Here is a 56057-nt window from a genome sequence, read left to right on the forward strand (position 1 = left end):
GGGCGGGAGGGTTGATCTGGCCGTAAAATGTCTGGGTCATCCGAAACGTCTCTCAAAAAGTCCGATAAAAGTGGTCATCGCGCGCAGGGCTTCGTCCGTATCCGCATGGGCCGGGGAAGGGGGCGCGCGATCATGGCGGTGCCCGATGGTGGGGGCGGCCATGTATTCCGGTTACAAATCAGTAGGTGCAGTTGATGCGCGCGCCCACAAAGCGCGGGTTCCCCGGAATGACGGAATAGAATGTGGACTGCGTGCCACCGGACAGCCAGTAATGCCGGTCGGCAAGGTTCTGGCCATATACGGTTACGGACCAGTGCTGCTGGGGGGCGGAGAATGTCAGGAAGCTGTTGACCAGAAAATATGCGGGCGCGCGGTAATATCCGCCATAGCCGATATACTGTGGCTGGGTCTGCGCGCCACGGTAACTGTAATCGACATCGAACGTCATGCGGTAATTGCGCAACAGTTTCCATGTATATGTTGCGGCGCCACTAAGGGTCAGGTTGGCCAGCCCCATGCCCGCACCGTTGTAATTGGTGTTCACCGCCGTCCATTGCCCGGTCGCATTATACAGATCGGTGGTGGCGGATTTGTTGACGCCCTGGTACTGGCTGTACACGCCATGCTGGTAGCCGAAGTTCTGTGACAGGGTCATGCCCCGGAACGGGCGGACCATGGCGTTGAATTCCGCACCGTAAATATAGGAACGCGGCGCGTTTACATATGTGCCTTCCGTGCCGTACTGCGGCACCACGATCGTTCCCAGAAGCTGCTGGTCACGATAGTCATAGTAAAAACCGGCGGCATTGAAACGGATGCGGTCATTCATGAAGGATGTCTTGAAGCCGCCTTCATAACTCAGCACCTGTTCAGGCTTGAAGGGGCGTAGCTGCGCGGCAACGCTGGTCATGTTTGCCGAAAAACCGCCCGGTTTGAAACCACGACGGAAATCGACATAGGTCATGATGTCGTGCGTGATCTGGTATTCCAGCCCCACCCGACCCGAAAACTGGTTGGCAAGCGCGCCGCTGGACCCGAATGACTGGACCCTGGGCGCGCCCGTGCCCTCATAGGTCGTGCCCACCAGGTCAATAAGCTGGCGATCATCCGATTCATGGCTGATCGCGCCAATCAGGCGCAACCCGCGAACCAGCCGGTATGAAAGCTGGGCATACTGGTTGAAGGTCTGCTCGTCCTGCCCATAAGCTGTTTTGTAGAAGTATTTGCCGTTATCGCTCGATGCATAGCGGTCGGACATGTCATACCAGAAATTGTCATTCGTCCGGCCACGGTTATAGTACATGCCCACCGCCCATTGCAGCCGGTCCGCCGCATTACTGGATTCCAGCTTTATTTCCTGCGAGAAGAAATTGGTCTGGTTATTACGGTACATGTTGCCATAAGCCAGCGCGGTATTGGTCTGGTCCGACAGTTCATGTTCGTCCAGCATCTCGTACGCGCTGGTTGAACTCAGCTTTCCCCACGTGAAATCCTTGGTGAAATGGATGTTCACGCCCCATGACAGGTTGTTTTCACGCGGCTTCTGGTTGGCCGGGTTCACCCCGATGGCATTGGCGAACTGTTTGCTCAGGCCCCAGTTCGTCTGCATCAGGTCGGTGCTGGCGGGTACGCCATAACTGTTCACCATGACCGCGCCCCCGGGGGCGTCGGACTGGTCGGTGCTCCAGTGTCCACCCACGTCCAGGCGGGTGGTGTCGTCAATCTGCCATTTCAGCTTGCCACGCAGCGCACCGATATCCGCATTCCCGTAACCGGCACCCTGACTGTTATGCTGGAATCCCCCGCCCGTCATGGACATGCCCGAAATCCGGTATGAAACCGAACGCGATATCGGGCCGGATACGAAACCTTCCACGCGGTTACGGCCGTAACTGGCGATGTCTTCCGTAACGCCCGCGTGGAACTGGGGCGTGGGGTCCGCCGTATGGAAATTGATCTCGCCCCCGGTGGTGGTCATGCCATGGGTGAAGCCGGACTGCCCCGGATTTACCGACACGTTGTCCATGTCGTACATGATGGCCGATGTCATGACCGTAACGGGCAGGGCGACACCATCGACATACGGCATGACCGACGGGATGTTGTTCTGCGTCAGGTCCGCCATGCCCACCCCGCGCAGCACGAAATTCAGGCCCGCGGACCCGTTGGATGGCTGTATGCTCAGGTTCGGCGCCACGCGGATCAGGTCTGTCATGGCGCGCACGTTCCGCTCCACCAGTTCCTTGCCCGAAATATGGGTGGCGGAATCAGGCACATGCTGTTCGCGGCGGAACTGCACGGCACGCGCGGCGCTGACCTTTATGCTTTCGGGCGCGGCATGGGGTACGGCGGCATGATCTTTCGCCATGCCCTGCCCGGATGCCTGATGGACATGCGCCCTGGCGGGCTTCTGCGCCACCACGGGCGTTGCCGCAGCAAGGGAGGAGACCTGCATCATCGCGGCACAGGAAACCGATGCCGTAAGACCCAGATGCAGTTTGACGAAGAATGGACGGGACGACATGAAGAACCTCGTCTGGTAACGTTAGGTGTTTTCCACACAGATTTAAGAAATACAGATTTCAGCCTGAACTTATATTTTAACTGTTCTACTGCCCCGACCGCGCCGAACGCAGGACACGTTGGGCCGTGGCCACATCCAGCCGGCCTTCCCATTTCGCGACAGCAATGGTTGCGATGCAGTTGCCCATGACATTGCCCAGCGCCCGCGCAATGCCGATAAACCAGTCCACCGCAACCAGAAGCACCAGCCCGACAGGCGGGATTTCCGGCACGACCGCCAGCGTTGCGGCAAGAATGACAATCGCCACCCCCGGCACGCCATGCGCGCCTTTCGATGTGACGAGGGCGGTACCCGTAACCAGGAATATCTGTGTCCAGGTCAGGTGAACCCCCGATGCCTGGGCCAGAAAGAGAACCGCAAGCCCCAGATAGATGGAAAGCGCATCAAGGTTGAAGGAATATCCCGTCGGGATGACAAGCCCCACGACTTCGCGCGGTATGCCGATGGCGGCCAGCTTTTCCATGATCTGTGGCAGCACCGCATCGGATGACGTGGTTGCCAGAACAACCGTCAGTTCCGTGCGCAGGTACCAGATGAAGGAAAAGATGCTGATGCCACACAGCCGCAGCAGCAGCCCGAGCCCGACCAGAACGAACACTGCAACCAGCGCCGAATACAGCGCGACAAACACCCCAAGCTGCCCGAGGGAGCCTGCGCCGAAATGACCGACGGTATAGGCGATCGCCCCCAGAACCCCGATCGGGGCCACCCGGATGACCATGCCCATTATGCGAAACAGGACAGCCGCGACTGAATCAATCAGCGCCGCCGCCGGTTTTCCCTGTTCCCCGGCCATGGACAGCCCGCAGCCGAACAGGATCGCAAATACAAGAACCTGCAGCACATCGTTATGCACAAACGCGCTGAGGGGATTCTGGGGCACGAGATGTAAAAGGAAACCCACCAGACCATCATGGCGCAGGGTCGCCGCACTGTCCCCGAACTGGCCGGGCAGGCTTTGTGTCAGCGCGCCAGCATCGATATTCATCCCGGCCCCCGGCTGGAATATCGCCGCCGCCGCCACACCAAGGCACAGGGCGATGGTGGTTGTGACTTCAAAATAGACCAGCGCCTTCAGGCCAATCCGCCCCACCGTGCGCAGGTTGCCCGCCCCGGCGATGCCCTGCACCACCACGCAGAAAACAAGCGGCCCCACAAGCATGGCGATCAGCCTCAAGAACAGGTCGCTCAGCGGTTTAAGCGACACCGCGATACCCGGCGTCGCAAGGCCCAACGTGACGCCAAGCACGGTCGCCAGCACGATCTGGAAAAACAGCGATCGGCAAAAACGCATTTCGTTACACTCTATACCTTTCCAGATACCGGGGATTTCCTGCCAGCATCCTTGAACACCAAATGGTCTATCAGGAAACAACCATAACGAATACGATCTTGCATACAAGATGTAATGCACACCGAAACGAGCGCATGTGCGCAGCCGAAACGGTTACGGAAACAGGAATCAGGGGGTGCTGGTATCGGTTTTGCGCATATAAACCGTTTTTCATCATATACTTATGTGAAATAAAGCCGGTCCTGCGCCGTTTTGCGTTTTTTGTGTTCTGTTGCCGTTATGAAACACCATGCCCGCGGTGGCGCTGGCCCGCGGTGGCCGGAAACCGGCTGGCACATTGATTGCGTTGCCAAACCCTGTCCGCTTGCGCATACTCACTGGTATGCAAGAGCAAGACAAAACGGCTGACAGAAATCCTCACATCATCGAGGATCGCATCATCCGGGCGGCCCTGTCGGGTCATATCGCCCCGGGGGAGCGGCTGGGCGAAAAAGATCTTTCCCAGATTTTCAATGTCTCCCGCACGCTTGTCCGGGAAGCCATGATGCGCCTGCAGGCCCGTGGCATTGTCGAAGTCTCGCCCCGCCGGGGATGGTTCGTCATCGAGCCATCCGTGGAGGAGGCACGCCACACGATCGATGCCCGGCGCGCGCTGGAGGTGGGGATGCTCGTCACCATCCATGACATCCAGCCCGCGCAGATCCGTACATTGCGCGAGCATGTCCTGTCGGAACAGCAGGCACTTGCATCGGGCGACCGCGCGCAGCGCAGCTATCTTCTGGGCCATTTCCATGTCTGCCTTGCCGAAACCCTTGGCAATCCCGTGATCGGCTCCCTGTTGCAGGACCTGACGACACGCACGGTGCTGATTGCGGCCCTGTATCAATCCACCCATGACGCGCACGAATCATGCTGCGAACATGGCCAGATCATTGATGCGCTGGAAAAGGGAGACCCGACGGAAGCCGCGCGGTTGATGGATGTCCACCTGCGCCATGTCGAAAAGGCCCTGAACTACCGCCACGTCGCAAACCGGCTGGAACATCTGAAGGCTGCCCTTCAGGGGATCTGATTGCGACCGGCCGCATCCGTGTCGGGGACAGCATGCGCAGGCATGGCGGAATGTTGTCCGTGGGGCAGGGGTGTTCGCCGTGATGAACACTTCCTATTTGCAGGTCCATGTGCTTCCCTTCACGCGCCTTAACCAAAGGACGGAACGATGAAGCTTTATTATGCTCCGGGTGCGTGTTCCCTTGCCTCGCACATCATTCTTGTTGAAACGGGATTGCCCTACAGTCTGGAACAGGTGGACCTGAAGGCCAAGACAACAGCCGACGGGCGCGATTACCTGAAGATCAACCCGCGTGGCGCCGTGCCCGCGCTGGAGATTTCGCCCGGCGTCGTCCTTACGCAGAACGTGGCGGTGCTGCCCTATATCGGCAGCCGGTCGGAAAACCCGGCGTTCAGGCCCGCGCCGCATTCGCTGGAACATGCCCGCCTGCTGGAAGCGCTTGGCTTCTGCGAGGATGTGCATTCAGCCTTCGGTCCCCTGTTTGCCCCCGACCTGCCCGATGTCATGCGCGAGCGGATACTGGCGCTCATTACCCGGCGGATGAAGCAGGTCGAAGCCATCCTGACGGCGGGTGAAAACGGCCATCTCCTGCCCGCAGGCTTTACGCAGGCCGATGCGCTGCTGGCGGTGATCCTGAGCTGGGCGCCCCATGTCAACGTGGATCTTTCCGCCTACCCCCGCGCATGTGCGCTGCGCGACCGGGTTTTTGCCCGTCCCGCCGCCCGCAAGGCCATGACGGAAGAAGGGCTGGCCTGACCCCACGCGCCGCAGGATTCATGCCGCTTGCTGATAATAAAACGTTCCTGATGCCGCCTTTTTTCATAAGGGCGGCATTGGTGAATACTGTCTGAAAAACGCACGATCAGGAAGCACGCAGGCTTCCGAAGCGGTTTTTTATGAAGGTGTCTGAAACACCTGTAGTCAGTGCGTATCTGTCCTGGGAAGAAACCATACCCTTAATCAATTACCTATCTGCCCGCACAATCAGGCAGGTCAGTATCGGGAGATGGGTCTGCCTGATAAATCTTCCAGTCATTTCCGTCACGCTGTAACCGGGCACATATGCAAGTGGCCCACCAGCCTCTTGTGGAACAGGCATGCGGAGTTGAATGGCCGAATTATTCCGGCCTGTCCTTACTTCCTTGACCGTCATAAAAGAGGTCCGGCATGAATCAGAATACTGCGTATGGGTGAATAATCCCCGTCTCCAGTAAAATCACCGTACGTCCCGGATTTACAGGCGTGAATGATCTGTTTCATGCCTGCTTACTGGATCAGTAACCCGCTGTCAGATGAAGCCGGACAGGATGGGCCTTGAGTTCAGCCCGCCCTGAGTATGCCGTCACATGGGATCAGGATGATTTTGCCTTGCCGCGCGATGGGGCCTTGCGCGCCGGGCGTGGTCTGGCCGGGGCGGGTGCCGTCCGGGCGGCGGCGCGGCGGGATGGTTTGGACGCGGGCTTTGCGGGGGTCGCTTCGTCGGGTTCGGCCTTGGCAGGTTCGGTCCGGGCGGCGGCCTGCGTAGCAGCGGGGGCTGCCGTATCCGGCGCAGGGGGTTCGGGCGCGGATGCGGGTGTTGCGGAATGGGGGACGATCCTGCGGCCCAGACCGGTTTCCCGCGCCACGTCAGCCCGCTTTTTCGCGTAATCGGGGGCGACCAGCGGATAATCACCCGGCAGGCCCCATTTCGCGCGGTACTGCGCGGGGGTCATATGGTAATTCGTCATCAGGTGACGGCGCAGCATCTTGAGCTTCCGCCCGTCCTCCAGACAGACGATATGATCGGGAAAGACCGACTGGTCCACCGGCACGGCGGGCGGCTGCACCCGGTGGGCGGGTTCCGGTGCGGGTTGTGGCGCTATTTCGCGTATTGCGGCGTAAACATCGCGGATGAAGGCGGGAACATCCGCCGTAGGCACGGATGTATTGGTATTGCCAAGATGCGCCGCAACAATATCGGTCATGGCCATGATGATGGCGGGGGACATGTCATCTGACTGTTCCATAATACGGCCCTTCCTGAAATGGTGATGGTTTAAATTGAAACAACAGCGCGACCGCAGCGGAGTTTCTTTTTGGCGTGACAGAATATCACGTCATAACGCAGTCCCGCCGGGTCATGACCTTCCGGCTTTATTTCCTGCCCGCGCCGCGGGATCAGGGGGAATGCAGCCGCGCAAAAGATGGGGCGGGCGCAGGGCGGTTTTTCTGTAACGATAAATAAAATTCATAAAAACCATAAAAAGACGCGATTAATACTTTATTCATTTCATGAAGCCCTCCCCCCCGATCCGCCGCGCGGGCGATACGGAAACCCGGCATGGGCAGGGTGCAGGGCAGGGACCGTATTATTTCACGCCATGTCGTGCCCGGTAACAATATGCCACATTCCCCTGCATAGAACGGTTTGATAAACGCGACGTTATGCCCCCGGGCACGCAGCCCGCTGCCCTGGGGGCAGATGACCATGACTTCAGCCCCGCTGGGGGCTTCGATACCCCGGCACGGCAGGAAAGATCACCACGGGCCGGGATCAGGGGCATCCCTGCATCCGGGTGTGCGTAGATATTACAGGAAATACAATCTCTCACCAGGCAGTATAACAAACCTGTCCAGGAGAAAATCCATGGATACAACTGCATCACCAAAAGTAACCGTCATCATCCCGGTATGGAATGGCGGCGACTTCATCGGCAATGCCATCGCATCGGTTCTGGCGCAGACACTGGGCGATTTCGAACTGATCGTGGTTGATGACGCCTCGACCGACAATACGGTCGATGTGGTCGGCGCGATCCACGATCAGGACGCGCGCGTCACTGTGCTCCACCAGCCTGAGCGCATGGGGGTTTCCGCCGCGCGGAACCGGGGGCTGGACATGGCGCGTGGCGCGTTCGTCGCGGTGCTGGATGCTGACGACGTATGGCTGCCGCAGCGACTGGCGATTATGGTGGACGTGCTGGAGCAGCATGGCGTCGATCTGGTGGCGGACCAGCAGACACTGGTTGAATTCGGCACCGGGCGCACACTTGGCCTGACCATGCGCGATGCGTGGATGCAGGGCGGGGCGGATATTCCGCTGTCCGATTTCGTGCTGATGGACTGGCCCGGACGCAAGGACACCCGCAATATCGGGCTGATAAAGGCGGTGATGCGCCGCAGCACCATCGAACGCGCGGGCGTGCGCTATGATGAAACGGTCCATCTGGGCGAAGACTTCCTGTTCTATGCCTGCCTGCTGGTTTCCGGGGCGCGGATGCGGTTCGTTTCCACGCCGCTTTACGCCTACTCGGTCCGCACGCATTCCCTGTCGCAACTGACCACGCCCACGACCGGGCAGATAGAGGTCAACCGCCTGCTGCGTGAATGGCTGTGCGCGCATGGGCGGCAGCGCGCGGATTATGCGCGGGTGCGGATGATTCTGGATTACCGGGAAAAGGCGCTGTGGCTTCAGTATCTGCTATGGTCGTTGCAGACGCGGCATTTCCTGCTGGCGCTGCGCACGCTGCCGCGCATCGGCATTGATGTGTGTTTCCTGTGGGTCATGGATTTCGTGCGCCGGAAACTGCATCTGGTCCAGAGCGATTTCAACCCTGCGATCATCGGGAAAATCGAGCGCCGCATGCCCCTGTGCCGACCGCCGTAAACGCCCGCTTTCGTGCCAGATCCCCGTCCGCCCATGCCCCTGCGCCCGGCCCGTGGGCGGACGGGCCGTTTCAGCGTCCCACCTGTCATCCCTGCCAGCAATCTGCGTGCGGCGCCTGCCGTGCTACGGCACCGACCCACGGGCCCCTTCATCCCCGGCATCCTTCACACCGCGGGCGGGGGCCGTAGCCCGCCTGCGATGCGTTTCCCGTTACATGACGCCCCGTTTTCCCGTCCGCACCCAATCGTGAACGATCCCGCGCGACCCGTCGCCCGCGCGGGAATGCCGACCTGTCGCGCTGTCGAAATGACCGGGCGTGGACTGTTGCGTCCAAAGTCGGGGCGGGCTGAATGCTGTCTGCATGCGCAAAGGTACTTTTATATTATAAAATAGTGAGTTATTCGTTTCGAATTGGGGTGAGAAAATAGTCTTCCAGCCGACAGGAGTTTATGGATGCCGGATACCGGACGCAGGGGTCTTCCTACACGCCGACAGCTTTTGACCCGTATCGGCGCGCTTGCGGGCAGTGCGGCGCTTTATCAGGCCATGACATCCCTCGGCCATGCGCAGGGAACCGACTTTAGCGGCCCACCCGTCCTGACCGGGGCGCGGCGGGGCACGCGCGTACTGGTGCTGGGGGCGGGACTTGCGGGCATGCTGGCGGCCCATGAACTGCGCAAGGCCGGATATCAGGTGCAGGTGCTGGAGTTTCAGGGCCGCAGCGGCGGGCGCAATATCAGCCTGCGCGGCGGCGACACCATTACCGAACTGGGCGGGGCCACGCAGAAGGTCGGCTTCGCGCCCGGCAACTACATCAATCCCGGCCCGTGGCGCATTCCCTACCACCATCAGGGGCTGCTGCATTACTGCCGGGAATTCGGCATCGAGCTTGAGCCGTTTGTGGAACTGAACCACAATTCATGGCTCCATTCCTCATCCGCCTTCAACGGCAGCCCGGTGCGGTATCGGGAGTTTTCTGCCGATTTCCACGGGTTCACGGCGGAACTTCTGGCCAAGGCCATCGACCAGCACCGGCTGGATGACGTGGTTGGCGCGGATGAACACGAATACCTGCGCGCCGCCATGCGCGAATGGGGCAACCTTGATGCCTCCATGGCCTATCGCAAGGGCCGCCTGACATCGGAAACACGCGGGTATGAAAAGGCCGCCGGCGCCGGGCCGGACGGCGCCCCCGTGCCGTCCGGGCTGCTGGCGCGCAAGGACGTGATGCGTTCGGGGCTGTGGACGTGGATGGCCTTTCACGAACATCTTGACATGCAGACCACCATGTTCCAGCCCGTGGGCGGCATGGACATGATCGGCAGGGGGTTCACCCGGCAGGTGCATGACCTGATAACCCTGAACTGCCGCGTTTCGGCCATTCACCAGAATGACAGGGGCGTAAGCGTTACCTATGGCGACATGAACCACGGCGGCGTTGTGCGTGAGGCACAGGCCGATTACTGCGTATGCACCATTCCGCTGCCCGTCCTGTCGCAGCTTGATGTGCAGGTCAGCCCGGCGATGCAGGCGGCCATCATGGCGGTGCCCTATGCGTCCTCCGTCAAGATGGGGCTGGAGTTCCGCCGCCGCTTCTGGGAGGAGGACGAACAGATCTATGGCGGCATTTCCTTCACCGATCAGCCGATCAGCCAGATTTCCTATCCCAGCCACGGCTACCTGTCGCGCGGGCCTGCGGTCCTGCTGGGGGGGTACATGTTCGGTCCCGCTGCCTATGATTTCGCGGGCATGACGCCCGCGCAGCGGCTGGAAGCGGCGCTGACGCAGGGGGAAGTGCTGCACCCCCGGCAGTACCGCAAGGAATTTTCCAACGGGATCAGCTTTGCCTGGAGCCGCACGCCATGGACCATGGGCTGCTGTTCCATGTGGAGCGAACAGGCCCGCAAGACACATTACAAGGCATTGTGCACCATGGATAACCGGGTGGTTCTGGCGGGCGAACATGCGTCCTATGTCGGGTGCTGGCAGGAAGGGGCGATCCTGTCCGCCCTGTCCGCCGTCACACAGCTACACCAGCGCGCGCAGGGGGCATGATGATGATGCGCAGGACTGTTTTCGCGGGCGTCATGGCCGCCATGCTGCCGCTGGTGGCGGGCGTCGCCGCACACGCCGATACGGCCAGCGGGTTTTCAGGTCCCGTCCAGCCCCTCAATTCAGGGGAGGCGGTCTACCAGCATGTCTGTCAGGGCTGCCACATGCCCGATGGCCGGGGCGCGATGGGGGCCGGGGCGCGTTTCCCCGCCTTTGCCGACAATCCCAAACTGCAGAGCAGCGCCTACCCCGTCTATGTCGTCCTGAACGGGTATGGCGGCATGCCGTGGCTTGGCGGTATCCTCAATGACCAGCAGATTGCCGAAGTCGTCAATTACATCCGCACCCATTTCGGCAACCATTACACGGATGCCATCACCGCCCGGGACGTTGCGACCCAGCGCCCGCCCCACACCCCGGAAGAGGAATAACGCCATGCCCCGCCACACCAGAGCACTTGGCATCCTGACGCTTGTGTCCGCCATGGCCGCAGCACTGCCCGCAGCCCACGGCGCGGATGGCGTCGTGCGCCATCATGAGGGCAAGTTCCCCATCGCGTCCGCCATCGAGGTACCGGCAGGGGCCACCACCATCTACCTTAGCGGCATGGGCGCGCCGGTGGTGGATGCGAAGGCCGACCCGCATTCCATCGCAGCCTATGGCGACACGCAGGCCCAGACGCGCGGCGCGCTGAAACGCATCGAGGACACGCTGAAAACCCTCGGCCTGACCATGGGCGACATCGTGCAGATGCACATCTACATGGCGCAGGACCCCAGTCTGGGCAAACTGGATTTCGATGGCATGATGAAGGGCTATACCCAGTTCTTCGGCACGGCAGCGCAGCCGGACCTGCCCACCCGTTCCGCCTTTGGCGTGGCCCATCTGGCCAATCCCGGCTGGCTGGTTGAAATAGAAGTCACCGCCGTCCGTCCGCCCGCGAAAAAGGCGGGCTGAAACAGGGCGTTATTCCACCGGCCCATGCAGGCCGCCGCCATACGGGGCCGGTGACGCGGATGCAATCGCGGATGCCGCCATGGCGCATGGCTGCCTGTGGCATGGCGTAGGGCGGAAACGGGGCGTGCTTGCCGCGGGCGGGCGATGGGATCATCATCGCCGCGACAGAACCGTGGAGAGACAGATATGCCGACCCTGTTCACCCCCCTGAAGGTGGGCGCGCTGACGCTGCCCAACCGGATCATCATGGCCCCGCTGACCCGCCTGCGCGCGGGTGCGGGCCATATTCCCAACGATCTCATGGCCACCTATTACGCCCAGCGCGCGCTGGCGGGGCTGATCCTGTCCGAAGCGACGCCCGTTACCCCGCAGGGTATCGGATATGAGGGCGTGCCGGGCATCTGGACGGCCGAACAGGCGGAAGGGTGGAAAAAGATCACATCCGCCGTGCATGAGGTGGGCGGGCGCATTTTCCTGCAACTATGGCATGTGGGGCGGATTTCGGACCCGTATTTCCTTGATGGCCAGCTTCCCGTGGCCCCCAGCGCCATCGCGGCGAAAGGCCATGTCAGCCTGCTGCGGCCAAAGCGCGATTACGTCACCCCCCGCGCGCTGGAAACGGATGAAATACCCGGCATCGTCGCCGCCTTCCGCCGGGGCGCGGAACTGGCGCAGGTGGCCGGTTTCGATGGCGTGGAAATCCATGGGGCCAATGGCTACCTGCTGGACCAGTTCCTGCAGGATTCCACCAACCACCGCACCGACCGCTATGGCGGGTCGATTGAAAACCGCGCCCGGCTGATGCTGGAAGTGACCGACGCCGCCATTGACGTATGGGGCGCGGACCGTGTGGGCATGCACCTCTCGCCGCGCTGCGACCTGCATGACATGGGCGATTCCAGCCCCGCCGCCACCTTTGGTCATGTCGCCACCGAACTGGGGCGGCGCGGCATCGCGTTCATCTGCGCGCGTGAAGCCGAAGGACCGGACAGCCTTGGCCCGCAGCTTAAAAAGCAGTTTGGCGGCGTGTATATCGCCAATGAACGCTTCACCGGCGCCAGTGCTGAAAAGGCGGTTGAGGAAGGCCGGGCCGACGCCGTAGCCTTCGGTCAGGCATTCATCGCCAATCCCGACCTGCCCGAACGCCTGCGCGCGGGCGTGGACCTGACCCCGCCCGATCCATCCACCTTCTATACCCACGGCCCGCAGGGATACGTGGATTATCCAACCGCAGGCGAATCAGGCGACTGACGGCCCGGCCCGGTGCCATGGCCCGCCCGCCGGGGCGGGCCATGGGTGCCCCCGTATCAATATATTAACCTAAACTGATAAGTTATCCTTCACATGCGGGCGCTGCATGTGCCATCATCACGGCATGGACACGCACACACCCCACGGTGCCCGCGCCGCCCGCGTGGCGGAGGACCTGCGCCTGCTGGTCGGAAAGCTCAAGCGCCGCCTGCGTGAGCAGTCCGACGGGGGCGACCTGACCCCATCGCAGACAGCGGTGCTGCTGCGGCTGGAAAAACATGGCCCCGCCACCGCGTCCGCCCTCGCGCGGGCCGAAGCCATGCGCCCGCAATCCATGGGGCGGATCATCACGGTGCTGGAATCCCATGGCCTGATCGCGGGCACGCCGGACCCCGCTGACGGGCGGCAGACCCTGCTGGCGCTGACCGATACATGCCGCGAATGGCTGGCCAGGGGCCGTGCCGCGCGTCAGGACTGGCTGTGTACCGCCATCACCACACATCTTGACGCGCATGAGCAGGACGAACTGCTTGCCGCCGTGGCCCTGCTGCGGCGCGTAATCGGGGAGTGACGGCCCGCGCCATCCCCCGCCACCCCTTATCCAAGCCGAGGCCCGCATGACCATAACCACACTGGACCCCAAAACGGCCCTGATCGTCATTGACATGCAGAAGGGGATTGTCGATCTGCCGCTGGTCCATCCCATCAAGCCGATCATCGAACGCACGCAGGACCTGCTGAACACGTTCCGCGCGCGCGGCCTGCCTGTCGTGCTGGCGCGGGTGGTGGGCACCGCGCCGGGGCGCACCGAAAGCCCGCGCTTCGACCCCGATGGCGTGCCCGACGACTTTGCCGATCTGATCCCGGCCCTGAACCAGCAGTCCAGCGACATCGTATGCGCCAAGCGGTCATGGGGGGCGTTCGCCACCACGGACCTGGAATCCCGGCTGAAGGGCATGGGGGTGACGCAGGTGGTCGTGATCGGCGTCGCCACCGCTACGGGGGTGGAGGCCACGGCGCGACAGGCCTATGAAGCGGGCTTCAACGTCACCCTTGCATCCGACGTGATGACCGACATCCGCGAGGAAGCGCATGATTACAGCCTGAAGCACGTCTTTCCCCGGCTGGGGGAAGTCGGCACCACGTCCGACATCATCGGCATGATGGGCCGCGAAAAGCGGGGGCAGTGAACCCCACGCGGCCGGGCGGCATCTGGCGGCCCTTCGGGCATTTCAATTACCGGCTGTGGGCGGCGGGCGCGCTGGTGTCCAATATCGGGACATGGGTGCAGCGCACGGCGCAGGACTGGCTGGTGCTGACCGAACTGTCACGCCACAGCGCATCGGCGGTGGGCGTGGTCATGGCGTTGCAGTTCGGCCCGCAGCTTGTCCTGCTGCCATGGACCGGGGTTGCCGCCGACCGTTATGACCAGCGCAGGCTGCTTATGCTGACACAGGCGGCCATGGGCGGGCTGGCGCTGGTTCTGGGCGTGCTGACGCTCATGCATGTGGTGCGGTTGTGGGAGGTGTGCGTTTTCGCCGCCCTGTTCGGTTCGGCTGCGGCATTTGATTCGCCCGCGCGGCAGACTTTCGTGGGTGAACTGGTGGGGGATGCGGACCTGCCCGCCGCCGTGGCGGTCAATTCCATGTCGTTCAATGGCGCGCGGATGATCGGCCCCGCCATATGCGGGCTGCTGATCGCGTGGGTGGGGACGGGATGGGCGTTCATGCTCAATGGCGTGTCGTTCATCGCCGTCCTGATGTCCCTGCGGCTGCTGCGCCGGGGCGACCTGCGGGCCAAGCCGCGCACCCCGCGCGGACGCGGCGCGTTCATGCAGGGGCTGCGCTATGTCTGGGGGCGTCACGACCTGCGCAGCGTGCTGGTGATGCTGTTCCTGATCGGGACGTTCGGGCTGAACTTTCCCATTTTCATCTCCACCATGGCGGTCAAGGTGTTTCATGCCGATGCGCGGCAGTACGGGATGCTGTCCTCCATCATGGCGGCGGGGACGTTCGCCGGGGCGTTCCTGAGCGCACGCAGCACGCGCGACCGTTTCGGGTCCCTGCTGTGGGGGGCGGTGATTTTTGGCATCGGCTGCACGCTGGCGGCGTGCGCGCCGACCTACTGGACATTTGCGGCCGCCCTGATGGTGATCGGGGTTGCGACGCTGCTGTTCACCAGCACGTCCAACAGCCTTATGCAGCTTGCGACCGAACCGGCCATGCGCGGGCGGGTGATGGCGCTGCGCGTGGGCATTGCGCTGGGTGGCACGCCCGTTGGCGCGCCCTTCGTGGGATGGGTGGCGGACAGCTTCGGCGCGCGCGCGGCATTGATGGTGGGGGCGGCATCAGGCTTCGGCGCGGCACTGATCGGCTGGCGCGCCCGGCATGCAGCCGCCACCCGTAATTAGGGCAACACCCGGCGACTTCACAAAACACCACCCGCGCCCATAAGGCGGGCGCGGGCAGGGATCAGATTTCCGCCGCCGGGTCGGGCTGCGTGTTGACCTCGCCAGCCCCGTCGGCTTCGTCGGCATGATCGGGCAGGCGATCGGACAGCAGGGCGCGGGGGCGGCCGATCCACAGCCCGTCGCACAGATGGTCGCGGCGGGGATTGCGCGTATTGGGATGGATCAGGATGTTCAGCCCGCCATGGTTGAGCATGAGCCACGGCACAAGCGCCGCGAATACCGGCGTGGCGAAGGCGATCTGGTACATGGGGGCCACATGCGGGCCGACCGGCACGTCATGCCACCGCCCCAGCCGGACGGGAAAACGCGCGGCGATCAGGTCGCGCAGGCGGGTGGCCGTGGCGCGGCCCGTGGCGTCATCGAAATAGACATGGGCATGGTAGCTGGCGATTTCGGCCACGCGGCGGGGGGATGGGCTGGCGTCAGTCATGGGGCGGGTCGGTTCCTGTAAGGGCGTGCGGCGGCGGCCATCGCGCATCGGTGGGCGTATAACGCGCGGCGGGGCGTGGGGGCTGTTTCAAAAAACGGTCAGGACAGCACACCGTCCGCCATGCCCGCCCGCGCGTATGATCCCGCCTGTATCCGGCCCCCCGGTCAATGCGCGCAGGCGAATGATGCCCTGACTGCGCCCGGAATGTGGCACGGGCAGGGCAGGGCGTGCATTATTTCCACACCCACTTGCCAACCACGCGGCCATTGATGACCAGATCGGCGGCGTCGACCTCATCCACGGGGTAGGTGGGATTGACGCTGATGATGCGGATGCGCGGCGGGCGGGAATTGGGCACCAGCATAAGCTGCTTCAGCACCACGCCCATGCCGTTCCACAGCACGTACACCCCGTCGGGCGAGGGCACGCGGTGGCCGGTATCGACCAGCACGCGGTCGCCCGCCATGAATTCCGGCTCCATCGAATTGCCCGCCACGCGGATGATGGCAAGCCCGCCGGTATCGGGCAGGTAGTTGCGGATGAAATCACGCGGGATGCGCCATGAATCCAGCGTGGGATGGCTTTCACCATCGCCGCAGGCCGTGTGATCCACGATCGCGCCCGCCCCGGCCTGTGGCGAGATGTCGTATTCATGCACCGTAACCGCCCCGTCATCATCATGCAGCGGCAGGGTGGCGCGTTCCGCCCGGCGGATGCTTTCGTTCAGGTCGGTTTCCCCCGGCACGATGCCGCACAGCCCCCATATCTCCGCCGGGGCGATGGGCGGGTCGCCCCGGTCCGTCAGCAGCGGGACAAGGCGGCGGACCATGTCAACGGGAATGAAATCCTTCTTCAGCTTGTTTTCATAGAAGGCGTAGCTGGAAAACTTCTCCCCCATGCCCAGATCGCGCGCCAGGCCGCGCACGGTATAGCCCGCGCGTTCACGCAGCGCCTTCAGGCGCTGTGCTGCGGGACTGGCCCCCGATGCGCTGCTGCCGCGCAGCAGGTCGCTGGCGGTGCAGCCCAGAACGGCGGCCACCTTTTCCAGCCGGTCGCCGCCGGGGTGGCGCGACTTGCCGCGCAGGATGTCATGCACGTACGTCTCGTTCAGGCCGGCGCGCTCGGCCAGACGTTTCTTGTTCAGGTTGAGCAGCGCCATGCGGCGCTCGATCTCGGCTGCGGCGGGGGAGCGTGTATCCATAATGGGAACTGTCCCATAATCCGGCGTCATGCGGTAGAGGGGACATATCCCATTACCGCTTGACATATTGGGAAATGTCCCATATCTATCCGGCCATGCCCGCACGCCCTTCCACCCCCATCCCGCCCGACCTGCACCGCGTCGCGCGGCTGGGCTGGCATGTCTATCCCGTGCGGCGGGGGTCGCGCGCGGCGTGCTTCCGTGGCGCGGTGGATGCCGCCACATGCGATATGGACACCATCGCCACATGGTGCGCGCGCTGGCCCGGCTGTGGCTGGCGGGTGGTGACGGGACCATCGGGGCTGTTCGCGCTGGATGTGGACCGCCCGGGCACCCATGCCGCCGATGGGGTGGCGGCGCTGGCCGCCCTCGTGCGCCAGCACGGTCCGCTGCCCCCACGCCCGATGACGCGCACCGGCGGGTCGGGCGGGGCGGTGCTGTTTTTCCGCCATCGTGGCGAATCCCTGCGCGGGCAGTCCGGCTGCCCCGCCCCCGGTCTGGACCCGCACCGGGGGCGGCAGGCCGTCACCATCCCGCCCGCCATCCATGCCGCAACGGGCGGGGCCTATACATGGCGCGTCCCGCCGTGGCAGGTGCCGCCGCCGCCAATCCCGTCATGGCTTGCCCGGCTGCTGGCCCCGACCGATGATACCCTGCCGCCCCCGCCGCGCCGTGTGGACAGCGCGCGGGCGCAGGGGGCGCTGGTGCGCGCGCTGCATGCGGTATGCGACGCGCCCGCGGGCACGGCCAATACCACGCTGAACGCCCGCGCCTACGCGCTGGGCCGATGGTGCGGGGCGGGTCTGCTGGATGTGGCCACGGCGCGCGACACGCTGTTACACGCGGCGGCGCGGCGGCATATTCCTGTAGCCGAGGCACGGGCCACGGTCCGCTCCGGCCTGAATGCGGGCCAGCGCAATCCGCGCATGCCGCTTCATGGGTAATGCGTTCCGTGCGTGCGGGGCAAAACCCTGTCCTGACATGTCAGGGGTTACAAAACCCGCGCCCCCGCATCCCCGATCCATGGCTGCCGCCACCCTGTTTCAGCCCGTGCGCCGCGCCGCGCGGCAATCCCTGCACCCGTGCGGATGGCTGCTGATACGGGCCTCTTTTTACCCGAAAGAGCGGACGCGCCCGCACCCCGGCGCAGCGCCCTGCCGCCCACAGGGGCGGTCCTGCACGTTCGGTCGGGTGATGGGGTGGACCGCTCTTCTGTTCAGAAAAGCAGCGACGGCGACATTCCGCCATGTCCGGCTCCGTGCCGGAGCGCAGCACCTGTCCCTGCCGCCAGACCGGCTGGTATCGCGCCATCCGCTCCTTACCCGCAAAAGCGGGCACGCCTGCATCCCGTCATGCCCGGCAATGCGCCGGACGGCAGCAGCTATCCTGCCGCCAGCGCAGCCCGTTTTCCGGGGCCTGCGGGATCGATCCTGTCCATTCTCCTTTCCGCCCGCGCAGATCCCATGGGATCTGCGCGGTTCAGCAGGGTCGGGCATGACCGCATCATGTTCGACGCACCGTTTCCACAGCCTGCCTCAGCCAGCCTGTATGCCGGTCATGCGCCGTGGCGGGCGGTGTTACGGGCTGCCCGCCCGTCATGATGACCGGCACAGCCAGCAAAGGCCCCGCCATGTATGACCGCACACCCGCCATGCCATGGGGCATGCCTGCCATGGCGGCGACGCCACCGGCTGCGTGGATGGACCTGCTGGTGCGCGGGCCGCGCGGGGTTGCGCCGTCGCTCAGCAACTGTCTGGTGCTGCTGGGGCACGATCCCGCCCTGCGCGGGCTGGTGGCGTGGGACGAATTCGCCTGCCGCAGCATGGTCACGCGCGCGCCGCCCCCGGCCTTTGACGGCGCGCCCCCGCCGCCGGGTCCATATCCACGCGCGATGGACGACATGGATGTCGCGCTGGTGCAGGCGTACATGCAGCGTGCCTATGGCCTGCCGGTCAGTCGCGCCGTAGCCGAACAGGCCAGCCGCACCGCCGCAGGGCTGTGCCGCCGCCATCCGGTGCGCGAATGGCTCGATGGCCTGCGCTGGGATGGCACGCCGCGCCTTGCGACGTGGCTGCATCATGCGCTGGGCACGGTGGATGATGGCTACCATGCCGCCGTGGGCACGCGTTTCCTTGCCGCCAGCGTGCGCCGGGTGCGCGAACCGGGCTGCAAGTTCGATTACGTGCCGGTTCTGGAGGGGCCGCAGGGCATGGGCAAAAGCCGCCTTCTGGCCGCGCTGTTCAGCCCGCCCTGGTTCAAGGACGACCTGCCGCGCGATCTGGGCGACAAGGACGCGGCGCAGGGCCTGCTGGGGGTATGGTGCGTGGAGCTGGGGGAACTGCAGGCGCTGGGGCGCAGTTCCAGCCGGGACGCCAAGGCGTTTTTCAGCCGCCAGCAGGACCGGTACCGCCCCAGCTACGGCGCATTTGAAGTGACGCGCCCCCGGCAATGCGTGTTCGCAGGCACGACGAACGAGCGTGAATACCTGACTGATCCCACCGGCAACCGCCGCTACTGGCCCATTAGCTGCACCCGCGCGGATATTGACTGGGTCGCGGCATGGCGCGAACAGTTATGGGCGGAAGCGGCGGCGCGTGAGGCCACGGCCCCGATCCCCCTGTGGCTGGAGGACGCGCATCTGCACGCCGCCGCCCGGCAGGCGCAGGATACCCGCATGCACGAAGACCCGTGGCATGATCCCGTCAACGCATGGCTGCGCACCCGTGGCGCGGCCAGCGTGCGAATGGCCGACGTGCTGCATATGGCGCTGGGCCTGCCGCGCGACCGGCAGAACCGGGCCAGCCAGAACCGTGCGGCCAGCGTATTGCGCGCGCTGGGCTGGACACGGCGCAAGATCCGCAGCGGCACGGAGACATACTGGGCATGGTCAGCAGCGCCCGAGGGCGATGCAGGCCCGCAGCCGGGATCATGATGGCGGTGGGCGGTTGTGGCGTATCGGGGCCGTCACGCCTTCGATAGCGGAGTGACGGCAGGGCCTGACCGGCTCCCGCCCGCGACCACATGCCAGCGGACAGGCGGTGTTCCCCTGTGCCGTTCTGGTCAGTTTCCCGGTTTCCGGCGGCGCGGGCGTCTGTTCCCTCCGTTCCGCAGGGGTGCGGCCATATGTACGGGCTTCGATAACCCTGTATCCCAAAGGGGAGGGAACACAGGGAACATGCCCTGCCTTTCCGCACCACCACATGGCTACAAAGCGCCGCGCAACCGCCCCGGCGTTCTGCACGGTCATTTTCCGGGCACGCGATCCCCGCCAGCTCCGAACCCGTGCCGCCCGTGGGAACAGCCGCGCGCTACCATCCATGGTGTCCGGTCAGGTGACGGGCAGCCGTGCCCCTTTGTTGCACGACGCCGGCTGGCGCAGATGTCCCGGATACATGGCGGCAGGACGGCGTGCCGTTCAGTCAGGGCAGGGGTGGATATATCCCCTTCGGGCAAGGGACGTGGGGATTTCGGGCCGCCGTCCGGCGGGGCGATCGGGTACGGGACGCGCTGCCTGCATGACGAATCGTTAGAATGATCCTGTCGCACACCGTCGCACAGGAAATATCATGGCCGTACCGCATAGCCGCACCCCCGTTGCCCCCACGCCCGCGCGCAATAACCCCGATGGCGTTCCCCACCGTATTGCCGCCCTGCTGCGTGCGGACCGGCGGGCACGGCTGCTGGCGCGTGACATTGCAGCCGGGCTGAAGCCGGACATGGGCACGGACGGTCCCGCCGCCAGCGCCCGCGTGGTGGAAACTGTCCAGATCGACATGGCGCCGCGCACGCGTCCGCACACCGTGCGCCGGTTCAGTGATACCTGCACGCTGGACCGGCTGTTCCACCGCGTCAACGCCGCCCTGACTGCCGACCAGCATGCGGCGGGCCTGCGTTTTCGGGCCTGCTGGCTGCGCAGCACGCGCCATGGCGGACTGGTGCAGCGCTACACGCCCCATACCGGCAGCGGGTCAGGCACCCTGGAGGAAACCGAGGCCAGCGTACACGCCCGCCGTGCAATAGATCGCGCGCTGTCCCTGCTGACACCGGCCCGCGCCCGCGTTGTCTGTGCGGTATGCGGCATGGACGAAAATCCCGGCACCCGCATCCGCACGCTGCATATGGCGCTGGATATCCTGCACGAACGGTGGTGAGGGCAGGGAGCGCGTGTGCCCCCATTGTCCATTGTCGGCTGCGTCCGTATCCGCGCACGGGTCTGGCGGTCATGCGGCAATGGCGTCATGGGACGGAAATGTCATGACCTGTCTATGGCCTGCCTGCCACGCGGGCTATCGGCACGCACGCCGCCATCGCCCGGTATCCACGGAATCCCGATGACCTCAACCACAACCAGCCATGCCCGTCTCTGCGTGCCCGCAGGGATTTCGGCAGTTATGCCATGGCATGGGATGTCGTGCCTGTGCTGGCTTCCGGGGCCGGTCATGGGGTCAGGATTGCACGGCTGCTGGCGTATCCGTCGTGGCGCCGATGCGGCGTGGCGTGGTATGGCAAGGGTATGAACAGAACCGGTCTCTGCCTTGCCCTGCTGTCCGCCGTGCTGTTTGGCATCAGCACGCCCTTTGCCAAGCTGCTGCTGGGCGGCATGACGCCACAGATGGCGGCGGGGCTGCTGTATCTGGGTTCGGGAACCGGGCTTGCGCTGGTGCTGGCCGCGCGGCGGGCGCTGCGGCTGCCCACGCATGATGAAGCGCCCCTGACGCGCGCCGATGTGCCGTGCCTGCTGGCGGTGATTGCCAGTGGTGGCGTGGCGGGGCCGCTGCTGCTCATGATCGGGCTGGCGCGCACGGATGCGGCCAGTGCGTCGCTGCTGCTGAATCTGGAAAGCATCGCGACGCTGCTGATTGCGTGGGTCGTGTTCCGTGAAAACGTGGATCGCAGGCTTATGCTGGGCGCGCTGGCCATCGTGCTGGGCGCGGGCGTGCTGTCGTGGCAGGGGCATGCGACGCTGGCCCCCGGCGCGCTGTATATCGCCGCCGCCTGCCTGTGCTGGGGGATCGACAATAACCTGAGCGGGCGGCTGTCGGCGGCTGACCCGGTGCGGATCGCCATGATAAAGGGCGTGGCGGCGGGCAGCGTGAACCTTCTGGTCGCGCTGCTGGTGCAGCGTGCGGGCCTGCCGGGGGCGGGGATTGCCGCCGGGGCCGCCGTGGTGGGCTTTCTGGGCTATGGCGTAAGTCTTGTGCTGTTCATGCTGGGCCTGCGCCACCTTGGGGCGGCGCGGACGGGGGCGTATTTTGCGCTGGCGCCCTTCATGGGGGCGGTCATGTCGCTGTTCGTATTCCATACGCATGATATTGCGCGCCTGCTGGTGGCCGGGGTGCTGATGGGGATCGGGCTATGGCTGCACCTGACCGAACGCCATTCCCATTACCATGTGCATGAACCCATGGAGCACACCCATCGCCATACGCACGATGCCCACCACCAGCACACCCATGGCCCCGACGACCCGCCGGGCGAACCGCATACCCACCGGCACGTCCATACCGAACTGGCGCACACCCACGCCCATTACCCGGACCTGCACCATCGGCACGGTCACGATCATGACCATGAATCCGGGCATACCCATGCCGCGTAAGGCCGGACGGGAAGGATGCCCGTAATCGCGCATCCGGCGCGCGACGAGTGATGGATACGCCCATCGGCCTGTATGGGATGAAGGGCCGGCAGGTGCGGCATTGACCGCTGTAACGACCATGTCGGTCATGCCCGTGCAAGACGCAGGGATGGTTCCCGTAAATGACTTGCAGGCGGTATCTGTTGTTCTGGATGGTGCTTATCAGTCCCTGAAAATACCGGATCTGTGCAACGCTTTTTCGAGGATGTTCCGCATTTTGGTATCGGATGCCGCTTTCAGGTCGGAAAACTTTATTTTGCGGGGGTGGAACCTGTTTATCCCCTCCACATGGTCTTCAAACATCCGGGTGAATTCCTCCGGGTCCTGCCAGTTCAGCATGTTCAGGTCCCAGTACGCGTAATCCCACCATCTGATCTGAAGCATTTTTTCGATGATTCTATCATCAAACCGCATCTTTATTATTCTGGCCGGATTGCCGCCAACGATGGCGTAGGGGGGCACATCCTTCGTGACGACCGACCCGGCGGCCACGACCGCGCCGTCATGAATTGTAATGCCGCCCTTGACCATGACCCTGGTGCCGATCCAGCAGTCATTACCAATGACTATTCTGCCATAATCCGTATCGAACGGCAGTATTTTCCAGTCCCTGCCGTGCTGATGCGCCAGTTCGCGGTAATAATCATCCGTCGTAACCGGGCTGGAGGTTACGAAATCGACCGGATGAATCTTGCTGAAATCGGTAAAGCCATGGGAAATGGACGAATACCTGCCCACGGATACATCCGCATAGATTTTTGAAAAGGAATAGGAAAACGCCCCGCACTGAAAAAGCGTATTGGTCTTGAACCAGGTATGGCTTTCTATTTCAGCCGATTCATTTTTGCATTGTATGAATATTTTTTTGTTATCGACATTGATATTGTTTTGTTCAAGAGCGTTTATCAGTTCTTTATTTGAAATTATTTTCATGCGATTGATCCCCCCTTATATCGCTCCGATACTGATTCTGCATGTAAAAAACTGTTCAATGATCTTTTTTCATATAATAGTGAAACAAAATATAGAATTAAAATTTACACCATAAATATCCTGTTTTATCTATCATCCATGCACTTCTGTACATAAAATATCCCCATTTACTACTGAATTCTGGTTATATATGCCATGCTGATACCTGTGTGATAACCAATGCCTGCCCTTTTTTGCAAAATCATGGCGGATACTTCCGCAGGGCGCGCGGATTGACACCATCCCCGCCCCAAACCAACATGTGTGTCCGTAAAGGGCTGTTTCGGGTGCCGGGGCTGCCGGAGGACGCGAAAGGGTGGCGTGATGGACTGGTACGAAGGCTGGCGTGAAGCGGATCTGCCATCATGGCTGGCGACGCCACGGCAGGATTTTGACCGTCTGGCCGCAGTACTCCTGCCCGAAGCGGGCAATCTGCTGGTAACGCAGGGGGTTTTTGCCCCGCTTGGCGCGGTGCTGGACCAGCGTGGCGGCATCGAACGGGTGGATAATCCGCCCGACACGGCGGATGCGGAAGGCCAGCTTGCCCATGTGCAGGGCCTGCTGCGTGACAGGGTGCGTGCTGGCCCGCGCCGGGCGGCGGCATGTGTGGTCAACTGCACCGTCATCCTGCCCGGACAGAATGATCCGGGCACGGCGGCCATTGTCATGTGCGCCCATCGTGATGGCACGGCGGCGCAGATCGTGTTTCCCTATGGCTTCATCAACGGACAGGTGAAGTTCGACGCCCCGCTGCTGGAGGACGGGATACAGGACATTTTCCCGCCCATCCGGCTGCGGCCCTACGTCCGCAGCCATCCTGCGCGGGCGGCGGGCTATACCATTGGTGTTTTTGTGGTCCACGGCATTGACCGGGCCGAAGTGCTGCGCCGTTTTGCCATGACCGATAGCGGCGTGGCGGAGGATGCGCGCCCGGCCTGCCGCGCCGTGGCCTCACTGCCGGGGGGATGGACCGCGCTGTGGTGCAACAGCGCCGACGATGCCCGCGCCCACCTTGCCACCCTGCCGGAACGCGGGGCGGGGGCCACCATCGTCACCTCCTTTATCGACGAACCCGCCTATCGCAGCGCCGCCGCCTGTTACCGCGACGGGGTGGAAATCTGGTCCGTCACCCATGATGGCGCGACAGGCCCGCATGACCTGAACGTAACCGGCACGCCGCCTGCGCAGTTGTCCGACATCATCGCGGATATGGAAAAGGAGGAGGCCGATTGCGGCTATCCGCCCGGCGCGATTGATTTCTGGTTCGACATTCCCGTCGCCCTTGTCCAGTGCGTAACCGGTTTCAGCTACTGCCAGATTGATGAAAACACGCCTGTTTTCAACAAGATAGTCGAAAACGACCTGCCTGCGTAAGATATGGCGGCCCGTGGGCGCATGCGGCCCTGAAATACTGCGTACCGCGCGATGTATTTGCTGCCTGCATGGTTTTTCGACATAAGGATCACATCATGAGACAGCCGCGCCCGGTGGCCGCCAACGCGGTGCCGGGCGCTGGCGTTTACGGAGAAAACCCGCCATGCCCCAGCACCCTGCCACGGCTGCGCGGCGGGGTGGCTACAGCCGGAAACTGGCCGAGGAAATCTGCATCCGTCTGGCGGACGGTCACAGCCTGCGCGCCATATGCGCGGATGCGGGCATGCCGCACCGGGCTACCGTGTTCCGCTGGCTGCGTGACAATGCCAGCTTCCGCGCCCTGTACGCCGCCGCGCGCGAAGCCGCCGCCGATACACTGGCCGAGGAAATCATAGCCATAGCCGACCACGCCACCGGCCGCGATGACGTGCCCGCCATCAAGCTGCGCATGGAAGCGCGCATGTGGGTCGCAACCCGCCTGCGTGCCCCCGCCGAACGCCGGGGGGAAGGCCAGCCCGCCATCACCGTCACGATCACGCCCGATGACGCAGCCCTTTAGCCTGACCGCTGACCAGCACGCCGCCAACCGGCTGCTGGGCACGGATGTCACCCATATCCTGCTGCGGGGCGGGGCGCGGTCGGGCAAGACCTTCGTGCTGGTGCGCGCCGTTGTCATCCGCGCGCTGAAGGCGGCGGGGACGCGGCACGGCATTTTCCGCCACCGGCTGAACGCGCTGCGGGCGACGGTGGTGGCCGATACGTTTCCCGCCGTCATGCGGCGGTGCTTTCCCACCATGGAATGGGCGCTGTCACGCACGGACTGGACGGTGGAACTGCCCAACGGCTCCACCATCGTATTCGGCGGACTGGATGATGAGGACCGGACAGAAAAGATACTGGGGCTGGAGTTTGCGACCGTTTACCTGAACGAAGCCAGCCAGATCACCTATGGCGCACGCAACATGCTGCTTACCCGTCTTGCGCAGAAATCACCGCTGGCGCTGAAGGAATATATCGACGCCAACCCGCCCACCACCGCCCACTGGCTGTATCGGGTGTTTGAACAGGGGGTGGAGCCGGTATCGGGCGCGCCGCTGCCCGGTCGGGACCGTTATGCCACCATGCGGCTCAACCCCGATGGCAACCGTGCCAACCTTTCGGCAGGGTATCTGGCGCAACTTGAGGCCCTGCCGGAACGCGAGCGCAGGCGCTTCATGTTTGGGGAATACCAGCAGGCGGTGGATGGTGCGCTGTGGCGGATGGAGGATTTCCGCCGTGACGCCCCCGTAACCCCCGCCACGCGCCCCGCCGTGGCCGCACGGATGCGGCGCATTGTGGTGGCGGTCGATCCATCGGGCTGTAGCGGGGCGGAAGATACCCGGTCGGATGAAATCGGCATTGTCGTCTGCGGCGTGGACGGGACGGGTATGGGCCATGTGCTGGCCGACCTGTCCCGCCGCGACAGTCCGGCGGGCTGGGCGCGCACGGCGTTGCAGGCGCAGGCCGACTGGGGTGCCGAACGGATCGTGGCGGAACATAATTTTGGCGGCGCGCTGGTGGAAGCAACCCTGCGTGGCCTTAACCCCAACGCCGCCCTGCGCATGGTTACGGCCAGCCGGGGCAAGGCCGCGCGGGCCGAACCGGTTGCGGCGTTATATGAACAGGGGCGCGTCACCCACCACGGCGCCCTGTGTGTGCTGGAGGAGCAGTTATGCCAGTTTTCCGCCAGCGGCTATCACGGCGCCCGTTCGCCCGACCGGGCGGATGCGCTGGTCTGGGCATTGAGCGACCTGATGCTGTCCACCCCGCCGCCCGCGCCCGCGCGGTGGGTGCCGACGCGGTTCAATATCGGACGTTAGCGCCCGGTTGCGGACAGGCGGGACAGGTGGGCAAGGAAAGGCGTCATCCGTTCGATCTGCGCGGCGGGGGAGAAACGCTCCGCCTGACTGTGGCCACGCGCCACCATCTGCTGCCACTGCGCGGTGTCCGCCGTCATCCGGTCAAGGGCTGCGATCCCCTGCGTGATGTCGCCGGTGTCCAGGGGATCGACCAGCAGGGCGGCATCCCCCGCGATTTCGCCCGTGGCGCCGCCGCGCGATGTCAGGACGGGCACGCCAAGGGCCATGGCCTCGATGATCGGCAGGCCGAAGCCTTCGGCAAGGGAGGGGAACAGCAGGGCGTGCGCGTCGCGCAGCGTGCGCAGCAGGGATTCCCGGCTGCACCACGGGATGCGGATGATCTGCTGCCGGGGCGTGCGGGGGGTGAAATCGGGCTGGTCATCCCCGTCCGGCCCCATGATGACCAGCGGGCGGGCCGTGCCGCTAAGGGCATGCGCGGCCACAAGGCGTTCGATGTTCTTGCGCGCTTCCACCCGCCCGATGAACAGGAAACACCCGGCGGGGGCGATGGCGGGGGTGGCCTCCATCGCACGGCGTTCGACATCGGTGATGCTGACGGGCTGGTAGAGGTTGAATATCCTGTCGGCGGGAACGTGAAACATATCCACGATCTGCTGGCGCACCGTTTCGGAAACGGTGACCACCACATCCGCAAGGGCGACCTGCCGGCGCAGCAGCTTTTCCATGAAGGTCCGGTCTATGCCGGTCAGTTCCGGGTGGGTCAGCGGGATCAGGTCATGGATCGTGACCACGTTGATCGCGTCATCCACCAGAAAGGGCAGGGGATATGTTGAATACATGATGGCGGGCGGCTGACCGCCACACAGCCGCAGCGGGCGCTTCCAGATGCGGAAATGCACATTGGCCAGCCGGAACAGGTCCGGCACGAACCAGCATCTCTCCCCCGTATCCGGGCGCTGCCGCCTGCGTACCCGCGTGGGAAAGGGCAGCAGCGCGTGCATGAAGCGCAGCACCTTGCGCGCGGGCGTGTTGGGCGGGGGAGCGGTGGCGTCTGGCGCGCGGTCCCACAGATAGGTCACATCGCAGCCCATCTGCGTAAAACACTGGCGCATGCCCGTGGTGTAGGTCGCAACCCCGGTCCCGCCGGGACGCCCCGTATTGCGGCTGTCGAGCCAGATCCGCAGGGGCGATGTTGAACCCGGATCACGCAACACCATCAGCTTTCCCCATATTCATTGACGACGCGCCACAAGGCGGGTCCACCTATCCCATGAATAGCCGCCCCTGTCATGCCCACCCGCCCGTCAGGCCGGGACGGGGTGGAAATGGCGGGTAACATCCACCCGCGCACCGGGGGCAAGGCGCAGCAGCGGGATGCGGACATGGGCGAAGGCGGCGTTGACCAGCCCGTCGCGGTACTGGCGTTCGGGTCGGGCATGGGTGGCGTCATCCAGTTCAATGCCCAGCACCACCGCGCCGGTGCCTTCGTCCACCACCACGAAATCAATGGATTTGGATGCGATCTTGAAAAACGCCTGCCGGTTCAGGGTGCTATCCGGGCCGCGTGGCACGATGAAATCCGCCATGCGCACCTGCGGGCAGACATGATAGCCGCGCGGCACCTGCATGCGCAGCGTATCCAGCACCCGGCGTTCCCATACCGACAGCAGGGGCCGGGGCTGGTACAGCCGCACCGCCCAGTCGTAATCGGTCATGGATACGGGAACGCTGAACCCTGCATCGCCCGCAAGGTCGGGCGGGACGGGACGCGGGTGCCCGGGTGCGGGCGGCAGGGATGGCCGCCTGCGCCGCATCACCGCCACAACCGCCGCGATGGCCACAAAAGCCACCCCCAGCCGGATCGGTGTCAGGAACAGGGGACTGATATCCATTAATTTTTTCCTCCCCACGGGGGCCGTGTCGCATGGCGGCCTGTCTATCGCGCTTCCGCCGTGACCGCACCCCCCAGATCACACATCACCCCGCACGCCCTGATACCGGAGAGAGAGCATGGACTGGCAGGAACTGAAAAAAACCTACCCGCGCGACCCGGACCTGCCGCCGCGCGCGCATGATCTTGCCGCACTGGGCCGGGTGCTGGCGGGCACGCAGTACGACGCCATCCCCAATCCCTTCGGCACCGAATATAACGGGGCGGGGGAATACATACCGCTGGCGCGGCGCAGGCCATCGGTGCGGACCAATATGTGCCGCGCGGTGGTGGATGATGCGGTGTCGCTGCTGTTCGGGGCGTCGCACTGGCCCGCAACCGTGGCGTCCGATCCGGCGCTGCCTGCCATCATGGCGCAGATGGCGGCGGAAACGGCGCTGCCCGCCCTGATGACACAGGCGGCGACGCGCGGCAGCGTGGGGTCGGTTGCCGTGCTGGTGGAAGCGGTGGACCGCCACCTGCGTTTTCAGGTGCATGATACGCTGTACCTGACCCCGCAATGGGATGCGGATGGCACGCTGGCCAGCGTTACCGAACGCTACAAGGTGACGGGCGCCATCCTGCTGGCGCAGGGCTGGCCCATCGCGCCCGATGACATGGGCAGCGTGTTCTGGTGGCAGCGCGTATGGGACCGGGCGGACTGCCACGTTTACATCCCGCAGCGCGTCGATGCCGGGCCGCCCGCGCGGGTGGACGCCACGCGCGGCACGCATCACGGTCTGGGCTTCGTGCCGTGGGTGTGGATGGCCAACCTTGCCGCCCCCGGCGTGATGGACGGGCCATGCACGTTCGCGCCCGCCATCGATACGGTGATCGAATGCGATTACCTGCTGTCCCAGGCGGGACGGGGGCTGAAATACAGTGCCGATCCGCGCCTTGTCATCCGTGCGGGGGCGGACCCGTATGCCGATGGCACGCCTGCATCCAGCGGCGGGGCGGCGGCGGCGCTGACCCTGCCGCTGGATGGGGATGCCAAGCTGCTGGAAATCAACGGCGACGCCGCAGGGGCCATGCGTGACCATTACCGCGAACTGCGCGCCAGCGTGATGGAACAGATACACGGCAACCGCGCGCAGGCCGACAGCCTGTCCGCCCCCACGTCGGGCCGCGCGATGGAGATGCTGTACCAGCCCCTGCTGTGGCTGGCGGACCGGATGCGCCTGTCCTATGGCGAATACGGGCTGCTGGCGCTGTATCGCATGGCGTGCCGTTTTTCGCAGGTGATCGCGGGCGGCATACGCATTGGCGGGGTGGATTACGCGGGGCTGGACCCTGCGGGCCTTGCGTTGCAGTGGCCGCCCTATTTCCCCGGCACGGAAGCCGAGCTTGCGCAACTGGCGCAGGGGCTGGGGGCGGCGGTGCAGGGTGGTTTCGTCTCACGCCAGACGGCCTGCGCCATTTTCGCCGCCCGTGCCGGGTGTCCCGCGCCCCATGCGGAATGGGCGCGCATCGTGACCGAAAGCCAGACCTGACCTTACCCTGAAAAAAACCGAGGTACGACATGACCCGATCCAGCGTTCCCCAGACCCCCGACATGGATACCCTGCGCCATGAACTGGCCGCCCTGCGCGCCGAACGGGATGAAGCCGTAAGCGCCCGCACCGCGCTGGAGGCCGACCTTGCCCGCAGCGCCGAACAGGCCAGCACGGCCCGCACCCGTGCCGATCGCGCCGTCATCCGCGCCGAAGCCCGCGCCCTTGCCGCCCGCATGGGGGCTGTGGAACCCGCCGATGTGGTGCGTCTGGTGGACCTGTCGGGCGTGACGCTGGGCGATGACGGGCTGCCGCAGGGGCTGGACACGATCATGCAGGCCGCGCGTGAAAGCCGCGCCTACCTGTTCACCACGCCGCAGCCCGTATCGGGTGCGGCCACCGGCACCACCGCCGCAGGCCCCGCGCCGCGTGCGGGCGATCCCGCCCCGTTCGATGCCCGCACGGCTGGCGCGCGCGATGTAAGGGCGGCAGCGGGTGCGGCGGGCCTGCGCTGGCCGGTGGCGAACTGAAAAACCGTGCCGGTCCCGCCTGCGGGACCGGCAGACCGGAACACGGCTGCAGGGGTCGGGATCGTTACGCAGGTATTGCGTGCCTGCCGCCATCAAGCCTGATTTACAGGACCGGAAGGCATGCGCGGGGGCGGCCCACTGGAACCGTCCCGCGTCTTTCGGTGTTGCTGAAGCCCTGCATGCCCTGACAGGTCAGGATGGAGGGGACAGCCGGATCATTACATATTCCGTGCCTGTATCGGCACTGATATCCATATCATTATTGCGTAATACCACCTTTTACCCGTTCCGCGCCCGATGCTGCGCGGAACGGGCAAGGGGTCGTGCGTATCGTGCCCCTTATCTTCCAACCACCCCGGCCCCTACATGACGCCTGCCGTCATGGCCACCCCTGCCGCCGCCCGTGCAGTCCTGCATGGCGGCTTTTTTTGTTCTTTCAAGGAAATGAACTTCATGGCCATTGCCAATTTCCCCGCCGCCCTGCAGCCGGTCATCCAGCAGGGGTTCCTGTCGCGCGCGTTTCAGGATGCGCTGCAGTCGCGGCTGGGCTTCCGCTCCATCGCGGACCAGATGGAATTTCCCGCCCGCATCGGCCAGACCATTACCGATACCCGCGCGGGCCTGCTGCCGCCTGCGACCACGCCGCTCAACCCCACCGCCAATACCAGCTTCGACAACGGCATGACGCCCGCCGAATGGTCGGTGGAACAGTACACGCTGACCATCAACCAGTACGGCAACACCATGGACCTGAACCAGGTAACGGAAGGTGTCGGCATCGCCAACCAGTTCCTGGCCAACGCATCGCGCCTTGGCATCAATGCGCGGCAGACGCTGGACCGGCTGGCGCGCAATGCGCTGTTCGGCGGGGCGCAGAACGGGGTGGGCGGCTATCTGGGCGGCAATACGCGCGTCACCGCCACGCTGGGTTCGGCGGGGACGGACGTTGCGGTGGACGACATCCGGGGTTTCCAGAACATCCTTTCCGCCGAGGGGCAGGTGGTGTCCGTTGGCGCATCCGCCGGCATGACCGTCACCATCGGGGCAGGGTCCTATACGCTGGTGGGCGTGACGGCTGACGCCACCAATACATCCACCGCGCCGGAAGGGATTTCAGGCACGCTTACGCTGGGCGCCAGCGTATCGGTATCCAATGGCACGGCAGGCAATGCGGTGGTGGCCGCCACCGCCCCGCTGGTGCTGCGGCCCAATGCGCGCGCCACCACGGCGGCCCTTGCAACGGGCGACCTGCTGACGGTGCAGTCGATCCTTGGCGCGCTGGCGGTGCTGCGTGACAACAACGTGCCCACGCCGGAAGGCGGCGTCTATCACTGCTATCTGGACAATGCGCAGTTGCTTGGCCTGTTCCGTGATGACGACTTCAAGCTGCTGTATCGCGGGCAGTACGGGTCCGACACGTACCAGACCGGCCAGATCTTCGACCTGCTGGGCGTGCGCTTCATCCCCACGACGGAGGCCCCGCAGCAGGCATCGCTGGGGGCGGGGGCGATCCACCGCGCCATCATCTGCGGTCAGGGCGCGCTGATCGAAGGCGATTACGCCAATATCGGCACGCATTACGCCCCGCTTCTGGATGGCGGCGAACTGACGGATGTGGAGGGCGTGTGCATGATCACCCGCCCGGCGCTGGACCGTCTGGCGCAGATCATCGCGCAGTCGTGGTCATGGATCGGTGGCTTCGCGCTGCCCACGGACCTGACCGCCAATACCACGGTCATTCCCACCGCCACCAACAGCTATCTCAAGCGCGGGGTGGTGATCGAAAGCCTTGGCGCGGGGGCCTGAGGGGGCTGACGGGGCGCGGGCGCGTTGCCCGCGCCCCTTTCTCCCGCCCGGCACGCAACCGGCCGGTGGGATGATCCTGCAATCCCGCATTCCCCCGCAAAACGGCGCTGACAGGAAACGGAGGCGACAGCATGACAGACACCCCCTGCGGCGCGGACACCACCACGCCGGTCTCATCCCCGCCCGCCACCTGCGCGCCGGTTGCGGTGCCGGTTGCCGGTGCCATGGCGGACACGCCACTGGTGGATACGGAACTGGCGCAGGCGCGGCGCTACATGGGTTATCCCGCCATGGGCGGACAGGATGGCGGCATGCAGTCATGGCGGTTTTTCCGCGTGTACGGGTTCAATGAATGGCGGCTGCGTAACCTCGCACCCGAAGAATGTGCGCAGGCGCGCGCGTTCCTGACCCAGTGCCAGATGCTGGAAAGCGCGATCATGGCCGCCACCGCCAATCTTGATACCGACCGCGCCGCCGTGTGGACCCGCAACCGTAGCGAAGTGCCTGACCGCTTCATGCTGTACACGCGCTGGCGGGTGCAGTTGTGCAATTTCATGGGCGTGCCGCCGGGGCCGGGCCTGCGCGGGACGGGGGAAATCATCATCTGATGGACCAGACAGCCCTGAACAGCCTTGCCGCGCGTGGCTTCGCGCGCGCGGCCTGCCATGTGGGTGCGCCCGCCACGCAGTTCCGCCCCACCGATGCGCTCGCCCCCTGCGTCAGTCCTTATGCACGGGTCATGGTGGCCTTCAGCACCGAGCGGGATTTCACTTTCTCCGGCCCGGCATTGTGGGATGTGCCGTTCGTGTACGCGCTGATGGATACGCGCGACGTGCGGGCGGGCGACATTCTTACCTGCGGCGCGGATACGGCCTTCATCGCCCGGTGCGTGCCCTTCCGGCCCCCCTTATGCGTGTTGTGCGGCACGACGATAACACTGACCGGCACCACGGCGCAGGGGACGGATCAGGCCGATCCGGGCGGCTATGCCACATCGGGCGATGTCGGGGCGCAGGTGATATTTGCCACGGGCTGGCCCGCCATGATCCGCGCGGGCGGGGGCGCTACGGTGCCCGGACCGGTACAGCCCGGCGCGATCCATGGTGGCGGAATGGAAATGTTCGTGCCCGCCATTCCGGGCATCATGGTGCAGCCCGCCATGTGGGTCACGGACGGGGACGGCACGCGCTACACCATCGGCGGCACGCATACAGGGCCGTGGGGCACACGCTGCCAGATCCAGCAGCAGCAGGTTTAGGCCCCGTCAGTCGGCCCCGGTGAAACGGGGCGGGCGGGGAACCGGCTTTTCCAACCTCTTGGCAGAACCGGCCCAAAACCGTGCCCGTCCATGACGGATGCGGGGCAGGGCGGCTGCCTATCCACCACAGGGAGCAGGAGCGGACAGGCCATGGCCGATATCGCCACCATTTCCACCGCCATCGCAAGCGTGCTGGCCGCCGCCATCTGCCCCGATGGCACGACCGGCAGCGCCGTAACGGGGCGGCCCGTCATCATCCGCCGTGGCGGGCTGACGCAGGCCGACCTTGGCGGCATGGTGCGGACAGTGCAGCAGGGGTGCGACTTCATCGGCATTGCCGACGTGCCGGATTCATGGGCGCGGCTGGATGAACCGCTGGGCCGCCCGTGGCGGATGGATACGGCATGCGCGCCCACGGCCACCATCGGGGCGACGGGCGTGACCGCCGTGGTCACGCTCACACCGGGGGTAGCGCCCTGCGGCACGCTGGGGCTGCGGGTGACGGGCCTGCCCGGTTACAGCGGGGCCGCATGCGTGCTGCATGTCGCCACGGCGGACGATACGGCGGACAGCATCGCCGCGGCCCTTGCCGCACCGCTACCGGGCGCCATGGCGACGGGCGACGCCATCACCATACCGGGGGCGGCCAGCGTGCAGGCGCTGAATGCGGGGGTCGTGACCACGCGCTGCATCGCGCGCAGGCAGGAACAGATGTTCATCATCACCACATGGTCCGCCACACCCGCCGCGCGTGACGCGCTGGGGCAGGCGGCAAGTGACGCGCTGGCCCTGAATGACTGGCTGACGGATGCGGACGGCTCCACCTTCCGTATCGAGGCGCGCGCCGCCAGCAATGACGACACCGCCATGAACCGCGGCCTTTTCTCGCGCCCCGCGCACTACCTGGTCACGTTCGATACGGATCTGACCCGTCCGGCCCCGGTCATGCTGGCGGGCGGCATCGGCCTGCCCGGCGGCGCGATCGAAGGCGATGTGCTGCTGGGGCCTGCCGCCCCGGCCTGATCCGCCCACCACACCAAACCGGTTTCCACGCGGCATGCCGCGCAACAGGGAAAGACAGACGCAATGACCATCTACCAGTCCGGGCAGCTCAATACCAACAGCCTGAATGTGCCCGACCTGTATGTACAGATCCTCCAGCCACAGACGCTGGCGCTCAACGGTGTCGCCACCGGGCGCATCGGCATCGTCGGCACCGCTGCATGGGGGGCCGTGGCGACGCCCGTCATCGTGGGCGGCATGGGCGACTGTCTCGGCGCCTTTGGCCCCAGGCAGGCGATGGCAACCGACATCGGCACGGCGGTCAACATCGCGCTGCTGCAGGGCGCATCCGACTTTCGCTGCGTGCGGGTAAGCGACGGGACGGACGCCGCCGCCACGGGCGAACTGGCGGGGGTTACACTGACCGCCATCCATACCGGCAGCGCGGGTAACGCCATTACCGCGACGCTGGTGCAGGATGCGATCATCACCACCGCCTATACCCTGAACATCAGCCATGCCGTGCTGGGCAGCCGCACCTATCGCGGCGCGACATGGACGGCGCTGGCCACGGCCCTTGCGGCCGATGGCGCTGCGCTGGTCCGCGCCACGGTTCCCGCCACAGTGCCGGTGCTGGCGGCGGGGTCCGTTATGCTTGCGGGCGGTGCGGATGGCGGTGTTCCGGCCACGGCGGCGTTCCTTGGCACCGACGGGGCCAGCCGCACCGGGATGTACGCCCTGCGCGGGCAGGGCTGCGCGCTGGGCCTGCTGCATGGGATCAGCGACAGCACGTCATGGACCACGCAGGCGGCCTTCGGGCTGGAGGAAGGCGTGTACATGATCGCCACCGGCCCCGCAGGCGACACGATCGCCAGTGCTGCGGCGCAGAAGGCGGCTGCCGGGGTGGACAGCTACGCCATCAAGCTGATGCTGGGTGACTGGCTGTGGTGGGATGACGACGCCAATGGCGACATGCTGGTGCCGCCGCAGGCCTTCGCTGCCGGTATCCTTGGCGGCCTGTCGCCCGAACAGTCCAGCCTGAACAAGCCGCTTTCGGGCGTGATCGGCAGCCAGAAGGCGGGACTGGTTTCCAGCGGTATGGCCGCGACCTATTCCACCGCCGAACTGTCCGCGCTGTTCGGCGCGGGGATCGACGTGATCTGCAATCCAGCGCCCGGCGGGGCCTACTGGGCGGTGCGCGGCGGGATCAATACATCGTCCGATGCCGACACGGCGGACGACACCTATACCCGCCTGACCAACTACATTGCCGAAACCATCAATGCGGGCATGGGCGCGTTCGTGGGTGAGGTCATCAGTCCCACGCTGTTTGGCGATATCCGCGCCGTGCTGCTGGGCACGCTGTCCGGCATGGCGGGCAGCGGCATCCTTGCGGACAGCACGTCGTATGCCGTGGTGTGCGACAGCACCAACAACCCGCAGTCGCGCACGGCGCTGGGTTATGTCCGCGCGGACGTGCAGGTGCGCTACCAGGGCATCAACCGCTTCTTCATCGTCAACCTTCAGGGCGGGGCGAGCGTGACCGTCGCCACCGGCACGTCCGCCACCTGACGAAACGGGCTGCCGCCAACAGAAATACTTCACGGGCCGCCCGCCGGGTGGCCCATCTTCCTTACGGAGCGATGAATGTCCGCCAAGCCTTTCAATATCGGCCGCGACTGCCGCGTGGTGCTGGTCTATAACGGCAGCCGCATCGACCTGCCCACCGTTACCGGGTTTCAGGCCCAGCAGCGCACCAGCGCGATTTCGTCCAGCCCGCTCAACGACATGCCCATGTTCTATGACGTGCCGAACGGCTGGAATGGCCACTTTTCCTTCCAGCGCGACAGTTCCGGCGCGGATGACCTGTTCGCCGCAATCGAAAGCGGGTTCTGGGCCGCGGGCACGGTGCTGCTGGGCAGCATTTACCAGTACGTGACCGAATGCGACGGATCGCTGAGCACGTATGAATATGTCGGCGCGTCGATCCAGTTGTCCGATGCGGGGCATTACCAGTCCGAAATGCTGGTCATGCAGGCCATAAGCTTCAACGCCCGCGCGCGCAACCGCGTTTCCTGATCCCGCCACGAACCGAAAGTCATGCCATGACAGACAGAACAGTAAAGACCAGTGATGGCCGCACCATCACCTACCGCGAACGCGGGCCGGGGGACGTGCTGGCGTTGCTGGAACTTGGCCCGGCCACGCCATCGACGGCGTGGATGGAATACGCGCTGATGGTCACATCGGTCGAGGCGATCGACACCGTGCCCGTCATCCGCCCGCAGACGCGCGTGCAGCTTGAGCAGCTTGCCAACCAGATCGGCCATACGGGGATCGAGGCCCTGTCCACCGCCCTGTTTGGCGCGGACGGACAGGCGGCGGCGCAGGCCGAGGGCACAGCGGCAAAAAACTGAGCCGGCACCCCGCCCTGATCGAGGTTGCGGCCCTGATCAGGAACGGGGTGCCGTGGGATGTCGCCATGGCCATGCCGCGCGTGCGGCGCATGGCGTTTCTTGTCGCGTTTGGGGAACTGGCAGGCGGGCGGTATGACTGGAACACCCAGCAATGGGAACAGCCCGATGGCTGATTTTCCTTACATGACGGCAGTGCATGCGGTGCGGGTATCGGCACGGACCGGGCGGGTTACGGGGCTTGCGCGCGTTATGGCGCGTGGGGGCGGTGTGCCTGGTCGCGTCATCGCGCGACTGCGGAGCGGAACGGGCCTGACCGGCATGCTGGCGCGCATCATCCAGCGCATCGCCGCAGGGGGCGCGGGACGGGTGGGGTTCATGCCGTTCATCCCGCGCCCCCATGGCGGGAAGGGGGATGATGGGGGCGTGATGACCGCCCTGCCACCCGCGCCGCCCATCGCAGCACTGGCCGCCAGCATTCCCCATACGCACCCGGTGGCCGGTGTGTCCCGCGTCGGGGCGCCTTTCCTTTTCCCCGTGCAGGGAAATGCGCGCACCGCACTTCCCGCCGCCGTCACGCCTGCCGCGCCGTCATTGTCGCGTGGCGGAAACGCTGCGGGCCCCGTCGTGCAGGATGGCGTGCAGCCCGTCGCGGCAATGCGCCATATCCACCCGGTCTGGATGCCGAAGGCGCGGGAAGAAATGTCCGGTTACGGGAATATGCTGTCCCCTGCACCCCGTTTCGTGGCGCAGGGGGCTGTGATGGCCGGGCCAGTGTCCCGCCTGACGTCTGCCGTTCTCATGCCTGCCCGTGTGGTGGGGACCAACCTGCCCCATGATGTCGGTATAACAGGGGGCGGAACGGATCGGGTGGCGGCCCCTGCGCTACCTGTCGCCACGGCTATTGCGGCGGGGACCACGGATGGCGGTGGTGCGTGGCTGCGCGCATCCGGTCCTGCTGCGCATGTGGTCATGCCACCCCGTATGGTGCGCCCGGCGGGGCATGGGGGGGATTATGCCCGTGCCGCCGGGCCTGTCGCTGCATGGGTTCAGGCCGGGCGGGATGTGCATGGAACGGTGGCGTTGCCGCCCGCGCGTGAACCGCGCAGCGGGCCGGTGATGACGCCGGTTTGTCGGCCATGGCTTCCATCGGGCGGCGCGCCTGTGGCAGGCGTGCCTTATGCCCCGGCGGGGTATCCGGTCCAGCAGGCCGTGTTCGTGCCCACGGGTGCGGGGACGGTCGGGTCGGTCGTGCCCCGCGTGCCCCGGCCTGGCGTGCCGCAGCCGGTCCGGTCAGGCTGGCCCGGGCAGGGCAGGCCGCCCTTCATCGCGCCCGCCGTCCCGGTTGCGCGTCGGGAAGGGGATGTTGCCCCCGTGGCGGCACGCAACATCCCGCCGCCCGCAATTCAGGTCACCATACCGGTAACGCTGGACCACCACGTACTGGGGCAGGCCGTCGCCCGTATCGACACCAGCCGCGCGCGGCATGAACACCGCGCCACCGGCACCGCGCCCGATGGCGTGCGCCATGCGCAGTTACCGGGCCGTTCCATCGGTCTGTAACCACCACCAGCACCCGTGGGCCGCATAAAGCGTCCTTCCCGCCTGCACGATCTGGCGTTAGACAGTAGCCATGATGGCATAGCCGCGTAAGGTGGTGCGGCGGGATCATGCAACCGTAATACTGCACCGCGTCCGTGCAGCGGAAACCATCATGTCCCTGACCCTTGAGAACACGGAAACCGCAATCGGTTCCATCGGGCGGCTGTGGGCGTCCGCCCCCGTCACCATTGGCGGCCTGACGCTGACCGGCATGGAAGTGCCACAGGTCATACGCGATGGCGGCACGCAGCAGGTCGCCATACACCGCCTGCCCGGTGGCAACCGGATTATCGACGCGGTGGGGAACGATCCCGACCGGCTGGAACTGCAGGGCACCTTTGTCGGACCCACCGCCATCGAACGCGCCATGGTGCTCAAGCAGATGCGCATTGCGGGGGTACCCGTTGCCTTCGCCGGGGCGGGGCTGTCGCTTATGGTGCGTATTGTCCAGTACGCCTTCGATTACGCGCATAAGGGCGTTGTGATCCCGTACCGGCTGGTACTGGAACAGCCGCCGCAGGTTGCGGCTGCATCCGGCGGTGTGTCCGGCCTGTCCGCGCTGGTGGGCAGTGATGCGGCATCGGCGCTGTCGGGCCTGAGCGGGACGCTGGCGGATGTGGCCAGTGTTGCGGGTGATGTGACCGGCCAGCTCGCCACCGTCATGGGGCAGGTGATGCCCATTGCGGACATGACCGGCGCGGGTGGCGTGTTCGCGGGCGTGCAGGACCAGCTTGGCATGGTCGGTGGCCTGTCGGGGGCGGGGGTCAATCTGGCCTCGGTCCCCGGCAGCGTGACCGGCGTGCTGTCCGGGCTGGAGGCGGCGGGCAGCGGACTGACCACCGCCATAAGCCAGACCGGGGCGAATATCGACGCAATCAGCCCGGACAATGCAGCCAGCCTGTCCACCCTGACCGCGAATGCCGCGCTGCATGCCACCGCCGCCACATCCGGCGCGCTGGTCAACCGGGCCTACGCCAACACCATAACCGCAACGGGCGGCGCACGGAACGGACCGCTCGTCACCGCGTAGAGGCAGGATCATTTCCCATGGCGAATACACTCAAGGTCACGGCGGCGGACATATCGCTTTATCATGTGGCCGCACGCCAGCTTGGCGATGCGACGCAGTGGTGGCGGATCGCGCGGCTGAATGGTCTGGATGATCCGGATCTGGGTGGTTTTGCAACGCCGGTGGTGCTGACGCTGCCGCCCGTTGACGCCACGCAGGACAGTGGGGTGGCGGGAGTATCGTCATGAGCGAAAGCATGACCGTAACCGCCAGCCGTGGCCATCCGCCGTGGCGCATGCCGCGCGCGCGGCTGCTGGTCAACGGGGCGACGCGGCCTGAAACCGGGCTGGAACGCTTCAGCCTTGCCCGCACGCGCTACAGCCGCGCCGACACGCTGGACCTGACGCTGGCGCTGGACCGGACGCAGGTGCCGGGCACCGGGCTGTGGTTCGACCTGGCAGACCCGGCGGCGGGCAGCGTTCTGTCCGAAATCGACATCGAACTGCAGATGCGTGACGAAGCGCAGTCCGGCGCGCAGTGGACCACCATGTTCCGTGGCCTTGTCGATCATGTCGCATTCAGCCCGGCGGAAACATCCGTCCATGTCCAGTGCCGCGACTATCTGGCGCGACTGCTGGACATGCGGGTTGTCGACGGGTGGATGAACATGACCGGGGCCGGGGTAGTCCGCGCCATGATCGCCGCAGCCGGGCTGACGCCGCAGGTCAGCATGGATGACGCGATGGTGGGACAGTTCTGGCAGGTCGAGCACAAGCGCGTATCCGCCGCCAGCCACTGCCGTTTCCAGACCGCGTTCGACCTTGCCAGCCATCTGGCCGTCCTGTCCGGCTGCGACCTGTATGCTGATGGAACCACCATCATCTGCGCGCCCCGTCCGGCGGCGGACGCCACCAATACGCATCATCTGGACTATACCGATACGGGACCGGACAGCCCGGTTGCGATGGGGGCCAGCTTCCTGCGCTTCAGCCGGGATTACCAGATTGCGCGCGGCGTGATCGTACACGTCACGGCGTGGGACAGCAGGCAGCGTACGCGGGTGGATTATTACTGGTCCGCCGCCGGTGGATCGCCCGCAAACCCCGGCGGCACCGGCACGCTGCACAGCTTCACCGCCCCCGGCGCGCGGCTGGATGACGTCAAACGCATTGCGTGGTGCAAATATAACCAGATCGTGGCCCATGCCCGCACCGTAAGCGGCACCATACCGGGCCGCATCGCATTGCAGCCGCGCCAGTTCATGCAGGTCAGCGGCACGGGCACGACATGGGATGGCACGCTGGACATTGATGCGGTCGAGAGCAGCTTTTCGTGGGATGGCGGCTTTTCGCAGCAGCTTGTCCTGCGCCTGCGCGATGTGACGAAGGATGAGAACAGTGATGACTGACCCGCGCATGATCGCCGCAGGCATGGCGCATGGGCTGGCGCAGCCCGGTTTCGGGCTGGTCAGCGCGGTGGACCCGGTCAACCACGCGGTCAAGGTCACGCTCCAGCCTTCGGGCGTGGAAAGCGGCTGGGTGCCCTATGGCGCGATGCAGGTGGGCAGCCTGCGCATCGCCTGCATGCCCGATACCGGTACGCATGTGCTTGTCACGCCCATCGAGGGCGACGCCGAACATGCGGTCATCGCCTGTCCGGTTTATGACGCGGCGATGATGCCGCCCCTTTCACCCGCCACGGGGCAGGTGGCCCAGCCGGGGGAAGTGCTGATCGTAAGCGGCTGCGCCCCGCCACCGGCGCAGGCTGGTGGCGTACCCGGTTCGCCGGGCCAGAACGCCCCGTGGTGGCACATGACGAAAACCGCGATCCATGCCGGGGCGGGGGATGCGACCGCAACCCTGAACGCCAGCGGGCTGACATGGGCGGTAGGCGGCGTGACGATGGCGCTGACGGCGGATGGCCTGGCCATGCGCGGCGGCAGCATCACGACCGACCGGGACATGACGGCGCAGGGCACGGTTACGGGACAGGCGGACGTGAAGGCCGCAGGCATTTCGGGCCGCGAACATACCCACCCGGTCGGCAGCGCACCGGGTGTTACGGGCATGCCGCAATGATGCGGCGGCCCGTAACATATCATACACCACCATGGCGGGGCAGGAATGAGTGCATTATCCCACATTGCGGGCGGTGATCTGGCGCTGTCCGCCACGGGCGGCCTGTCCGTCGTAACAGGGGCGGAGCAGACAAGGCAGGCGCTGCTGCGCAGGCTTTGCACCAATCCCGGTGCGTATATCTGGCAGCCCGGTTATGGCGCCGGACTGCCCGCGAAGGTTGGCGCGGTCATGGACGAAGCAGCCATCCGCGCGCTTGTGCTGGCCCAGACGCAGGCCGAAGCCGGGGTGGACCAGACACGGCCCGTAACGGTCACGCTGACCACACCGAAGGCCGGAGCCTGCCTGCTGGCCATATCCTACACCGACGCCACCACCGGCACGGTGCAGGAACTGACGCTGACAGGCTGAACGCAGCGCGGATGGCTGTTCCGGCCAGTTTACGCGACGCGCAGCGTGACCTTGTGCAGTTCCTTTTGCACGCTGGCGTCCGGGTGGCCGACATGGAAGGCTTCACCGGGCAGCAGGCGGATGTCGCTGATGCCGGACAGCGGCAGGACGCTCCATTCCCCGGTGGGGGGCACGCGTTTTTCGTGCGCGTCCTCGCCACGATAGATCAGGACCTGCGCCGTGCCGTCACGCTCGCCCAGCGCGTGGGGCGAACCGATGTAATTCCTGGCGCTGAAGGTAAAGCCGACCACGGTTTTTTTCTCGATGGCGTCACGAAGCGTCTTTTCAACGGACATGTCTTTTTCCCAATCTGCGCGACCCCGATGCGGGGTGCCGCGTGTTATAACGAGTCTGCCAGACTATATCCGTTCCGCCCGCGCATAGAAGCGGGCAGGGGCGTTTATTATTGCAATACTGACCTGCATTGCGCCGTTTCTGGATGTTGATGGCAGGTTGTGTGGTTTTCTTTGTTTCGGAACAGTAAAAGTCATTCCAGACCATAATGAAGCGCATGACAGGATTGATCTGCGTCACGGCGGGCGGGGATCGCTGGCCGCAGCATCCGTCATGCAGGGCGGATATGCCCCGGAATAGACCGCTCCGGTTATGTATTTTAGGAGAATGACCATGATTGCGCGACCGACATTTGTTGCGACGCCAGTACGCACGGCCACGGCGCGGGTGGCGGACCCGTTTGCGGTGCTTCAGCGCCAGGTGGGCAGGCTGATTGATGATTACCGCGCGCCCGATACCTTCGGTTCGGGCCGTATCGGGGCCACGGATATTACCGAGGACGCGGCAGGCTACCACATCTATATCGAAGTGCCCGGCTGTTCGGACAGGGACATCACGCTTAACGCCAGCAATGGCGTGCTGAGCATTTCGGGCGAGAAGAAAAGCCCGCTGGCCGAAAGCGACCACAAGCAGCACGTATCCACCCGCAGCTTCGGCGCCTTTGCCGAACATTTCAGCCTGCCCGAAGGCGTGGATGAGGACCGGATCACCGCCCGCATCAAGGATGGCGTGCTGCATGTCACCCTGCCGCGCCGCGAACCGGCAAAGCCGAGCGAACGCAGGATCGAAATCCAGCCCGGCTGACCGGCCTGCACGCTTCATATTTCTTAAGGGGCTGAAATGGCCCCGATCCGGTTTTACAGCCGCATGCCCCGTGCATGCGGCTGTATGCGTCTGGGGACAGGGATGCCGCACCCTGTTTCCCCCTTTTCCGCGCCCACCATGTCGTGCCTGTCCGCATGCCCGCCCGGCGGGGTGTGTTCCCGTGGCTTTTATGGGGCGTCCGTTCCCTGCGCGGTTCGGTCCGCCCCTGCGCTGGCCGTGGCCCGTCGGGGCCGTTTCATGCCGTAGCGCAATGCACGCATCAGCACTGGCGATGTCGCAGCCTGCGCCGGTATTGCGCGCCGTCAGCGCGTGTTTTCTGAAAAAACAGGATTAATCACCCTAACCAAGACGGAGGGCCGCGTGGCCATCACGTTCCAATCCTTCAAGACCACGCTGGGCAATATGGTGGCCAGCGCGCAGGGCGCGTGTCCCGCGCTGCTGGACCTGAATGTGGGGTCCGCCGGTCGCGCCATGCTGGAAGCGGTTGCGGGGCTGGGGCTGTGGTTCCAGTTCATCGCGCTGCAGATCCTATCCCGCACGCGGCTGGCGACATCCACCGGCGCGGACGTGGACAGTTTCGTGCAGGATTTCGGCCTGTCCCGCCTGCCGGGCACCACCGCCACGGGCATGGTCACCTTCACATCCTTTTCCCCCGCCAGCCAGTCGGCCACCATCGCGGCTGGCGATACGGTCAAGACGGCATCCAGCCTTGTTTATGACGTGGTTGAAGACAGCACGAACCCGGCATGGTCAGCGGCGCAGAACGCTTATATCCGCCCCGCCGGGACAGCATCCATCACGGTGCCCGTGCAGTGCGAAACCACCGGCGCGGCGGGCAACGTGACGGCGGGGGCGGTCTGCCTGCTGGGCACGGCCATTTCCGGCATCGACACCGTCACCAACACCGCCGCCCTGACCAATGGTAGCGACGGCGAGACGGATGCAGCCCTGCGCACGCGGTTTGTCGCCTATATCAACAGCCGGTCCAAGGCCACGATGGCCGCGATCGAGAACGCGGTGACGGATGTATCCGCCGACCTGATCTATCAGGTGGTGGAGAACATCGACACATCCGGCGCGGCGCTGCCGGGCAATGTGGTGGTATATGTCGATGACGGGTCGGGCGATGTGGCCGATGCGGTCATCGTGCAGGTCTACACATCGGTCGATGCGGTGCGGCCCGCCGCCGTATCCGTTCAGGTGGTACGCCCCGATGTGGTGCGCCCGGCGGTGGCCATGACGGTCAGCGTGAACGGCACCGGCGACCTTGCCACGGTGGACGCCACGATCAGCACCAACATTGCAACCTACCTCAACGGTCTGGCTATCGGCGATGCCGCCAGCTATTCGCGCCTGATCCAGATCGCCTACGCCGCCAGCACATCCGTTACCAACGTGACCGGCGTGACGCTGGCCGGTGGCGTTGTGGACCTGCCTGCGACAACCGGCACGGCCTATCGGGCCGGGGCGGTGGATTTTGGCTGATGTAACCCCCAATGGCTTCGCCCTGCGCATCCGCGCACTGCTGCCATCCGGCTGGTTCCCCGCGCCACCCGCCACGGGGCAGGTGGAGGCCGCACCCGTCCTCAATGCCGTGTTGCAGGGTTTCGGCAATCTGTCTGCGTGGGTGTGGGCCCTTCTTGCGGGCACGAATGACCAGACACGGCTTGCCAGCATGAGCGGGGCGTTTCTGGACATGTTCGCCGCCGACTTTTTCGGCACCACCCTGACCCGCGCCGCAGGCGAGGGTGATGACGCCCTGCGCACCCGCATTGAGGAAGCGCTGTTCCCCTCGCTGGGCACGCGGCCTGATGTGGTGAATGTGCTGGCCGATGAACTCGGCACGGCCGGGCGCGTGATCGAGCCACGCAACGCCACCGACTGCAAGGGGCTGGGCAGCGTCACCAGCCCGGCCACCGGCGGGGGATATGGTTACGGGACACCGGGGCTGAGATACGGGTCGCGCCATGCCCCGTTCCGGCTTTTCGCCCAGTTGCCGACAGGGGACACGGACGCACCGTCCCCACAGACGATGGCCAGGATTGCAGCGGTGCTGCCAGCGGGCACGATTGCATGGGTACAATGCACGCCTGTAGCGATAGAAGCTGAAGTCAATAATGATTTCGGTGGAGATATTTCATGAGAAACGTTTTCCTTGCGACCGCCCTGTGCGCGCTGCCCGTTGCGGCCGGGGCGCAGTCCATGCCGGACTGGCAGTCCTATCAGGCGACGGGAAACCCCGGTGCGATGGTCCGTTCCGCCGGAACAGCGGACAGCGTTGCGGCATGAATGGGGAAAAAGGTCGATGTGAATAGCGGCAGGATCAATGCGCCTGTCCTCAATGGCGGGAATGAAACCTTTGAACCAAAGGATATTCCGGGCGCCAGCGGCACCGCCATTCCCAACACGTTCTGGGTCGACAGGTATTACAGCCCGAAATCGTGGTTCATAACCGCGAATACGACATGGAACGTATGTGCATCGGGCTGCCCCTACACCAATCCGCTTGATGCGTGGAATGCGGCCCTGCATGCCACGTTCCTCAATGGCGCATGGCTTACGATCAGCATTGCGGACGGCACCTACAACATCAGCAACCAGTTCTTCACCAACGTCACGCGGACACAGTCCGTGCAGGTTGTGGGGGACACCGCCAACCCGGCGAAGGTGGTGCTGAATTTCACGGGCACGAAGGGCACCAACACAGGGGGCTTCACGGCCTATGATGGCGGCAGGATCGGCCTGATAGACGGCGTGACCATTCAGGCCCCGACCGATGGCAGCGCATCGCTGGCGTCCACGGACCCGGCAGGACGGCATATCTGGAATTCGCAGAGCTACGGCGGCGGCATACAGGCATATGGCGGCGGGTCGAACATCCATGTCGGCAGCCATGTGGTGATCCGCAACTTCTACTATTCCATGGTGGCGGACAATAATGGCGTCCTCAACGCGCCCAACGGGGGTGTGACCATGTCCGTGGCGGGCGATGTCAACGCCATGGCGCGTGGCGGCGGCGTGATTGTATGCACGCCGTGTGCGGCAACCGATGCCAGCGATTACAGCTATCCCGCCATCACGCTGGGGTCCAATTACGATGCCGAACGCGGTGGCTCGCTTTACATCGACGGGTCCACCGGGTCGAAATCACTCGTATCGGGCGTTGTCGGCCTGACGGGCGGCCATATCTGGGCGCACAACATGACGCTGAGCGGCGCGCTGATCGCAACGCAGGGGCAGGGGGCGTGGATTACCGGCAATGCATCGGCCGAATTCAGCGGGTCGAACATTTCGGGCTACAATATCGGCGTCAATGCGGTTAACGGCGGCTATGCCAGCGTAGACAGCACCAGCATCCACAATAACAGGCTTGCTGGCATTACCGCCGATGGCGGGCGCGTGACGGGTGGTTCCGCAACCATCACGAACAACACGACATACGGCATACAGGCCCTGCATCAGGGTTCGGTCGTGCTGTTTGGCAGTTACGCCCGGATGAGCGGCAACGGGACGAATTTTTCCGTGCAGCCCGCTGGCATCCAGAACGTGTCCGGCACGGCCTATTCGGCTTCCAGCATAGATGTCCAGTGACGTGATTGCGTGTGGAGGTGGCTGACCGCCGGTCATCCGCCCGCCCTGCTGGCACATCTGTTCGCGCACCATATTTGTGAAAGGCTTCGAGGTAATGGATAGGCAGATCGTGTACCCTGCCCAGATTCCGATGGACAGTGACCAGTTGAATGCCCAGCGTAACGCATATGTTGGCATGGGGCATCTGGCTGGCATGGCGTATGGTCAGGCCACTGTCGCGGCGTCCGGCTTCGCCTGCGCACCGGGAACTGGTCTGGCGCTGATCATGGCGCCCGGATCGCTGATTGCGCCGGGTGTTGTCGATGCGTCGTCTTACGGCACGCTGGCGGCAGTCCCGAGTACGCTCGTGCGCCAGTATGTCAGCCGCGACCCGGTCACGCTGGATGTGCCGGGGGCCGGGGCTGCCCATACCGTGTATGTCACCCCCGTTACGCAGGATGCGGACGATACGGTGCTGCCGTTCTACAATGCGGCAAACCCGTCCGTGACCTATGCGGGGTCGGATAACAGCGGGGCCACTGCGCCCACCGTGCGGCAGGATCTGGCGCAGCTGGGGATTGGCGCATCCGTTCCCTCTGGCGCATACCCGCTGTGGACCGTGACGGTGCCCGCGGGGGCTTCGGCCATTACGGCGGATATGCTTACGCAGGCGGTGGGCGCGCCGTTTTACGACACCATCCCGCAGCTACAGGCCGCCAAGCAGGACGCGCTTGGCTTCACCCCGGTCCAGCAGGGCGGCGGGCCGGATCAGACCGGCGACAAGGTCAGTCTGGGGCAGGACGCCAGCTATCCGGGGATAATGCGCGTCAGCGTCAACGGGGGTGATGCGGGCGGCCTGCTGTCGGGAACGTATGGCAAAAGCGCCCCCGACTACCAGATGCTGGGGCTTTACCAGCAGTCCACCACCGGGCGTCCGGTCGCGGTGTTCAATAACGGCACGACGACCGTTTACAATGGCATCGCCAACTACACCGACGTAACGGGCGAGGCATCCGCCCGGCAGGATGCCGATACGGCGATCCAGACAAACCTGACCACGGCGATCGGCAACCAGTCGGACATAAACTGCACCCTGTCGTCTGACATCAGTAACTGCGTTTCCGGGATATATGGAAAAGGGACCAGCGATTACCAGATACTGGGTCTTTATTTCCAGACCAGCACGGGACGCCCCATTGCCGTATTCAGCAACGGCACGGCGAACGTGTTCAATGGCATTGCGAACTATACTGATGTCACCACGCTCCAGACCAACCTGACATCATTCCAGACACAGCAGGCCGATACGAACAGCGTATTCGCCAGCGGGATTGCATCGCGTGTCCCGACAAATGCTGAAAATGACGGGGTGAACGCGCCCATCACGCTGTTCAACTATTTCGTGGGCGACGGCACCCCGTGGGCCAGTGCGAACGGGGTCAGTTTCTCGCTGGTAAAAAGCGCGCCGGGGACGGGGTTCAACAAGGTCCTGAACATCAGCACCGATGGCGCGGGCAACCTTGTCGTGCCCGACGGTTCCGGCAGGACCAGCACATATGCCCCATGCAGTGCCGCGATAACATCGGGTACGGTGTCGGTTACGAAGATCGGTGATCTGGTTATCCAGACGTTTCAGGCCTCGATCGCCAATCCGAATAATGGCGGCGCGGGCTGCGTGAGCGTTACCCTGCCGCAGGCCCTGACGCAGTCCATCCAGTTTTCAAAGGGCAATGCCCTTGGCGGGACGCAGGGCGGCACGCTGTGGATTCCGTCCGTCAATGTCGTTCCGTCCTCCCTTACCGAAGTCACCATTTACGCCGATAACCTGCAGGACCTGAACTGGACCGCCGCCGTCACGGTTCAGGTGCTGGTCATCGGTTCGTAGCAACTCAAGGAATATCCCATGTCAGGAACGACCACGTCTGCCGGTAGTGCCGCCTCCGGGTACCAGAACTACATCCTCTACCGCACTGTCGCCAGAACCTATCAGCCCGCATCCTATATCGGACCGGACGGCAAGACGGTAACGCCCGCCGCCATTACGGCGCAGCCCGTGGGCTATGTCGTGGCCACGCAGCTTCTGTCCAGCCTGTCGGGCATTACGGTGCCGGCCGGATTTGCCTATGCACCCGATGCGGCAGGCACATATCCCGTGGGCAGCACCTATACGCCGCCTGCCGCGTCCTGATCCCTTTTTGCCGATCCTGCGCCCGCCCGACCGCCCCTGAGGCGGTTTTTTTATGAGAAAAAACATGAGCGAAACCACCACAGTACCGCCGGTCGCCGCACCATCCATGCGCTGCGCCACGGTCGAGGATCTGGCGCGGGTGCGCGAACGGCTGGCGAAGGTCGAAGGCGGCCACGACAACCTGCGCGACGGGCTGAATGTGCTGTCCGTCCAGTTTTCCGACCTGCGGCGCGACCTGACCCGCTCCGTGGCTGACAACGCGGCCCAGACCCGGCGCGAGGTCATGGCCCGCGTGGACGTGATGGCCGGAAACGCCGCCGAACGCGACACCGAAATATCAGGCCGCCTGTCCAGCATCGAAGGCGGCCTGAAGCTGACATCATGGATGACCATGACCTTCATCGTGCTGGCCACCGGCCTGCTGGGCTGGGGTCAGGTGGGCGATGCGGCATGGTCGTTGTGCCGCCGCGCTTTGGGCTACGGGCCATGACCGGCCTGTGCCCCGTGCAGGTCCGGCGCGAGATCGTAACCCCCGTGCTGGAGCTGATCGGGCTGGGCGGTGATGCGGCGGCCAGCCTGCTGACCGGCACCGCGCTGGCCGAAACGGGCCTGGCGTATATCCGGCAGGTAACGGATGGCGGCCCCGGTCCCGCGCTGGGGCTGTGGCAGATGGAACCGTTCACCCATGACGACATCTGGGCGACATTCCTGCCCGCCCCACGGCTGGCGGGGCTGCGGCGTCACCTGCTGCTGCTGCGCGGGCAGTGGCCGGCGGGGGCGGCGCAGATGGCGTCCAACATGGCCTATGCCTGCGCCATGGCGCGCGTGAAGTATTACCGCGCGCCCGACCCGCTGCCCGCCGCCACCGATGCCGTGGCGATGTGCCGGACGTGGAAGCGTATCTACAACACCAGTCTGGGGGCAGGGGACGTGGACCCGCGACACGTCGCCCTGTTCCAGCAAGCCATCGGGACATGACATGAATACAACCGCCAGACTGGGCGGCCTTGGGGCCGTCTTCGCGCTGCTGCTGACCGAAGTGCCGGAGCAGTACACATTCTACGCCGCCATGCTCGTCATTGCCTGCGGCACCATCGCGGCCACGGTGCCGCCCCCTGTGGCGGGCGGCCGGTGGGCTGCGGTCTATCATGTCATTTCGGCGATCGGGCTGAATATCGGCTGGGCCGAAAGCCGCCTGAAGCCGGGCGTATCGGGCATTCCCGTATCGCGGGGTGACGAAGCGGCGGCACGGCAGGCGGTGCATGATGCGGGCATACCCGTCCTGCCCGGACTCGGGCAGGCCGTCCGTTCGCCGGAGGCGGCGCGGGAACCACCGCTGGGCAGGTGACTGTGCGGGGAGAAGACCACCTGCCCAGACGGGGCTGCCAGCCGCGGGGGCTGACGCGGTCGGGACCCAGGTGGATGGCCGATAGCCCCGACCGTTCCCGCATGAAAGTCCCGTGGCGTAACACCCGTATGGCAGCGCCGAAACAGTGCCGTGCAAACAGTAACAAACCATCACCGCCCGACCGGCGGCCTTACCGGAGCGCCAGATGAACCCTTCATCCCGGCGCGCTTTCCTGCGCGCATCATGTATCCTTGCCAGCGGCTTCCCGCTGGCGGCCTGTTCCACCACCACGACCGGCCACGTCACCACCATCACCCTGAATGTCGCGGAAGTGGAGGATTACGGCACCGCCATCCTGTCCTTCGCCACCACGGCCCTGACCATTCCGTTCGTGGCGACGGCCATGGGTCCGGCCAGCGTGGCGCTGGCGGGCACGGTGATTGCGGGGCTGAAATCCGCACTGGACTCTTTTCGCACCGCGGCGGGGACCAGCACATCCGTCACCTGCGACAACAGCAGCGTGAAGGCGGCGTTTGACAGCCTGCTGTCCGATGTGACGCAGATCGATACGCTGGTGGTCCAGACCATTACCGCCGCATCCGTCACCGCCACCGGTTCGGTCGCGTCCGATGCACGGACGGCGGCAGGGGCCGCAGCCACGCTGATCGCCCTGTTACGCGCCATGGCGGACAGCGCCACGGCCATGACGCGTCCGCCCCCGCCGGAACGCGGCGCGATCGCCACCATCGACCGCTTTGTCGCAGGCCGGGCATGAACGGCTTCGCGGCGGGCGTGATGACGGGCGCGGGCGGCATGGTCGTGCTGATCGGGCTGCTGGTGATCGTGCCGATCCGGGTCCATGCCTGCCTTATGGCCGCGCGGCTGCGCGCACGCGGGCTGGAATAAGGCGCGCCGCCGCCTAGTAGCGCATGCGCATGAGGTCGGCCAGCGCGTCCAGCTTGTCCGCCAGTGCCGCGGTGCTTGAGCGCAGGGCGTCCGTAATTGCGCCGTCCTGGTCCATGGCGGTGGACAGGCGCTCCACGTCCGAACGGATTTCATCCAGCAGGGTGGCCCGCTCGGTCAGGATTCCGTCTTCGTCGCGCATGTGATTCTCCCCTTTTCGCATCCGTACCAACGATGCGCATATTTGCAGGGTTTCCACAATGATACGCAGACTTGGCTGCCACCCGGCCCGGCCCCGTCCCGGTCAGCCGCGCCTTGCGGCCATGCGCGGCTTCATCGCCCGTCCGGCCCCGCCACGGCTTGACCGCAGCCGGATCGACCCGCGCCCGGCCATGCTGGGCAATGACACGCTGGGCGACTGCACGGCGGCGGGCATTGGCAATCACCTGCACGCCACGGCGGCGCTGGCGGGGTTTTGCATTGGCGTCGATACGTCTGATGCGGTGCGGTTCTATGCCCGTTCCACCGGCTATGTGCCGGGCGATCCCGCCACGGATGGCGGGGGTGTCGAGGCTGATGTGCTGACCACGGCCCTGCGCGATGGCTACGCGCTGGCGGACCAGACGCTGTTTCCCCTGTGGGGCAGTGCCGATCCGTCCGACCTGAACGGGGTGCGCAACATCGCCGCCGGCCTGTCCGCCGCCTATCTGGGCGTGCAGCTTGCGCAGGCGGATATGTGGGAAGATGAAGCCGGCAACCTGTCCCCCGTATGGGATACGCACGGCCCGCCGGGCCACGGCGACCCCACGCCGGGCAGCGCAGGCGGGCACTGCCTGCTGCTATGGGACTACGCGGGCACGGATGACACCGATCTTGTAACGCTGCTGACATGGGGCACCACGCAGAAGGCGACGTGGCGCTGGGTACGATCGCGCATCATGGAAGCGCATGGCCTGGCATGGCGGCAGTTACACGCGCCCGGAAGCCTGTATCCCGTGGGCGATGACTGGGCGGCGCTGGTTGCGGCGAACGACGCCTATCTGGCCGGGACGGGATGAGGTCCGTGCAGCCTTATCCGCTTTCTCCTTCCATTAAACAGGGATCACGTTGCATGCGTAATCGCCGGGGCAGCGCCGTTTCCATCATCTGTGTCCTGCTGGCCCTGTCGGGCTGCGGGGTGCATCCTGATGGCGTGCGGACCACCATTCCCGCCGCCATGGCGGGTATCCAGTCCTCCCTCGCGCAGGCGGGGGTGGTGTCGGTATCGCATGCGGATGCGTGGACACCGCAGCAGGACGCCCGCTTCACCCGCAACGTGCAGGCCATCCAGTGCGCCCAGCACACGCCCGACCCGGTGGTGGGCACGATCGCCGGTGACGTGACGGTGCAGTTAAGCGGCACGTTCACGCAGGGTGGCCAGTTCAGCGTGGGGGCGACGCCTGCCGCGCCAACCGTGGCGTTTGGGGGCAATGCCACGCGCATGCGCGGCCAGACGCTGGGGGTCAGCGTATCCTATGCGCCGTTATCGGCCATGCCGGATATCGAAATGGGGCGGCAGATGGGGTATGAAACCGCGCTGCTGGGCCAGAACGATGCCATCCGCCATGCCGAAAGCACACGCCTGCTGGCCGGGCGTGACGCGCTGGCGGCGAAGGTGCGCGGGCTTGTTACCGGCTGGCGGGCAGGGGCCTGCGCTGCTTCCGCGCCCGAAGCGGCCTTTGTCGGGGGCAGGCGGGGCGGATAAGCTTCGTCCTGTTCAGCGCGGCGGGTGTCCTGTATGAACGGGCGGACGCCACGGGTGCGGACAGATCGGCTTTTTTTGATCGCCCGCTTTCACCCGCCGGTTTTTCCCGCCATGGAGGGAAAAAACCGCATGGCCGGGATCGACCGTTACGCATTGGTGTGCGAATTCGGGCCTGTGCCGGTTTCAGGCACGCGATGCATCCCCTATGGTCGCGGGCGGCAGAGTTGACACGAACAAGGCGTATCGGGGTTCCCATGCGGAACCGGGACGCCGTGCAAGCGGGTTTGGAGCATTATTGAAATGGCACAGAAGTTTCGGATCGTGATTGTTGGCGGTGGTGTGGCGGGGCTTGCGCTTGCCACGCGGCTGGGCAATTCGGTCGGACGCGCGGGGCGTGCGGAAATCACCCTGGTGGACAAAAGCTTCGCCCATGTATGGAAACCCATGCTGCACTGCTTCGCCGCAGGCACGGCCGCGAACGAAAATGACCGCATAAGCTTCATGTCGCAGGCCAGCCGCCACCATTTCGAGTTCTGGCCCGGCGAGATCACGGCAGTAGACCGCAGCGCGAAAACGCTGGCCCTCGCCCCCATCCGCGACCCTGCGAACGGGGAACTGGTGGTTGATGCCCGCACGCTGGAATATGACGCGCTGGTACTGTGCATCGGCAGCCGGGCGAATGATTTCGGCACGCCCGGCGTTGCCGAACACTGCATGTTCATTGACAATCTGGTGGATGCGAACGGCTTTAACGACCGGTTCCGCATGGAACTGCTGCGCGCCTTCGCCAATCATCAGGCGCTGGATATCGCCATCGTGGGCGGGGGGGCGACCGGCACCCAGCTTGCCGCCGAACTGCACAAGGCGCTGGATATCGCATCCCTGTACAGTTTTGGCGAAAAGCCGCCCAAGCTGCGCATCACCCTGCTGGAAGCAGGCCCACGCATCCTGCCTGCCTTCCCCGAGGCCGTGTCGGACGCGGCAGTCAGGCAGCTTGAGGCGATTGGCGTCAGTGTCCGCACATCCGCCATGGTCAGCGGCGCGGATGAAAACGGCTTTGTGCTGAAAGACGGCAGCCGCGTTCCCGCGACGCTGCGTGTATGGGCGGCGGGGGTCAAGGCCCCGGACGTGACCAGCCATTTCGGCGGGCTGAAACTGTCACGTTCCGGCCAGCTTGAAGTCCGTCCCACCCTGCAGGTGATGGAGGACGACAACGTCTTCGCCATGGGGGACTGCGCCTTCATCGCCGAAAAGCCCGTCGCCCCCACGGCGCAGGCCGCCCGCCAGCAGGCCCACCATCTGGCGCGCTACCTGCCACAGTGGATGAATGGCAAGCCGCTGCCTGCCTTCACCTTCCGCAACAAGGGCGCGGTCGTGGCGCTGGGTGATTATAATGGCTGGGGCACGTTCCCCGGTGGCACCGTGTTCGGCGGGGGCTGGCTGCATGGCCTGTCCGCGCGGATGGTTCACCTCATGCTGTATCGCCAGCATCAGTTTGAACTGTACGGGCCGGTGCGCGGCACGATTTCGTGCCTTGTGGACTGGCTGGACGTGTTTGTCCGCCCGTCCGTCCGGCTGGACTGAAACGGGACGCGGGCAACCACAGCGGATGCAGGCCTCCTGCCCATACAGGCGGGGGCCGCGTTCGGGGTATCGTATCCTTCATCATGAGCCGTATCAGGCACAGCCGCGCCCTGCGGACGGGCACGGCCATCCCTTTTCTGGCCGCAGCCATTGGCGTGGCCTACGGGGTGGCCGCGCGCGCCGCTGATGGCGTGCAGGTGGATGACAGACAGGCCACCACCACCGCGCCGGAAAACATCACGGTGCATGTGCGCCCGCGCCCGCCCATCCAGATCTATCCCCACGCCAATCCCATAGGCCAGCCCTACCGGCTGAGTGGCGCGGAAAACCGCAAGAACGGCCATCCCTATGACTGGGGCGTATTCAACCGCGACAATGGCGAGGCCGCGGGCTTCGGCCCCATTGGCCGCTACGGCGTGGCCCCATGGGCGGAAGACTGGAGCAACCTGCGCGACCATCCCAAGCACGATGACCCGTTCGACGTGCTGAAATACATTCCCCTTACCCGTAGCGGGTCGGTCTGGATCAGCTTTTCGGGTGAGACGCGGGCGCGGAACTGGTTTGAAAGCCGCCCGATGCTGGGTACGCAGAAACCATCGGATTCCGGCCGTTTCACCATACGCAACCTGTATGGGGCGGACCTGCATATCGGGCCGCATCTGCGGTTTTTCGGGCAACTGGTCAACGCGGATGCGGGCGGCTGGGGCGGGTATGGCTATGGTTCGACCTACCGCAAGCGACTGGACGCGCAGCAGGCCTTTGTCGAGACGCGATGGACCATGCTGGGGGCGAAAAGCGGCTTCATGTTTGGCCGCCAGCAGTTTCTCGATGCGCCGTCCTACATCATATATAACCGTGATACGCCCAGCGTGCCGCTTTCGTGGAACGGGTTCCGCGCCTACATGATCTGGTCGCGCATCCGTATCGACGGCTGGGACTTCGTGCAGACCTACGACAATGAACGCGCGATGTTTCACGATACGGAAAACTACGCATCCCGGCTGTACGGTTTCAATGCGACATGGGCGCCGCCCGATTTCACCTTCATGGGGCAGAAGGGCTATTCCTTCGTCGATGCGTTCTATATCGGCTACAAGCTGGCAGGGGCGGCGGGCGTGATCGCGGGGCCGGACGGGGCGGTTACGGGGTCGAACACGCGCAATACCTTTGGCACGCGCTGGCATGGCGTGGCGGGGCCGGTCGAATTCTCGCTTGGCGGCGTGTGGCAGGGC

At 65.0% G+C, this 56057-nt stretch carries 63 protein-coding genes (1 of these 63 running past the window's edge); 50 read left to right on the forward strand and 13 right to left on the reverse strand.

Annotation, left to right across the window (positions count from 1 at the left end; all coding sequences use genetic code 11):
• Positions 1-36 precede the first annotated feature (36 nt).
• From CFR79_RS16180 to CFR79_RS09980, 3 genes are all read right to left on the reverse strand, one after another.
• Positions 37-162, reverse strand: a complete 126-nt coding sequence (locus CFR79_RS16180) for a hypothetical protein (RefSeq protein ID WP_258373521.1) — start codon at positions 160-162, stop codon at positions 37-39.
• Between the two features lie 16 nt (positions 163-178).
• On the reverse strand, positions 179-2524 hold the full coding sequence (locus CFR79_RS09975) for a TonB-dependent receptor (RefSeq protein ID WP_258373522.1): 2346 nt from the start codon (positions 2522-2524) through the stop codon (positions 179-181).
• Between the two features lie 85 nt (positions 2525-2609).
• The gene (locus tag CFR79_RS09980; RefSeq protein ID WP_110547814.1) at positions 2610-3878 is read right to left on the reverse strand and encodes a cation:dicarboxylate symporter family transporter; all 1269 of its coding nucleotides are present in this window, start codon (positions 3876-3878) and stop codon (positions 2610-2612) included.
• Between the two features lie 382 nt (positions 3879-4260).
• Here CFR79_RS09980 and CFR79_RS09985 point away from each other — a divergent pair, with 382 nt between their 5' ends.
• Positions 4261-4950: a GntR family transcriptional regulator gene (locus CFR79_RS09985; RefSeq protein ID WP_102323797.1), complete on the forward strand. Its 690-nt coding sequence runs from the start codon at positions 4261-4263 to the stop codon at positions 4948-4950.
• Positions 4951-5097: 147 nt separating this feature from the next.
• Positions 5098-5706, forward strand: a complete 609-nt coding sequence (locus tag CFR79_RS09990) for a glutathione S-transferase family protein (RefSeq protein WP_102323796.1) — start codon at positions 5098-5100, stop codon at positions 5704-5706.
• A gap of 596 nt (positions 5707-6302) precedes the next feature.
• Here the strand turns inward: CFR79_RS09990 and CFR79_RS09995 are convergent.
• Entirely contained in the window at positions 6303-6956 is a 654-nt protein-coding gene (locus CFR79_RS09995) for a MucR family transcriptional regulator (RefSeq protein WP_110547815.1), read from the reverse strand.
• A gap of 620 nt (positions 6957-7576) precedes the next feature.
• Between CFR79_RS09995 and CFR79_RS10000 the strand changes: the two genes are divergently transcribed.
• From CFR79_RS10000 to CFR79_RS10035, 8 genes are all read left to right on the forward strand, one after another.
• Positions 7577-8596 carry a glycosyltransferase family 2 protein gene (locus CFR79_RS10000; protein ID WP_102323793.1) on the forward strand — a complete coding sequence of 340 codons (1020 nt, stop codon included), beginning with the start codon at positions 7577-7579 and terminating at the stop codon, positions 8594-8596.
• A 453-nt stretch (positions 8597-9049) separates the two neighbouring features.
• The gene (locus CFR79_RS10005) at positions 9050-10651 is read left to right on the forward strand and encodes a flavin monoamine oxidase family protein (RefSeq protein ID WP_102323792.1); all 1602 of its coding nucleotides are present in this window, start codon (positions 9050-9052) and stop codon (positions 10649-10651) included.
• Between the two features lie 5 nt (positions 10652-10656).
• Positions 10657-11079, forward strand: a complete 423-nt coding sequence (locus CFR79_RS10010; protein WP_174234164.1) for a c-type cytochrome — start codon at positions 10657-10659, stop codon at positions 11077-11079.
• A 4-nt stretch (positions 11080-11083) separates the two neighbouring features.
• The gene (locus tag CFR79_RS10015) at positions 11084-11605 is read left to right on the forward strand and encodes a RidA family protein (RefSeq protein WP_110547817.1); all 522 of its coding nucleotides are present in this window, start codon (positions 11084-11086) and stop codon (positions 11603-11605) included.
• Between the two features lie 186 nt (positions 11606-11791).
• Positions 11792-12856: an alkene reductase gene (locus tag CFR79_RS10020; RefSeq protein ID WP_102323790.1), complete on the forward strand. Its 1065-nt coding sequence runs from the start codon at positions 11792-11794 to the stop codon at positions 12854-12856.
• Between the two features lie 124 nt (positions 12857-12980).
• Positions 12981-13427: a MarR family winged helix-turn-helix transcriptional regulator gene (locus CFR79_RS10025; protein WP_110547855.1), complete on the forward strand. Its 447-nt coding sequence runs from the start codon at positions 12981-12983 to the stop codon at positions 13425-13427.
• A gap of 46 nt (positions 13428-13473) precedes the next feature.
• A complete protein-coding gene (locus CFR79_RS10030) occupies positions 13474-14046 on the forward strand; it encodes an isochorismatase family protein (protein WP_110547818.1) in 573 nt (190 codons plus the stop codon).
• Positions 14043-15266 carry an MFS transporter gene (locus CFR79_RS10035; RefSeq protein ID WP_220030269.1) on the forward strand — a complete coding sequence of 408 codons (1224 nt, stop codon included), beginning with the start codon at positions 14043-14045 and terminating at the stop codon, positions 15264-15266. Before CFR79_RS10030 ends, CFR79_RS10035 begins: the two co-directional genes overlap by 4 nt.
• Positions 15267-15327: 61 nt before the next feature.
• On the opposite strand, the gene CFR79_RS10040 is transcribed toward CFR79_RS10035, so the two are convergent.
• Together CFR79_RS10040 and CFR79_RS10045 are read right to left on the reverse strand one after the other, a co-directional pair.
• Complete coding sequence (locus CFR79_RS10040; RefSeq protein WP_102323788.1) at positions 15328-15756, reverse strand: DOPA 4,5-dioxygenase family protein; 429 nt, start codon at positions 15754-15756, stop codon at positions 15328-15330.
• A gap of 232 nt (positions 15757-15988) precedes the next feature.
• Positions 15989-16957: a S24 family peptidase gene (locus tag CFR79_RS10045; RefSeq protein WP_102324233.1), complete on the reverse strand. Its 969-nt coding sequence runs from the start codon at positions 16955-16957 to the stop codon at positions 15989-15991.
• A gap of 74 nt (positions 16958-17031) precedes the next feature.
• Between CFR79_RS10045 and CFR79_RS10050 the strand changes: the two genes are divergently transcribed.
• Positions 17032-17901, forward strand: coding sequence for a bifunctional DNA primase/polymerase (locus tag CFR79_RS10050; protein WP_258373524.1), 870 nt, complete (start codon positions 17032-17034; stop codon positions 17899-17901).
• Between the two features lie 40 nt (positions 17902-17941).
• Here CFR79_RS10050 and CFR79_RS15670 read toward each other — a convergent pair whose 3' ends face one another.
• Positions 17942-18295: a hypothetical protein gene (locus CFR79_RS15670; protein ID WP_146220126.1), complete on the reverse strand. Its 354-nt coding sequence runs from the start codon at positions 18293-18295 to the stop codon at positions 17942-17944.
• A 14-nt stretch (positions 18296-18309) separates the two neighbouring features.
• On the opposite strand from CFR79_RS15670, the gene CFR79_RS15895 reads away from it, so the two are divergent.
• The 3 genes from CFR79_RS15895 to CFR79_RS10065 all read left to right on the forward strand — a co-directional run bounded on the left by CFR79_RS15895 (position 18310) and on the right by CFR79_RS10065 (position 21108).
• On the forward strand, positions 18310-18558 hold the full coding sequence (locus CFR79_RS15895) for a hypothetical protein (protein WP_110547819.1): 249 nt from the start codon (positions 18310-18312) through the stop codon (positions 18556-18558).
• Entirely contained in the window at positions 18555-19889 is a 1335-nt protein-coding gene (locus CFR79_RS10060) for a virulence-associated E family protein (RefSeq protein WP_258373525.1), read from the forward strand. The genes CFR79_RS15895 and CFR79_RS10060 overlap by 4 nt, the downstream gene beginning before the upstream one ends.
• Before the next feature lie 634 nt (positions 19890-20523).
• Positions 20524-21108 (forward strand): hypothetical protein, encoded by a 585-nt coding sequence (locus CFR79_RS10065; protein WP_110547820.1) that lies wholly within the window; start codon positions 20524-20526, stop codon positions 21106-21108.
• Positions 21109-21209: 101 nt separating this feature from the next.
• Here the strand turns inward: CFR79_RS10065 and CFR79_RS15675 are convergent, their stop codons facing one another.
• Positions 21210-21398, reverse strand: a complete 189-nt coding sequence (locus CFR79_RS15675; protein ID WP_146220127.1) for a hypothetical protein — start codon at positions 21396-21398, stop codon at positions 21210-21212.
• 72 nt (positions 21399-21470) lie between these two features.
• Between CFR79_RS15675 and CFR79_RS10070 the strand changes: the two genes are divergently transcribed.
• Positions 21471-22556 carry a DMT family transporter gene (locus CFR79_RS10070; RefSeq protein WP_110547859.1) on the forward strand — a complete coding sequence of 362 codons (1086 nt, stop codon included), beginning with the start codon at positions 21471-21473 and terminating at the stop codon, positions 22554-22556.
• A gap of 201 nt (positions 22557-22757) precedes the next feature.
• Here CFR79_RS10070 and CFR79_RS16345 read toward each other — a convergent pair whose 3' ends face one another.
• A complete protein-coding gene (locus CFR79_RS16345) occupies positions 22758-23528 on the reverse strand; it encodes a DapH/DapD/GlmU-related protein (protein ID WP_110547821.1) in 771 nt (256 codons plus the stop codon).
• 363 nt (positions 23529-23891) lie between these two features.
• Between CFR79_RS16345 and CFR79_RS10080 the strand changes: the two genes are divergently transcribed.
• The 3 genes from CFR79_RS10080 (at position 23892) to CFR79_RS10090 (ending at position 26800) form a co-directional block, all read left to right on the forward strand.
• Positions 23892-24941: a hypothetical protein gene (locus tag CFR79_RS10080; RefSeq protein WP_110547822.1), complete on the forward strand. Its 1050-nt coding sequence runs from the start codon at positions 23892-23894 to the stop codon at positions 24939-24941.
• A gap of 163 nt (positions 24942-25104) precedes the next feature.
• Complete coding sequence (locus CFR79_RS10085) at positions 25105-25500, forward strand: terminase small subunit-like protein (RefSeq protein WP_102323782.1); 396 nt, start codon at positions 25105-25107, stop codon at positions 25498-25500.
• Positions 25484-26800: a phage terminase large subunit gene (locus CFR79_RS10090; protein ID WP_110547823.1), complete on the forward strand. Its 1317-nt coding sequence runs from the start codon at positions 25484-25486 to the stop codon at positions 26798-26800. Before CFR79_RS10085 ends, CFR79_RS10090 begins: the two co-directional genes overlap by 17 nt.
• On the opposite strand, the gene CFR79_RS10095 is transcribed toward CFR79_RS10090, so the two are convergent.
• Together CFR79_RS10095 and CFR79_RS10100 are read right to left on the reverse strand one after the other, a co-directional pair.
• On the reverse strand, positions 26797-28017 hold the full coding sequence (locus CFR79_RS10095; protein WP_110547824.1) for a glycosyltransferase family 4 protein: 1221 nt from the start codon (positions 28015-28017) through the stop codon (positions 26797-26799). The two genes, CFR79_RS10090 and CFR79_RS10095, sit on opposite strands and share 4 nt — an antisense overlap.
• A gap of 87 nt (positions 28018-28104) precedes the next feature.
• Positions 28105-28692 carry a DUF2726 domain-containing protein gene (locus tag CFR79_RS10100; protein ID WP_110547825.1) on the reverse strand — a complete coding sequence of 196 codons (588 nt, stop codon included), beginning with the start codon at positions 28690-28692 and terminating at the stop codon, positions 28105-28107.
• A gap of 118 nt (positions 28693-28810) precedes the next feature.
• Between CFR79_RS10100 and CFR79_RS10105 the strand changes: the two genes are divergently transcribed.
• The 16 genes from CFR79_RS10105 to CFR79_RS10175 all read left to right on the forward strand — a co-directional run bounded on the left by CFR79_RS10105 (position 28811) and on the right by CFR79_RS10175 (position 42330).
• Positions 28811-30223: a phage portal protein gene (locus CFR79_RS10105; RefSeq protein WP_110547826.1), complete on the forward strand. Its 1413-nt coding sequence runs from the start codon at positions 28811-28813 to the stop codon at positions 30221-30223.
• A gap of 29 nt (positions 30224-30252) precedes the next feature.
• A complete protein-coding gene (locus tag CFR79_RS10110) occupies positions 30253-30753 on the forward strand; it encodes a phage scaffolding protein (RefSeq protein WP_162900489.1) in 501 nt (166 codons plus the stop codon).
• A 453-nt stretch (positions 30754-31206) separates the two neighbouring features.
• Positions 31207-32559: a DUF4043 domain-containing protein gene (locus CFR79_RS10115; protein WP_110547860.1), complete on the forward strand. Its 1353-nt coding sequence runs from the start codon at positions 31207-31209 to the stop codon at positions 32557-32559.
• A 131-nt stretch (positions 32560-32690) separates the two neighbouring features.
• On the forward strand, positions 32691-33167 hold the full coding sequence (locus CFR79_RS10120) for a hypothetical protein (protein WP_102323776.1): 477 nt from the start codon (positions 32691-32693) through the stop codon (positions 33165-33167).
• Positions 33167-33817: a hypothetical protein gene (locus CFR79_RS10125; protein ID WP_110547827.1), complete on the forward strand. Its 651-nt coding sequence runs from the start codon at positions 33167-33169 to the stop codon at positions 33815-33817. Before CFR79_RS10120 ends, CFR79_RS10125 begins: the two co-directional genes overlap by 1 nt.
• A gap of 150 nt (positions 33818-33967) precedes the next feature.
• Positions 33968-34840, forward strand: a complete 873-nt coding sequence (locus CFR79_RS10130) for a hypothetical protein (protein WP_110547828.1) — start codon at positions 33968-33970, stop codon at positions 34838-34840.
• 63 nt (positions 34841-34903) lie between these two features.
• On the forward strand, positions 34904-36391 hold the full coding sequence (locus CFR79_RS10135) for a phage tail protein (RefSeq protein ID WP_110547829.1): 1488 nt from the start codon (positions 34904-34906) through the stop codon (positions 36389-36391).
• Between the two features lie 75 nt (positions 36392-36466).
• Positions 36467-36898 (forward strand): hypothetical protein, encoded by a 432-nt coding sequence (locus CFR79_RS10140; RefSeq protein WP_110547830.1) that lies wholly within the window; start codon positions 36467-36469, stop codon positions 36896-36898.
• Positions 36899-36924: 26 nt separating this feature from the next.
• Entirely contained in the window at positions 36925-37236 is a 312-nt protein-coding gene (locus CFR79_RS10145; RefSeq protein ID WP_102323771.1) for a hypothetical protein, read from the forward strand.
• A 47-nt stretch (positions 37237-37283) separates the two neighbouring features.
• A complete protein-coding gene (locus CFR79_RS16190; RefSeq protein ID WP_258373527.1) occupies positions 37284-37409 on the forward strand; it encodes a hypothetical protein in 126 nt (41 codons plus the stop codon).
• The gene (locus CFR79_RS10150) at positions 37402-38796 is read left to right on the forward strand and encodes a hypothetical protein (RefSeq protein WP_110547831.1); all 1395 of its coding nucleotides are present in this window, start codon (positions 37402-37404) and stop codon (positions 38794-38796) included. Before CFR79_RS16190 ends, CFR79_RS10150 begins: the two co-directional genes overlap by 8 nt.
• 151 nt (positions 38797-38947) lie before the next feature.
• Complete coding sequence (locus tag CFR79_RS10155) at positions 38948-39865, forward strand: hypothetical protein (protein WP_110547861.1); 918 nt, start codon at positions 38948-38950, stop codon at positions 39863-39865.
• A 17-nt stretch (positions 39866-39882) separates the two neighbouring features.
• Complete coding sequence (locus CFR79_RS10160; RefSeq protein WP_102323769.1) at positions 39883-40092, forward strand: hypothetical protein; 210 nt, start codon at positions 39883-39885, stop codon at positions 40090-40092.
• Positions 40089-41252 carry a hypothetical protein gene (locus CFR79_RS10165; RefSeq protein ID WP_110547832.1) on the forward strand — a complete coding sequence of 388 codons (1164 nt, stop codon included), beginning with the start codon at positions 40089-40091 and terminating at the stop codon, positions 41250-41252. Before CFR79_RS10160 ends, CFR79_RS10165 begins: the two co-directional genes overlap by 4 nt.
• Positions 41245-41922, forward strand: coding sequence for a phage baseplate assembly protein V (locus CFR79_RS10170; RefSeq protein ID WP_110547833.1), 678 nt, complete (start codon positions 41245-41247; stop codon positions 41920-41922). Before CFR79_RS10165 ends, CFR79_RS10170 begins: the two co-directional genes overlap by 8 nt.
• 45 nt (positions 41923-41967) lie before the next feature.
• Entirely contained in the window at positions 41968-42330 is a 363-nt protein-coding gene (locus tag CFR79_RS10175) for a phage tail protein (RefSeq protein WP_102323766.1), read from the forward strand.
• Between the two features lie 29 nt (positions 42331-42359).
• On the opposite strand, the gene CFR79_RS10180 is transcribed toward CFR79_RS10175, so the two are convergent.
• Positions 42360-42665: a hypothetical protein gene (locus CFR79_RS10180; protein ID WP_102323765.1), complete on the reverse strand. Its 306-nt coding sequence runs from the start codon at positions 42663-42665 to the stop codon at positions 42360-42362.
• Between the two features lie 331 nt (positions 42666-42996).
• Here CFR79_RS10180 and CFR79_RS10185 point away from each other — a divergent pair, with 331 nt between their 5' ends.
• From CFR79_RS10185 to CFR79_RS16200, 12 genes are all read left to right on the forward strand, one after another.
• Positions 42997-43467: an Hsp20/alpha crystallin family protein gene (locus CFR79_RS10185; RefSeq protein ID WP_258373529.1), complete on the forward strand. Its 471-nt coding sequence runs from the start codon at positions 42997-42999 to the stop codon at positions 43465-43467.
• Between the two features lie 381 nt (positions 43468-43848).
• Positions 43849-44973, forward strand: a complete 1125-nt coding sequence (locus tag CFR79_RS10195; RefSeq protein ID WP_102323762.1) for a baseplate J/gp47 family protein — start codon at positions 43849-43851, stop codon at positions 44971-44973.
• Positions 44966-45631, forward strand: a complete 666-nt coding sequence (locus CFR79_RS10200) for a hypothetical protein (protein ID WP_110547836.1) — start codon at positions 44966-44968, stop codon at positions 45629-45631. The genes CFR79_RS10195 and CFR79_RS10200 overlap by 8 nt, the downstream gene beginning before the upstream one ends.
• Positions 45628-45777 carry a hypothetical protein gene (locus tag CFR79_RS16195; RefSeq protein ID WP_258373531.1) on the forward strand — a complete coding sequence of 50 codons (150 nt, stop codon included), beginning with the start codon at positions 45628-45630 and terminating at the stop codon, positions 45775-45777. The genes CFR79_RS10200 and CFR79_RS16195 overlap by 4 nt, the downstream gene beginning before the upstream one ends.
• A gap of 18 nt (positions 45778-45795) precedes the next feature.
• On the forward strand, positions 45796-47079 hold the full coding sequence (locus CFR79_RS10205) for a hypothetical protein (protein ID WP_258373532.1): 1284 nt from the start codon (positions 45796-45798) through the stop codon (positions 47077-47079).
• 94 nt (positions 47080-47173) lie between these two features.
• Positions 47174-48943, forward strand: a complete 1770-nt coding sequence (locus CFR79_RS10210; RefSeq protein WP_110547837.1) for a hypothetical protein — start codon at positions 47174-47176, stop codon at positions 48941-48943.
• Positions 48944-48961: 18 nt separating this feature from the next.
• Positions 48962-49246: a hypothetical protein gene (locus tag CFR79_RS10215; protein ID WP_102323758.1), complete on the forward strand. Its 285-nt coding sequence runs from the start codon at positions 48962-48964 to the stop codon at positions 49244-49246.
• 64 nt (positions 49247-49310) lie between these two features.
• Positions 49311-49736: a hypothetical protein gene (locus tag CFR79_RS10220; protein WP_102323757.1), complete on the forward strand. Its 426-nt coding sequence runs from the start codon at positions 49311-49313 to the stop codon at positions 49734-49736.
• Positions 49697-50224 carry a hypothetical protein gene (locus CFR79_RS10225; protein ID WP_306310116.1) on the forward strand — a complete coding sequence of 176 codons (528 nt, stop codon included), beginning with the start codon at positions 49697-49699 and terminating at the stop codon, positions 50222-50224. Before CFR79_RS10220 ends, CFR79_RS10225 begins: the two co-directional genes overlap by 40 nt.
• Before the next feature lies 1 nt (position 50225).
• The gene (locus CFR79_RS10230; RefSeq protein WP_258373533.1) at positions 50226-50594 is read left to right on the forward strand and encodes a hypothetical protein; all 369 of its coding nucleotides are present in this window, start codon (positions 50226-50228) and stop codon (positions 50592-50594) included.
• A 205-nt stretch (positions 50595-50799) separates the two neighbouring features.
• The gene (locus tag CFR79_RS10235; protein WP_110547839.1) at positions 50800-51369 is read left to right on the forward strand and encodes a hypothetical protein; all 570 of its coding nucleotides are present in this window, start codon (positions 50800-50802) and stop codon (positions 51367-51369) included.
• Positions 51366-51500, forward strand: a complete 135-nt coding sequence (locus CFR79_RS16200; protein WP_257997525.1) for a hypothetical protein — start codon at positions 51366-51368, stop codon at positions 51498-51500. Before CFR79_RS10235 ends, CFR79_RS16200 begins: the two co-directional genes overlap by 4 nt.
• Before the next feature lie 13 nt (positions 51501-51513).
• On the opposite strand, the gene CFR79_RS10240 is transcribed toward CFR79_RS16200, so the two are convergent.
• Positions 51514-51699, reverse strand: a complete 186-nt coding sequence (locus CFR79_RS10240) for a hypothetical protein (protein WP_102323753.1) — start codon at positions 51697-51699, stop codon at positions 51514-51516.
• A gap of 58 nt (positions 51700-51757) precedes the next feature.
• On the opposite strand from CFR79_RS10240, the gene CFR79_RS10245 reads away from it, so the two are divergent.
• The 4 genes from CFR79_RS10245 to CFR79_RS10260 form a co-directional block, all read left to right on the forward strand.
• A complete protein-coding gene (locus CFR79_RS10245) occupies positions 51758-52555 on the forward strand; it encodes a hypothetical protein (protein WP_110547840.1) in 798 nt (265 codons plus the stop codon).
• A gap of 53 nt (positions 52556-52608) precedes the next feature.
• Positions 52609-53241, forward strand: a complete 633-nt coding sequence (locus tag CFR79_RS10250) for a hypothetical protein (protein ID WP_110547841.1) — start codon at positions 52609-52611, stop codon at positions 53239-53241.
• Positions 53242-53541: 300 nt separating this feature from the next.
• Entirely contained in the window at positions 53542-54825 is a 1284-nt protein-coding gene (locus CFR79_RS10255) for an NAD(P)/FAD-dependent oxidoreductase (RefSeq protein WP_102323750.1), read from the forward strand.
• 83 nt (positions 54826-54908) lie between these two features.
• Positions 54909-56057 carry the 5' portion of an alginate export family protein gene (locus CFR79_RS10260; protein WP_258373534.1) on the forward strand. It continues 546 nt past the right edge of the window, so the window shows 1149 of its 1695 coding nt (coding positions 1-1149); it begins with the start codon at positions 54909-54911; the stop codon falls past the right edge of the window.

The organism is Komagataeibacter saccharivorans (assembly GCF_003207825.1).
Classification (GTDB): domain Bacteria; phylum Pseudomonadota; class Alphaproteobacteria; order Acetobacterales; family Acetobacteraceae; genus Komagataeibacter; species Komagataeibacter saccharivorans.

Coding starts and splice junctions, on each gene's coding strand:
- CFR79_RS16180 (WP_258373521.1), bottom strand. CDS start 162: ATGGCCGCCCCCACCATCGGGCACCGCCATGATCGCGCGCCCCCTTCC.
- CFR79_RS09975 (WP_258373522.1), bottom strand. CDS start 2,524: ATGTCGTCCCGTCCATTCTTCGTCAAACTGCATCTGGGTCTTACGGCA.
- CFR79_RS09980 (WP_110547814.1), bottom strand. CDS start 3,878: ATGCGTTTTTGCCGATCGCTGTTTTTCCAGATCGTGCTGGCGACCGTG.
- CFR79_RS09985 (WP_102323797.1), top strand. CDS start 4,261: ATGCAAGAGCAAGACAAAACGGCTGACAGAAATCCTCACATCATCGAG.
- CFR79_RS09990 (WP_102323796.1), top strand. CDS start 5,098: ATGAAGCTTTATTATGCTCCGGGTGCGTGTTCCCTTGCCTCGCACATC.
- CFR79_RS09995 (WP_110547815.1), bottom strand. CDS start 6,956: ATGGAACAGTCAGATGACATGTCCCCCGCCATCATCATGGCCATGACC.
- CFR79_RS10000 (WP_102323793.1), top strand. CDS start 7,577: ATGGATACAACTGCATCACCAAAAGTAACCGTCATCATCCCGGTATGG.
- CFR79_RS10005 (WP_102323792.1), top strand. CDS start 9,050: ATGCCGGATACCGGACGCAGGGGTCTTCCTACACGCCGACAGCTTTTG.
- CFR79_RS10010 (WP_174234164.1), top strand. CDS start 10,657: ATGCGCAGGACTGTTTTCGCGGGCGTCATGGCCGCCATGCTGCCGCTG.
- CFR79_RS10015 (WP_110547817.1), top strand. CDS start 11,084: ATGCCCCGCCACACCAGAGCACTTGGCATCCTGACGCTTGTGTCCGCC.
- CFR79_RS10020 (WP_102323790.1), top strand. CDS start 11,792: ATGCCGACCCTGTTCACCCCCCTGAAGGTGGGCGCGCTGACGCTGCCC.
- CFR79_RS10025 (WP_110547855.1), top strand. CDS start 12,981: ATGGACACGCACACACCCCACGGTGCCCGCGCCGCCCGCGTGGCGGAG.
- CFR79_RS10030 (WP_110547818.1), top strand. CDS start 13,474: ATGACCATAACCACACTGGACCCCAAAACGGCCCTGATCGTCATTGAC.
- CFR79_RS10040 (WP_102323788.1), bottom strand. CDS start 15,756: ATGACTGACGCCAGCCCATCCCCCCGCCGCGTGGCCGAAATCGCCAGC.
- CFR79_RS10045 (WP_102324233.1), bottom strand. CDS start 16,957: ATGGATACACGCTCCCCCGCCGCAGCCGAGATCGAGCGCCGCATGGCG.
- CFR79_RS10050 (WP_258373524.1), top strand. CDS start 17,032: ATGTCCCATATCTATCCGGCCATGCCCGCACGCCCTTCCACCCCCATC.
- CFR79_RS15895 (WP_110547819.1), top strand. CDS start 18,310: ATGCCCGGCAATGCGCCGGACGGCAGCAGCTATCCTGCCGCCAGCGCA.
- CFR79_RS10060 (WP_258373525.1), top strand. CDS start 18,555: ATGATGACCGGCACAGCCAGCAAAGGCCCCGCCATGTATGACCGCACA.
- CFR79_RS10065 (WP_110547820.1), top strand. CDS start 20,524: ATGGCCGTACCGCATAGCCGCACCCCCGTTGCCCCCACGCCCGCGCGC.
- CFR79_RS15675 (WP_146220127.1), bottom strand. CDS start 21,398: ATGACCGGCCCCGGAAGCCAGCACAGGCACGACATCCCATGCCATGGC.
- CFR79_RS10070 (WP_110547859.1), top strand. CDS start 21,471: ATGAACAGAACCGGTCTCTGCCTTGCCCTGCTGTCCGCCGTGCTGTTT.
- CFR79_RS16345 (WP_110547821.1), bottom strand. CDS start 23,528: ATGAAAATAATTTCAAATAAAGAACTGATAAACGCTCTTGAACAAAAC.
- CFR79_RS10080 (WP_110547822.1), top strand. CDS start 23,892: ATGGACTGGTACGAAGGCTGGCGTGAAGCGGATCTGCCATCATGGCTG.
- CFR79_RS10085 (WP_102323782.1), top strand. CDS start 25,105: ATGCCCCAGCACCCTGCCACGGCTGCGCGGCGGGGTGGCTACAGCCGG.
- CFR79_RS10090 (WP_110547823.1), top strand. CDS start 25,484: ATGACGCAGCCCTTTAGCCTGACCGCTGACCAGCACGCCGCCAACCGG.
- CFR79_RS10095 (WP_110547824.1), bottom strand. CDS start 28,017: ATGGTGTTGCGTGATCCGGGTTCAACATCGCCCCTGCGGATCTGGCTC.
- CFR79_RS10100 (WP_110547825.1), bottom strand. CDS start 28,692: ATGGATATCAGTCCCCTGTTCCTGACACCGATCCGGCTGGGGGTGGCT.
- CFR79_RS10105 (WP_110547826.1), top strand. CDS start 28,811: ATGGACTGGCAGGAACTGAAAAAAACCTACCCGCGCGACCCGGACCTG.
- CFR79_RS10110 (WP_162900489.1), top strand. CDS start 30,253: ATGACCCGATCCAGCGTTCCCCAGACCCCCGACATGGATACCCTGCGC.
- CFR79_RS10115 (WP_110547860.1), top strand. CDS start 31,207: ATGGCCATTGCCAATTTCCCCGCCGCCCTGCAGCCGGTCATCCAGCAG.
- CFR79_RS10120 (WP_102323776.1), top strand. CDS start 32,691: ATGACAGACACCCCCTGCGGCGCGGACACCACCACGCCGGTCTCATCC.
- CFR79_RS10125 (WP_110547827.1), top strand. CDS start 33,167: ATGGACCAGACAGCCCTGAACAGCCTTGCCGCGCGTGGCTTCGCGCGC.
- CFR79_RS10130 (WP_110547828.1), top strand. CDS start 33,968: ATGGCCGATATCGCCACCATTTCCACCGCCATCGCAAGCGTGCTGGCC.
- CFR79_RS10135 (WP_110547829.1), top strand. CDS start 34,904: ATGACCATCTACCAGTCCGGGCAGCTCAATACCAACAGCCTGAATGTG.
- CFR79_RS10140 (WP_110547830.1), top strand. CDS start 36,467: ATGTCCGCCAAGCCTTTCAATATCGGCCGCGACTGCCGCGTGGTGCTG.
- CFR79_RS10145 (WP_102323771.1), top strand. CDS start 36,925: ATGACAGACAGAACAGTAAAGACCAGTGATGGCCGCACCATCACCTAC.
- CFR79_RS10150 (WP_110547831.1), top strand. CDS start 37,402: ATGGCTGATTTTCCTTACATGACGGCAGTGCATGCGGTGCGGGTATCG.
- CFR79_RS10155 (WP_110547861.1), top strand. CDS start 38,948: ATGTCCCTGACCCTTGAGAACACGGAAACCGCAATCGGTTCCATCGGG.
- CFR79_RS10160 (WP_102323769.1), top strand. CDS start 39,883: ATGGCGAATACACTCAAGGTCACGGCGGCGGACATATCGCTTTATCAT.
- CFR79_RS10165 (WP_110547832.1), top strand. CDS start 40,089: ATGAGCGAAAGCATGACCGTAACCGCCAGCCGTGGCCATCCGCCGTGG.
- CFR79_RS10170 (WP_110547833.1), top strand. CDS start 41,245: ATGACTGACCCGCGCATGATCGCCGCAGGCATGGCGCATGGGCTGGCG.
- CFR79_RS10175 (WP_102323766.1), top strand. CDS start 41,968: ATGAGTGCATTATCCCACATTGCGGGCGGTGATCTGGCGCTGTCCGCC.
- CFR79_RS10180 (WP_102323765.1), bottom strand. CDS start 42,665: ATGTCCGTTGAAAAGACGCTTCGTGACGCCATCGAGAAAAAAACCGTG.
- CFR79_RS10185 (WP_258373529.1), top strand. CDS start 42,997: ATGATTGCGCGACCGACATTTGTTGCGACGCCAGTACGCACGGCCACG.
- CFR79_RS16195 (WP_258373531.1), top strand. CDS start 45,628: ATGAGAAACGTTTTCCTTGCGACCGCCCTGTGCGCGCTGCCCGTTGCG.
- CFR79_RS10210 (WP_110547837.1), top strand. CDS start 47,174: ATGGATAGGCAGATCGTGTACCCTGCCCAGATTCCGATGGACAGTGAC.
- CFR79_RS10215 (WP_102323758.1), top strand. CDS start 48,962: ATGTCAGGAACGACCACGTCTGCCGGTAGTGCCGCCTCCGGGTACCAG.
- CFR79_RS10220 (WP_102323757.1), top strand. CDS start 49,311: ATGAGCGAAACCACCACAGTACCGCCGGTCGCCGCACCATCCATGCGC.
- CFR79_RS10225 (WP_306310116.1), top strand. CDS start 49,697: ATGGTCGTTGTGCCGCCGCGCTTTGGGCTACGGGCCATGACCGGCCTG.
- CFR79_RS10230 (WP_258373533.1), top strand. CDS start 50,226: ATGAATACAACCGCCAGACTGGGCGGCCTTGGGGCCGTCTTCGCGCTG.
- CFR79_RS10235 (WP_110547839.1), top strand. CDS start 50,800: ATGAACCCTTCATCCCGGCGCGCTTTCCTGCGCGCATCATGTATCCTT.
- CFR79_RS16200 (WP_257997525.1), top strand. CDS start 51,366: ATGAACGGCTTCGCGGCGGGCGTGATGACGGGCGCGGGCGGCATGGTC.
- CFR79_RS10240 (WP_102323753.1), bottom strand. CDS start 51,699: ATGCGCGACGAAGACGGAATCCTGACCGAGCGGGCCACCCTGCTGGAT.
- CFR79_RS10245 (WP_110547840.1), top strand. CDS start 51,758: ATGATACGCAGACTTGGCTGCCACCCGGCCCGGCCCCGTCCCGGTCAG.
- CFR79_RS10250 (WP_110547841.1), top strand. CDS start 52,609: ATGCGTAATCGCCGGGGCAGCGCCGTTTCCATCATCTGTGTCCTGCTG.
- CFR79_RS10255 (WP_102323750.1), top strand. CDS start 53,542: ATGGCACAGAAGTTTCGGATCGTGATTGTTGGCGGTGGTGTGGCGGGG.